Below are 43,864 nucleotides of genomic sequence, written 5' to 3'. Positions count from 1 at the left end.
GCAGCGGCGTGAGACGGGCATTCTTATGAATGTTCATTCGGACCCTCCGACGAATCTGAAGCGTGGTAACTCCAGTCTCCTCGGTCAGGTCCGAATGGACAACCTTCTGAAAGCCCACAGCTAGACCTCATCGCCAGCCCGCATATGGCCGCATGGGCTCGCGCCCTTGCGGCCATACCATTTTTCCGACGGTCCGGAGGTTTTCCACCGCGCAATATTTCGGCTGGCGGAACGGAGGCGGATGTTCTAGCATCGTTCCAGAAGACGATCCCGCTTCGCCTTGCCGCGAGTCCGGGCGAAAACAAGAACAAATACATCTGGCTGTCGGCATGGCGATGACGATCTCCGGCGCAGGGGTGGAGCCGGAAACTTCCAGACACGAAATATTCGCGACGGAGGACGCGCCTGCTGATCCGTTGCTGGTGCTTGTCGTTGGGCGCTCGCGAATCAATGCCGTCGTCGTTTCAAAGATCGTCGAACGCTCCGGGCTTCATCCCGTGTCCGAGTCGCCGGAGCGCGCCGAGGACTTCCTTCGCCGCCGGCAGCCTGTCCTCGTCATCCTCGACGGCGGCGGCGCCAACGCGGATTGCGAGAAGTTGATGTCGCCGCTCGGCAAGATCAGGCAGGCGGCAGGCCGGCCCGCAGTCATCCTGCTGTCCACCGGCAACTTCGCCGAAGTCGCTCCCGCTCATTCCAGCATCGTCGACGCAGTTGTGTCGAAGCCGATCCTGCCCGAACTGCTGCAGCCCGTGGTCGACAGGTTCGTCAGCCGGGCGTCGACCTGATCCCCAAGCAAACCTCGAAACCGTCGGGTTAGGGTCTGTTGATATTCGGGTTTTGAGGGCCTGCAAATGACGCTTTTCTGCGCTTCCGATGCTCATGTACCCCCACGTACACTGCGCTTCGGTTCTCGAAAAACGCCATTTTCGGCTCCTCAAAACCTGAATCTCAACAGACCCTAGCGGGATCGCCGCTGCCAGCACAGTGGGCGCATGGGTCGCCCGTGCAACCTCCGGCCATGATATGCCGTGCGGCGAATGCCTCAGACCAGCTTTGCAAGCAGGTCTGCCAGGTGTTCAGCCTCGCCATCCGTCAGCCTCGCTCCGAGATGTTTTTCGATCGCCGCGCCGTAGATCTCCCACATGGCGGCGCGCTTGCGTCGCCCCTGCTCGGTGATCACGACCCAGTGGCCACGGCCGTCGTCGCTGAACGCCTCGCGGCGCACCAGTCCTTCCCGCTCAAGCCGCGCGATCATGCGCGACAGGTTGGGCTGCGCGAACAGCGTCCGCCTTTCGATCTCCATGGGACGCAGTCGCCCGTCCTCCGCGCGGTCGAGTTCCAGCATGACGTCGTACCAGGCGAGCGGCGGACAGCCCTCCGCCTGAAGGTCGCGCTCGATGGATTCGAAAATCCTGCGCTGGCTGCGCATCAGCCGTACCCAGGCAAGTTCCACGACCTCTGACAGCAGCGCCGGTTTGCGGGTGGTGAAGGAGCGACGGGACATAGATGCAATTACATCTATATTGACAGCATCCGCAAGCCTCCTATAAAGATACATGCACATGCATCTTTATAGGAGAAGCCCAGTGACCGCCCAGTCTCGGATCGCCGGCGGCGTTGCCGGCAAAAACAAGCCGGCGTTGACGCTCGTCAGCCATCACCTTTGCCCCTTCGTACAGCGCGCCGCCATAGCGCTTGCCGAGAAAGGTGTCGCCTTCGACCGTGTTTACATCGATCTTGCCGCGAAGCCCGGTTGGTTCACGGCGCTGTCTCCGCTCGGCAAGGTGCCCCTGCTGATTGTGCGGCAAGACGACAGCAGCGAGGCCGTGCTGTTCGAGAGCGCCGTCATTTGCGAATATCTGGAGGAGACGCAGGCCGGCGTCCGGCTTCACCCCATCGATCCGTTGGCGCGTGCGCGCCGTCGCGGCTGGATCGAGTTCGGATCGTCGATCCTTACCGACCTGTGGGGCCTGGAAACCGCCAGGGAACCCGAGGGGTACGAAACCAGGCGGGCAGCCCTGATCGACAAATTCGCCCGTATCGAAACCGAACTCGGAGACGGTCCTTTCTTTGGCGGCGACGATTTTTCGCTGGTCGACGCAGTCTTCGCGCCGATCTTCCGCTATTTCGACGTGTTTGAGGAGATCGGCATGCCGACGCTCTTCCGCGACATGCCGAAGATCACTCGCTGGCGCGCCGCGCTCGCGGAGAGGCCTAGCGTCACTCAGGCCGTGCAGAGCAACTATCCCGAGCGTCTCCGCCAGTTCCTCGTCGTCCACGACGCTCATCTCCTGAGGCTCGCCGCATGATGCTGCCTTGACCAACGACGTCGTATGGACGTTGTTGATCACGGCCGGGTTGCTCGACGCCGCCTGGGCCGTGTCCATGAAATATGCCGATGGCCGCAAGGCTTGTGGCGGACATCGACGTTCTCAATTGACTTGCGGGACCAGGCCCCTTTCCTTTGTTCAATTTGCGCGGCTATACTTCGAAGATCGCAACATTCTGGTGATTGATGCCGCCTGAAAAAAAGGAAGTCCGCCCCGCAGGTCGCGCGGGCCGTAGCCGTGTGCCCTCCTATGTCAAGAACCTTCGCGGGGTGAACAACTGGAAACAGGTCAGCGAGTGGCTCGAATGGCGCGGCATCGAGGATATCGAATGCATCACGCCCGACCAGGCAGGTGTCGCCCGCGGCAAGATGATGCCGTCGAAGAAGTTCACGTCCAACACGTCGCTGGCGCTGCCCTCGGCGCCGTTCATGATGACGATCTCGGGCGACTATCCCGAGGACGGCAACGGCTTCGCCTATCCGGAAGATGACGGCGACCTGAAATTGCTCCCGGACCTTTCGACGCTCTCCGTGGTGCCGTGGGAGGACGATCCAACGGCGCAGGTCATCTGCGATCTCGTCCACCAGGACGGCCGCAGCGTCGAATTCACGCCGCGCAACGTGCTGAAGCGCGTCGTCGCCGCCTATGGCAAGCGCGGGCTGAAGCCGGTGGTCGCACCGGAGATCGAATTCTACCTGGTGCGCAAGAATCCCGATCCGGACTATCCGTTAACGCCGCCCGTCGGCCGTTCCGGCCGCCCGATCGGCGGCGGCGCCGGTTATTCGATCGCCGGCGTCAACGAGTTCGACGAACTGATCGACGACATCTATCATTTCTCCGAAAGCCAGGGGCTGGAGATCGATACATTGATCCACGAGGAGGGCGCAGGGCAGTTGGAGATCAATCTGCGCCATGGCGATCCGGTCGAGCTCGCCGACCAGGTGTTCATGTTCAAGCGCACCATCCGCGAGGCGGCGCTGAAACACGAGACCTACGCGACCTTCATGGCCAAGCCGATCCAAGGCCAGCCCGGGTCGGCCATGCACATCCACCAGTCGATCATCGACAAGAAGACCGGCAGGAACATCTTCACCGGCGAGGATGGCGCGGAAACCGACGCCTTCCGGCATTTCATCGGCGGCATGCAGAAGCACGTGCCGAGCGCGCTGGTGATGTTTGCGCCCTATGTGAATTCCTACCGCCGATTGACCCAGGCGGCCTCGGCCCCGGTCAACACCAAATGGGGCTACGACAACCGCACCACGGCCTTCCGCGTGCCGCGTTCGGACCCGGCGGCGCGGCGCGTCGAGAACCGCATCCCGTCGTCCGACGCCAATCCCTATCTGGCGCTGGCGGCGTCGCTCGCCTGCGGGCTGATCGGCATGATGCGCAAGATCGAGCCCGACGCGCCGGTCGGCACCACGGTCAACGAGGACGAGATCGACCTGCCGCGCGGCCTGCTGGAGGCGGTCGACCTGTTCGAGGCCGACGAGGATCTTCGCGACATGCTGGGCGCGTCGTTCGCCTCGACCTACGCGGCGATCAAGCGCGCCGAGTTCGAGACGTTCATGGAAGTGATTTCCCCGTGGGAGCGGGAGTATTTGCTGCTGAATGTGTGAGAGTACGCGAGCCCGTGACGCCATTCCCAAACCGGATAGACGATGCGATAAATCGGTGATGACATCCAAGCTCGAAATCGCACCAGAACTGCGTGCGCGCGTCGATGCGATCGCTGCTCGATCCAATCTGACCGCCGCCGAGGTGATCGCCGATGCCTTGGAGCATGGTCACTCGCTCGATTGGCAGGAGCAGTTCCTGGACAAGGTGGCTGAGGGCATCGCCGCGGCAGATCGTGGAGAATTTGCCAAGCGTGCCGACATCGAGAGGGTACGCAACAAATACCGTCCGTCGTGATGCTGGTCGTCTGGACGCTTCCGGCGCTCAGCCACCTCGACGAAATTCAGGATCACATTGCCAAGGAAAGTCCAAGAGCAGCCCACCGCCTCGTCAACAGCCTGATCGATCGCACGGAGCAGATGCTGTCGGCAAACCCCAGGATCGGTCGCACGGGGCGCGTGGCGAAAACACGCGAACTGGTGCTTGCCCGCACATCCTATATCGTCGTCTATCGGATACTCGAAAACGTCGAGATTCTTGCCGTTGTTCACGCCGCGCGCGAATGGCCCGAGAAATTCGATTAGCCAACCTTCAAGCAAGACGCTGCAATGACCTACCAATCCCCCATCTCCCCCGGCTATTCCTGGTACGAAGACACCGCCGGCCCGCGACCGGAATACCCGTCGCTCGACGGCGACCGAACCTGTGAGGTCGTCATCGTGGGCGGCGGTTTCACCGGCCTGTCGGCGGCCGCGCATCTCGCCAAGACGGGTGCGAACGTCGTGCTGCTGGAAGCGTATCGCTTCGGCGACGGCGCGTCGGGACGCAATGGCGGGCAGTTCGGCACAGGCCAGCGCGCCGGCGCGGAGGAACTGGAGGCCGAATACGGTTTCACCCGCGCCAAGGCTCTGTTCGACCTCGCCGAAGAGGCAAAGGCGCATCTGCTGGAATTCGCCTCGGTCAACAAGATCGACATCGATTTCCGCCCCGGTCACATGAACGTCGCCCACAAGAAGCGCGAGTTGCCGGAATTCCTCGAACATGCCGAGGCGATGACGACGCGGTTCAACTATCCGCACATGAAATACATGGACGCTGCCGAGACCGCCGAGCGGCTGGGCTCGACCCAATACTACGGCGGCGTGCGCGACACCGGCACCGGCCACATCCATCCGCTCAAGCTGGTGATCGGCACGGCGCGGGTTGCCGCCGAGGCCGGCGCGCAACTGTTCGAGAACAGCCGGGTGACAGGCGTCAGGACCAATGGCGGCAAGGTGGTCGTGTCGACCGCGCGCGGCACGGTGACGGCGCAAAAATGCCTGCTCGCGATCGACGCCTATTCCGGCGACCTGGAAAAGTCGACGGCCTCGCACATCATGCCGATCGGCTCCTTCATCGGCGCGACCGTGCCGCTCGGCGACGACAGCCCGGTGCTGCCGGGGGGCGAGTCGGTGTCGGATTCGCGCTTCGTCGTGCGCTATTTTCGCCGCGTGAAGACCGGCGAGCTTTTGTTCGGCGGGCGCGAGATCTATGGGGTGAAAGACCCGAAGGACATCCACATCCACATCCGCCGGCAGATCACCGAACTCTATCCCGATCTCAAGGACATCGAGATCACCCATGGCTGGGGCGGCTATGTCGGCATCACGATGCCGCGAAAACCGTTCGTGCGCGAGGTGATGCCGAACGTGATTTCGGCCGGCGGCTATTCCGGCCATGGCGTCATGTTGTCCAACTTCGTCGGCAAGCTTTACGCCGAAACCGTCGCCGGCAACCGCGACCGGCTGAAACTGTTCGAGGAGTTGAAGATCCCGGCTTTTCCCGGCGGGACGCGTTTCCGCTCGCCGCTGCTGTTCCTGGCTCTCAACTGGTTCGCGCTGCGCGACCGGATTTGATCCCGGACCAGGTCGGCCGTTCCACCTGCCTCGGGCCCGCGTATCCCCAGTTTTCCGAGATCAGCGTCGTCAGAGTCTCGCGCTGCTCTTCGATGCGCTTCCGCGGTTCGAGCCGGTCGTGACCTGCGATCCGATAGACGCAGCCCCTTCTGCATCGGCACCCGTCCTCGTTGCCTGGCGTCGCCGCGCAGGCGCCGCTGACAAAATGGGCGCCGATGTGTTTCCACGCTTCGGCAACGGCGCGCGACACGTTCCGGCGAAATTGTCCCGTCCGAAAGCCCTTGACCGCCATGCGGGATTGCGTTTTCGTCGCTGAAGGGTCTATTCAAGACGGCCCTTTTCACCCTCTTCCTGGTGGAAAATGGGTTCTTGGGCGCAGAGATGCCACAATCTTCGTCCAGAGTGGTAGGACCAGCCTGTTCAGGGAGGTGATGCTGGCTGGGTTCTCTGTCATGCCGAAACGGCGTTCGGCATAGGTGAATTTCCAAGGCGTGAAGCCGCATCAAGATCGGCAAGCGCGGAGAGGTTTGCGTTGAAGGGCTGGTTCGGCTCCGGCAAGTCCAAGACCCGGCGCGTGTCGCTGGATTTGCATTATGACGTGCGGCCGTCGGTCTGGCGCCGGCTCGTGGAGAGGTCGCATCTGATCGTCGCCGGTATCGGCTCGATCGCCATGCTGGGACTTGCAGGCACCGCCATCTGGCTGGCTCTGCCTTCCGATGCCGCCGACCAGATCGTTGCGCGCGTCGAGGCAGCCCCGAGCGTGGCGGCCGAATCCGCCACGGCGGCAACCGCACCGAATACCGAGACCGACGCCCCGGCCGAGACTGTTTCCACCGAGATCGCAGCGCGCGTCCAGCCCGCCGCCGAGGCGAGACCGGCCGCCGCCGCGAAGCCCGAGCCTGTCGAAGCCGCAGCGCCGGACGCGGCCGCCGCCACCGCGATGGATGTCGAACCGCTGGACCCGACCGATCCCCGCTGGATCGCCGCGACGAGCGGACATGCGGCGGCCGGCGCCGCCAAGACGGCCCGCGTCGAAGCTTCCGCTGAAGAGGGCGAAACCGCGGACAAGACCGCCCCCCCGACCATCGCCACCGCCTATGCTACCGACGACGAAGGCGGCGCCGACGAAGCGGCGACCGCCGCCATTCCGATAGCCACGCCGGCGCCCGACGTCACCGGCCAGGCGGAACAGCAGGCCGAAAAGAAGACGGCCAGCGTCGGCCGCCCAGGCAAGACGGTACGCTCCGTAACCATGCGAGCCAAGCCGGACGACCGTGGCGGCGTGCTCGGCACCGTGCCCGGCAGGGTGGACGTGCAGGTGGTGTCCTGCGCCTCATGGTGCGAGATCATCTACAAGGGCAAGCGCGGCTTCGTTTTCCGCAAGTTCCTGCGCAACAACGGCCGGTAGACGAGCCAATCCACTCCAGCCCGTCCGGTGGTCTTCGGACCGCTTTTTCCCTTCAAACTACTCCCGCAAGGTGACGCAATGCGTGGCAAAAGTCTTGCCATTTACAATTTCGGTATGTTCCGGCAGCGCGCCGATCATCCAAGCATCCAGGGATTCCACGACCGCAACGACCGGAACTTCGCCGCCGCCGAACAAAGCGGCGGCTTTGTCGCGCGGTCGGGCTATGCCGACGAGCCCGGCCCGCCAAGCTGGGGCAGGCAGGTTTATCCGCGCTTCCATGTCGATCACGGCGACGGATGGGCCCCGTCGACGCTGTCGCTCTGGCGCGATCTCGGTTCCCTCATGGCATTTTCTTATGCGGGTTTCCACGGTGAAACCTTGCGCCATGCCCGCGACTGGTTCGTCGAGCCACAATGGCCGCCTTACGTGCTGTGGTGGGTCGAGCCGGACCGCATGCCGCTATGGGCGGAAGGCGTCGCCCGGCTCGAGCACCTTCACGACCATGGGGCCAGCGCTTTCGCCTTCGACTTCAAGCACCCTTATGACGAGCACGGCCATCCGACCGCGATCGATCGCGCCGCGCTCCGGCAGCGAAAGACGGACGACAGGACCCGGGTGGATTGACGGTCAGACGCAGCGGCCGCCGTCGACCTCCAGCGCCACGCCGGTGATGAACGCTGCCTCGTCGGAGGCGAGCCACAACGCGGCATTGGCAATATCGAGCGGGGTCGAAAAGCGGCCGAGCGGGATCACCGACTTGAACTGGGCGCGGCGTTCCGGCGTGTCCTCGCCCATGAACTGCGCCAGCATGCCGGTCTCGCCCGCCACCGGACAGAGGCAGTTGACGCGGATCTTCTTCGGCGCAAGCTCCACCGCCATCGATTTTGTCGCGGTGATCGCCCACCCCTTCGAGGCGTTGTACCAGGTCAGCCCCGGGCGCGGACGCAGACCGGCGGTCGAGGCGGTGGTGATGATCGCTCCGCCACCCTGGCGCTCCATGATCGGCACCACGGCCAGCGTCGAGAAATAGATCGCCTTCATGTTGATGGCGGTGATCAGGTCGAAGGTATCTTCCTCGACTTTCAGCATGTCGCCGTTGCTGTGGGTGTAGCCGGCATTGTTGACCATGATGTCGACCCGGCCGAAGGCGCTTTTCGCCGCATAGACCATCTCCTCTACCTCGGAGCGCAGCGAGACATCGGTCGTCACGGCGATGGCATTCCCGCCGATCTCGCCAGCCACCCGCTCGGCGCCCTTGGCATTGAGGTCGGCGACGACGATCCTGGCGCCTTCCTCGGCGAAGCGCCTTGCCATGCCCTCGCCGAAGCCGGATGCCGCGCCGGTGATGATGGCGACTTTGTCTTTGAGTCTCATTCTTCCTCCCCGCAAATTTGGTAACATCCCCACTCCGGCCCTTCGGGCCACCTCTCCCCCTTGCAGGGGTAGAGAAAGGCGCTACCGCGATGCCGGCGCTTCTCCAGCCTAGGTTCCTCTACCCCTGCAAGGGGGAGAGGTGGCCCGAAGGGGTGCTAACAAAATTCACCCATGATTGAACACCACCGTCTTGGTGGCGCTCATGTCGTAGAGCGCCTCAAAACCCTTTTCGCGGCCGTGGCCCGACTTGCGAAATCCGCCAAACGGCAGCTCGATGCCGCCGCCGGCGCCGTAGCCGTTGACGAAGACCTGACCGGCGCGCACGCGCTTGGCGACACGATGCTGGCGCGCTCCGTCGCGCGTCCAGATGCCGGCGACAAGGCCGTATTCCGTGCCGTTGGCGATGCGGATCGCATCCGCCTCATCGTCGAAAGGCAGAAGCGTCAGCACCGGCCCGAAGACTTCCTCCTGCGCGATGGTCAGTTTCGGGTCCCTGGCCGCGATCAGCGACGGCGCGTAATAAAAGCCGCCTTCCGGCGCCTCCGCATGGATCGAGCCGCGCGCCAGGATTTCGCAGCCGGCCCCTTCGGCGTCGCCCACCATCGCCGTCACCTTCTGCCGCTGGCGCAGGTTGATCAGCGAGCCGAGGTCGAGGTCGGCGTCGTGCGGGCCGGCGACCAGCGCCGAGAAGCGCGCGGCCAGCGCGTCCGCGACCTTGTCGTAGACCGCCCGCTCGATCAGCACGCGGCTTCCTGCCGAGCAGGTCTGGCCACCATTCTGAATGATGGCGTTGACCAGCACCGGCAGCGCCGCCTCGATGTCGGCGTCGGCGAAGACGATCTGCGGCGACTTTCCGCCGAGTTCCATGGTGACGCCGCGATTGTTCTGGGCCGCAGCCTTCTGGATCGCCGCGCCGGTCGGCGGCGAGCCGGTGAAGGTCACGTAGTCGACCAGAGGATGGCCGGAAAGCGCGGCGCCGGCATCGCGGCCGTAACCGGTGACGACATTGAACACACCTTCCGGAAAGCCGGCCTCCAGCGCCAGTTCGGCGATCCTGATCGTCGTCAGCGAAGCATCTTCCGCCGGCTTGACCACCAGCGTGTTGCCCATTGCCAGCGCGGCGCCTGCAACGCGCGCCAGGATCTGCAGCGGGTAGTTCCACGGGATGATGCCGGCCACGACGCCGTGCGGTTCGCGCAGCGTGAGGGCCGTGTAGCCGTCGAGGAAGGGAATGGTGTCGCCATGAACCTTGTCGGCCGCGCCGCCATAAAATTCGTAGTAGCGCATGGTGGCGGCGACATCCGCCCTGCCCTGCCGCACCGGCTTGCCTGTATCGCGCGATTCCAGCGCGGCCAGTTCGGCGCCGTTCTTTTCGACAAGATGGCCAAGTTTCGTCAGCAGCCGGCCGCGTTCCACCGCCGGCATGCGCGCCCAGGGACCGTCGTCGAAGGCTCGCCTGGCCGCCCGCACCGCGAGGTCGACATCCGCCGCTCCGGACGCCGGGATGGACGCAAAGACCTTGCCGTCGGAGGGGCAAATCACGTCGACCCGCTCGCCCGAGAGCGAATCGACCGCCCGCCCGCCGACGAGTTGCATGAACGCCCGGCCTTCGGCGATCGTCCTCGAAAGATGAGCACCCATGACGAAAACTCCTTTGCCTTCGAGCGTACCGACCCACTATGGTGCAACCGCGAACGAACCGGAAGCGCAACCCTCGGGCAGCAGATGAGCCAGCCCATCGACAGCGCATGTGACACCATGACGCTGGCGAGCTTAAATCGATTAGATTAGATGATGGACAGCCTGTGGCTGTCGCCACGCACGGAACCGCCATGACCAGCCAGCTCATTCCCGTAGACCCGTTCGATTTCGTCATTTTCGGCGGCACGGGCGACTTGTCCGAACGCAAGCTGCTGCCCGCGCTCTATTACCGCCAGAGCCAGTTCTCCGAGCCGACTCGCATCATCGGCGCGTCGCGAGCGAAACTCTCCGACGCCGAGTTCCGCGAGTTTGCCAGGAAGGCCATCCGCGAGCACGTCAAGGAATCTGACGTCAAGGAAGACGAGCTGAAGAAGTTCCTCGAGCGGCTCTTCTACATTTCCGTCGATGCAGTCAGCGGCGAAGGGTTTTCGAAGCTCAAGAAGGCGCTGGGCGACAGCGACACCATCCGCGCCTTCTATCTTGCCGTGGCTCCCTCACTGTTCGGCGAGATCTCGCACAAGCTCAAGGAAAACGGGCTGATCTCGCCGAGCTCACGCATCGTGGTGGAAAAGCCGATCGGCCGCGACCTCGCCTCGGCGCGCGCTCTCAATGACCAGATCGGCGCCGACTTCGGCGAACACCAGATCTTCCGCATCGACCACTATCTCGGCAAGGAAACGGTGCAGAACCTGATGGCGCTGCGCTTCGGCAACATGCTCTACGAGCCGCTGTGGAACTCGGCGCATATCGACCACGTGCAGATCACCGTCGCGGAGACGGTCGGGCTCGAGGATCGCGTCACTTATTACGACAAGGCCGGCGCGCTGCGTGACATGGTGCAGAACCACATTTTGCAACTGCTTTGCCTGGTCGCGATGGAAGCGCCGTCGTCGATGGACGCAAACGCGGTGCGCGACGAGAAGCTGAAGGTGCTGCATGCGCTGAAGCGCATCAACGGCGCGGAAGCGCCGAAGTCGACCGTGCGCGGGCAGTACCGTGCCGGCGCCTCTGCCGGCGGCCCCGTGAAAGGCTATCTGGACGAGCTCGGCAATCCCGACAGCACGACCGAAACCTTCGTCGCCATCAAGGCGGAGATCGCCAACTGGCGCTGGGCCGGCGTGCCCTTCTACCTGCGCACCGGCAAGCGGCTCGCCTCGCGTGTTTCCGAGATCGTCATCGAACTCAAGCCGATCCCGCACTCGATCTTCGGCGACAACGCCGGCCGCATCCAGCCCAACCAGTTGGTGATCCGCCTGCAACCGGACGAGGGGGTGAAGCAGTGGATCATGAGCAAGGACCCCGGCCCGGGCGGCATGCGGCTGCGCCATGTCGCGCTCGACATGAGTTTTGCCGCCACCTTCCAGGAGCGCAACCCGGACGCCTATGAACGGCTGATCATGGACGTGATCCGCGGCAACCAGACGCTGTTCATGCGCCGCGATGAGGTCGAGGCCGCGTGGAAATGGATCGATCCGATCTTCAACGCCTGGGCCGACAGCCGCCAGGAAGTGCAGGGCTATACCGCCGGCACCTGGGGTCCGTCCGCCTCGATCGCCCTGATCGAGCGCGACGGCCGCACCTGGCACGAGAGCTGACCGGCGATGGCGGGCCTCTCGGCGACATTGCGAGAGTTTCCCTCACCCGAGGTTCTCGCGGCAGCCCTTGCAGCCAAAGTCGCCGCCGTCCTCGGAGAGGCGATCGAGACGCGCGGCCGCGCGCTGCTCGCCGTCTCCGGCGGCACCACGCCGGCCCTGTTCTTCCGCACGCTTTCCGAGATCGATCTGGATTGGGCGAAGGTAGTCGTCACCCTGGTCGACGAGCGCTTCGTGCCGGAGGATTCGCCGCGCTCCAATGCCGGGCTGGCCAAGGCGAACCTGCTGACGGGCAAGGCGAGCGCGGCACGTTTTGTCGGCCTTTACCGCGATGCGCCGGACGTTGAAGAAGCGGCGCGAGAGGCGGACGATGTCATCGACGGCCTAGGCCTGCCGCTCGACGCCGTCGTGCTGGGCATGGGCGGCGACGGCCACACCGCCTCGTTCTTTCCGGATGCTGCTACGCTTCCGCAACTGCTCGCGACGGAGAACCAGAAGCTGGTCATGCCCGTTCATGCGGCAAGCGGCGGCGAACCGCGGCTGACGCTGACCATGCCGGCGATCGCCAATGCCAGCTTCATCGCCCTGCACATCGAGGGCGAGGCCAAGCGCAAGGTGCTGGCGAGCGTGATCGCCGGCGAAAAACTGCCCATCCGCGCCGTGCTGGAAGCCGCGCACGAGCCCGTCGAGGTGTTCTGGGCGCCGTAGGACGACACACATATCCGGTCGGCTCGCCTCCCACGATCAGGCCGGAAGCGAAGAAGGAACCGACCGAATGACCGCCAGGAACGACATCCAAGCCATCACCGAGCGGATACGCCACCGCTCGCAGCGGACGCGCGAGATCTATCTCGACCGCATCGGCCGCGCCGCCAGCCGCTCCGCCAACCGCGCAATCCTGTCCTGCGGCAACCTCGCCCACGGCTTTGCCGTCTGCAGCCCGAGCGAGAAGGTGGCGCTGAGCGCCGACAAGGTGCCGAATCTCGGCATCATCACCTCCTACAATGACATGCTGTCGGCGCATCAGCCGTTCGAGACCTATCCGGCGCTGATCAAGGAGGCCGCCAGGAAGGCCGGCGGCATCGCACAGGTGGCCGGCGGCGTGCCGGCCATGTGCGACGGCGTCACCCAGGGCCAGCCGGGCATGGAACTGTCGCTGTTCTCGCGCGACGTGATCGCCATGGCGGCGGCCGTCGGGCTCAGCCACAACATGTTCGACGCCGCCGTCTATCTCGGCGTCTGCGACAAGATCGTGCCCGGCCTGGTCATCGCGGCGCTGAGCTTCGGGCATTTGCCGGCCGTCTTCATCCCGGCCGGGCCGATGCCGTCCGGCATACCCAACGACCAGAAGGCAAAAATCCGCCAGCTTTATGCGGAGGGCAAGGTCGGCCGCGCCGAACTGCTGGAGGCCGAGTCGAAATCCTATCACGGGCCGGGCACCTGCACCTTCTACGGCACCGCCAACTCCAACCAGATGCTGATGGAGATCATGGGCCTGCACACGCCGGGCGGGTCCTTCGTCAATCCGGGCACGCCGCTGCGCGACGCGCTGACGAAAGAAGCCGCGAAACGGGCGCTGGCGATCACCGCGCTGGGCAATGCCTACACGCCAGTCGGCCGCATGATCGACGAACGCTCGATCGTCAACGGCGTCGTCGGCCTGCACGCCACCGGCGGCTCGACCAACCACACCATCCACCTGATCGCCATGGCCGCGGCAGCGGGCATAAAACTCACCTGGCAGGATATTTCCGACCTGTCGGACGCCGTGCCGCTGCTCGCCCGCGTCTATCCCAACGGGCTCGCCGACGTGAACCATTTCAATGCCGCCGGCGGCATGGGTTTTTTGATCCGCGAACTGCTCGACGCGGGGTTTCTGCACGACGACGTGCAGACGATCTGGGGCGAAGGGCTGCGCGGCTATACGGTCGAGGCCAAACTCGGCGCCGATGGCGGAATTGTCCGCGAGGCGGCTCCGGCGGTCAGCGGCGACGAAAGAGTGCTGGCGCCCTGCGAAAAGGCGTTCCAGCCGACGGGCGGCCTGCAGGTGCTGGAGGGCAATCTCGGCCACGCCATCATCAAGACTTCCGCCGTCAAGCCGGAGCGCCGCGTCGTCGAGGCCCCAGCGCTTGTCTTCGACAGCCAGCAGGCGCTGAACGACGCCTTCAAGGCCGGCAATCTCGACCGCGACTTCATCGCCGTCGTCCGCTTCCAGGGCCCGAAAGCCAACGGCATGCCGGAACTGCACAGGCTGACCACCGTGCTCGGCATCCTGCAGGACCGCGGCCGCCACGTCGCGCTGGTCACCGACGGCCGCATGTCCGGCGCGTCCGGAAAAGTGCCGGCGGCGATCCATGTGACGCCCGAGGCGCTGGACGGCGGCATGATCGGAAAGATCCGCGACGGCGACCTGATGCGGCTCGACGCCGACGCCGGCCTGCTGCAGGTGCTGGTGCCTCCGCACGAACTCGACAGCCGCGACATTCCGGACGCCGATCTTTCGCAGGGCGAGCACGGTTTCGGCCGCGAGCTGTTCGCCGGTTTCAGGCAGATGGTCGGGCGCGCGGACCAGGGGGCGAGCGCGTTCGCGGCGTGAGGTTGGCTTGAAAGTAAGGCATTTTTGCCTTACTTTCGGGTATTGAACCAGTGGGTGCTGCCATGGCCATAGCCACTATTACCGCAAAGGGTCAGATCACTCTGAGAAAGGAAGTGCTGAAGACGCTCGGCGTCAAGCCGGGCGACAAGGTCAGCGTCGAAGTCACCCCTGCAGGCAAGGTGGAACTCGGGGCCGTCAAGAAGAAGCAAGGCCTGGAAGCATTTTTCGGCTCGCTTCACAGACCCGACGAACCCACCAAGTCTCTTGAGGAAATCAATGAGACAATCCGAAAGGGATGGGCGGGCGAATTGTGAAAATCACGCCCGACACGAACGTGCTCCTTCGCGCGGCAGTCTATGACGAGCAGGGGCCGACAGCGCGAGCGGCCCTCGCCGAGGCGGATACGATTGCGCTGCCACTATCTACTCTGTGCGAATTCGTTTGGGTGCTGCGGAGCACGTACAAGCGCCCGGCACAGGAAGTCTCGGCATCAATCGTCGCGTTGATCGCGGGCGGCAATGTGGAAACCAACCAAGCTGCGGTCAGAGCAGGGCTCGATATCTTACTAGCCGGCGGCGATTTCGCGGACGGCGTCATCGCGTATGAAGGCAGTTCGCTCGGCGGCGATACATTCGTTACGTTCGACCGGAAAGCCGCCAAGCTTGTTGAGAAATTGAACCTGCCTTCCTTGCTACTCGAATAATCGGCACCATCAGTCCCTTACCGACCTGTCGCGTTCCATCCACCTCAGACTATCCAGCTTCCGCCACCTCCGCGAAAAACCCCTCCGGCCCCTCCACCTCGATCATCCGCTTCCTGTCGATCAGCCAGAAACGGTCGCCGACGGCGCGCACGAAACTGCGGTCATGCGACACCAGCAGGCAACTGGCTTCATGCTTCAGCAACTCACTCTCCAGCGCCTCCTGGCCGTCTATGTCGAGATGGTTGGTCGGCTCGTCGAGGAGATAAAAGTTCGGGTTGGTGAGCCGCAGCACCAGCATGCCCAGCCGCGCCTTCTGCCCGCCCGAAAGCCGGCCGACCGCGCTCGCCTGCATGTCGATGCCCATGCCGGCGCCGGCCAGCAGGGTGCGGGCGCGCTGCTCGCCGAGCTCGAAGCGTTTCGAGATGATGCCGAGCGGCGTGTCGCTGTCCAAAAGGTCGGACAGCGCCTGGTCGCCATAACCCAGAACCAGCGAGGGCGTCGCCTTGACCCCCTCGCCCGCATTGTCGGGCGAAACAATCGCCTGCCTGACGAGATTGACCAGCCGCGTCTTGCCGGTGCCGTTGCGGCCAAGCAGGACGACACGGTCGCCCTGGCGGATCCACTGTTTTCCGGTGCGGAACAGCAGCGTGCCGTCGGGCGTGGTGACCGGCGCGTCGTCCAGCGTGATCAAAACCTTGGCGTGCGTGCCGCGATTGGCGAGTTTCACCACCCCCGCCGAGCGTTCCTGATGCGCCGGCCGCGCCGCGTCCTCGAGTTTTCCGGCGCGCTGCTTTAGCTGCTTGGTCTTCACCACCAACAGGTCGCTGCCCGAATTGATGCCGATGTTGTTCAGCTTGGCGGCCTGCCGGCGTAACTGCTGCGCCGTCTTCATGTCCTTCTGGAAACGGCGTTCTTCCGACGCATCGATCTCGTCGAGAGCGGCGCGCGCGCACGAATAGGACAGCGAAAACACCTGCGAGGCTTCCGGCCGCAGGAACAGCGTGCGGTTGGTCACCGCGTCGAGGAAGGCGCGGTCGTGGCTGCAGATCACCACGGGAACGTCGCGCGGCAGGGCGTTCAGCCAATCCTCGAGCTGGCTTATCCTGGCGAGATCGAGGTGGTTGGTCGGCTCGTCGAGCAGCAGCAAGTCGGGTTCGGTCACCCAGACGCGCGCCAAAAGCGCCAGCCGCTGCCAGCCGCCACTCAATTTCGACAGCGGCCGCTCACGCATCGGTTCCGGCACGTCGAGCGAATCCAGCACGATGTCGACGCGCCAGCTTTCGCTTGCCGCCTGCTCCGCCGGCAGGGCGCCGAGCACCGCATCGTAAAAGCTCGCGGCGAGCAGGCCGGCCGGCACGTCCTGCTCGACATGGCCGACGCGCAGGCCGCGCGCCCTTGTGATGTCGCCGGAGGTCGGCTCGAAGGCGCCCGATATGGCGCGCAGCAGCGTCGACTTGCCCCGGCCGTTGGCGGCGACGATGCCGAGACGGTCGCCGGGTTCGACGGTAAGGTTGAGGTTGGAGAAAAGCGGCGCGCCAAGCGTCACGCCAAGGGACCGCAGATTGATCAATGCCATCGTCGTTCTCTGGTCTGTCCGGACCGCCGCCCGCATCCGATCCAAGGGATGCATTTTTCGGGCGAACAGGTTCGGTGGATTGCCATTACGCTGGCGCATGAACCCGAAGGCTCAGCGCTGCGTCACCACAAAGGGCAGACCGGAAGGAGATGCGAGGAGGCGATCGTCTCTGGTCAGCCCTGCAAACGCGTTTGCAGGGCACAGACCGGGCCGCACTGGCGGATATGCTGGAAAAAAACCATCGCGCAGCCCTCCTTTCTCGACGTGTCGATGCGCGCGCTCATAATACGGCGAAAGGCAAAATGCAACCTGACCGCCTCCGGCACCGGCACTTGATACAAACCGGCGATCGGATGACATCAAAGCGCGGGGGCGGCTGGTTAGGGTAACGGAGGCGGCTGTCGATGCTTCGGCAGCCGGCACGACTATCCGTACCGCGGAGCGGCCTCATGGCGATACCACTTGCACTGAGCGAATCCGAGGCCAAGACCACGATCGTCCACTCGGAAAACAAGACTGATCAGGAGGGCCGCAATGTCGGCCACACGAGACGCCTGCACGTCGACATCAGCAGGTTCGACCTGATGACCCGCATGGAGGCTGGGCCGAGCCGGCACGACCGCAAGGAAGTCTTCTGGCGCTCCGCGTTCATCGACATTCACAACGCCGCGAAAGTGCTGAGCGATGCCATCACGGCGCTTGCGAACAACCGTTTCGTGGCGAACTTCTCGGAGCGGCCGGACGGCGAGTTTCTGATCGAGGAGGCCGAGGTCCCTGGGTTCTGGGCTCGCGACCAGCGCGGGCGGATTCCTGCGGGGCAGGTCCACATCTACGCGCGGAAGATGGCGCAGAGGCCGCATGGGCTGCACCTGATCACCTTCTTCCCGGTGATCAGGATTTGAGTGAGTTCGAGGTTGCCACGCACAAGCTATCGCGGCACACGCCGGAAACGCTGCTCCGTCACCTGCATGCCCCACTGGTCGCCGGAAAACTCCTCGACGAGCGTGAAGCCGAAATCCTCGTAAAGCCTTCGCGCCGCGTCGAGGCCGCGCAAGGTCCAGAGATCGACGTGGCGAAAGTTTTGTCGGTCGCAGAAGGCGACGGCTTCGGCGAGCAGTAGTTTTCCGACACCCAGCCCGCGTAGCGCCTCGTCCATGACGAACCAGCGCAGATGACCGACACCATCGCCAAGATCCTCGCCGTCGATGGCCACACTGCCCATGACCCGGCCGTCCTGTACCGCCACCCACAGCCCGTTCACCGGCCGGTCGAGACGTGCCGAAAACTCCGCCATACCCGCGGCGACTTTTGCCTCGAAAAAACGGCCTAAACCGTAAGGTTTTACATAATAACGCCCGTGCATTTCCGCGACCCGGCCAATGACGCCCGGCACATAGCCGGCGACGATCTCGACCTGCGGGGCGGGTCTTGCGTCCTCGCCGCCGAGGCGGGCGGCACGCAGCGCGTGCGCATAGGCCTCAAGGCCGCCAACCACGAGATCGCGCTTGCCCGCCGAGAGCCGCCCGAATGCGCCGGACACCTGGCTGCGCCCGAAACTGTCGATACGGCCAAGCATTTTTGCCCCGCCCGGCGTCAGCGACAAAAGTTTCGAGCGCGCGTCGTCCGGGTTCTCGCGCTCCTCCACCTCGCCCTGTTCGACCAGCTTGCGCAGCATGCGGCTGACGCTGGATTTCTCCAGATTAAGCACCTCGCCCAATGCCGCCGCGGTCAATGTGCCCCGGGCGCCGATCTCGATCAGTGCATGCACGGCCGAAATGGGCAGGCCGGTGGCGCCCACCGTCGGCTTCATGAAACCCAGTTCGCGCACCAGCCGGCGCGAGGCGTCGCGGACCTTCTCGATCTGCGATTGGTTTTCCGGTCGATCCATGGCGGCTTTCCTATTCGAAATATAGTTGTATCATACAACTTAATTGATGCAAGATGCCTTCCGCACAAACCGGAGATGCAACGAAGTGTTCGAAACCTCGCCGCCTGCCGTTCGACGGAGAATGGCGGGCAAAATCTGCCTGGTGACGGGCGGCGGCACCGGCATCGGGCGGGCGACCGCGCTCAAAATGGCGGACGAAGGTGCGGCGGCGATTGTCATCGCCGGACGGCGTTCCGCCGAGGGCGAAGCGACCGCCGCGGCATGTCGGGCTACGGGGGCTGAAAGCCTGTTCCTGCGCACCGACGTCACCGTCGAGGAAGATGTCTCGAGGCTGGTCGCCACCACGGTCGAGCGGTTCGGGCGGATCGACGTGGCATTCAACAATGCCGGCCATCAGGAGAAACGCCGGCCGATCGAAGAACAGACCGGCGCGATTTTCGACGCGGTCTTCGATGCCAATGTGCGCTCGGTGTTCCTGTGCCTGCGCCACCAGATCCCCGCCATGCTGGTGCGCGGACAGGGCAGCATCGTCGTCAACGCCTCGGTCAGCGGCGTTCGCAATCCCAATCCGGGTTTTTCGATCTATTCGGCCTCGAAGGCCGCCGTGATCTCGCTCATGCGCTCGGCGGCGATGGAATGCGCGCCGCGCGGGGTCCGCATCAACGCGGTGGCGCCCGGCCGGGTGGTCACAGACATGATGATCGCAGCGGCTGCCGGCGTGGGCGGGTTGGAAGCCGTGGCAGCCGGCCTGCCATTGCGGCGAATGGGCCAGCCGGAGGAGCTTGCCGAGGCGGTGGTGTGGCTGGCGTCGGACCAGTCCGCCTATGTCGTGGGCCACGTGCTGGTGGCTGATGGCGGGTTTCTTTCCGCCTGAACCTCCCGGCGAAGCGGAGCGGGGCAGCGGGCATTCTCAGCCCGGCCGCCGGCGTGTCATCCTGATCTCGGTCCGCTCGCCGGCCCTGACCGTCGCCGTCGCCTCGGACTTCCTGTCGGTTTCGGCATATCCGGCCGAGATGACGTAGTCACCCGCCGGCAGCGTCGTCAATGCACTGTCGCCGTATGCCCTGCCCAGGGATTTCCGGTTGCCCTGCGCGTCCTTGGCCGCACCGAAAATCTCGATTTCGTCGGCATCCGGCGCCGAGATCGACAGCGTCCCGGCATCGAGCACCACCGTCACGCGGGACGGTTCGCTGGCCCTCACGGTCGCCGAAACTTCGGCCTCTGCCCTATCGAGCCGCGCGACCACTCTGTAGTCGCCGGGCGGAAGGTCGTAGCTGCTTTCCGAGCCGTAGCCATAGCCGGCCTCCTCGCCTGATCCGCCAGCCTTGAAGACGGTGATCGCCAACCCGGAAGCACCGATCTTTTCGCCGCTGGCCTTATAGAAGGCATCGACCCGCAAATGACCGACCGGCACCACGACATCCTTCTCGACCGTCTGGCCGGCCGCTAGCCGCACGATCTCCGTCGTCTCCGCGCCGCCGATGCGCACCATGATCTTCTGGTCGCCCGCCGGCAGCACCATCCTTGCTTCGCCATAGTAGGTCGCCGGATAGGACGCGCCCGGATAGTCGACGACGACCGACGCGGCATTGCTCACCTCGCCGCCCACGACCGCGCGCGGCCGCACCACCAGCGTACCGGCGTTGAGCACATAGACCGGCTGATAGGTCTTGCCGGCCTCGACCTTGAGCGGCTGCTCCACCGCCGCCTCGCCGAGCGTGGCGCGCACGATGTAGTCGCCCGGTTTCAGCGCGCCACGGTAGGGGTAGAATTCGATGCCGATCCGCTCGCCTTTGCCGCCCTCGGCATCGGCGGCGTAGATCTCATAGGACGGTCCTGCGTCGGTCAATGGCTCGCCGCCCTCGGCCAGGACGACGGACGGCATGAAGTTGAGTTCTGGTTTTTCGTCCGCCGCGGGCGTGGGCTCCACAGACGGCACGGAGGCGGCCGGCGTTGCCGCCGCCGGCGGCGGCTGGACAGCCGGAGCGGCGGCGGGAATCTCGGCGAGCGCTTGTTTCAAGGTTTCCTGCAATGCCGCCGCATCGGCGGCCGGAAAAAACCTGCCACCGGTCGCCTCGGCCAGGCAGGTGACTTGCCGGCCCTGTTCCGCGTTCAGCCCGAAACCGACGATCTGGGCGGTGAAATCCGCGCCGCGCTGCTCCAGTTCGCGGCCGAGCGCGCAAGCGTCGGCGCCGCAACTGTCGGCGCCATCGGTCAAAAGAACGACCGTCGCCTTCCTGTTTTCATAGTCGAGATCTTCCGCCGCCTTGCGCGCAGCGGCGACCAGTGGCGTCTTGCCGAGAAATTTCAACCGGTCCGCCGCGCTCATGATCGCATTCGCCGCGCCGACGGCCGGCGGCACCAGCAGTTCGACATCATCGCAGCTATTCTTGTCGCGATGGCCGTATGCCACCAGGCCGACCTCGCGGCCGGCAGGAAGCGTTTTCAGCGCCTCGCGCAACGCTTCGCGGGCGATCATCTGTTTCGGCCGGCCGCCGATCTGGCTCCACATGGAGCCGGAGGCGTCCAGCACGACGATGGTGCGGTCGGCGGCGGAGGCTGATGCGGCAACCCCGGAACAAACGACGGCAACCAGCGCGCGCAACAAGACCGACATTTAACCTCCGGAGCGACTCGCCGGCACGCTATGCCATGACGTGGTTCAAGGGAACCGTCGGCGGCCGCTCAATACGTCGTCCGCCGTTCCTCGCTGGGCGGCCGGCCGAATTGCAGCCGGTAGCTCTGGGCGAAATAAGAATGCGAGGTGAAGCCGGTGGCGATCGCCACGTCGAGGATCGGCATGTTGGTCTGGCGCAGCAGTTCGCGCGCCCGCTCCAGCCTCAGCCGCATGTAATAACGTCCGGGCGTCACGGTGAGGTGGCGGAGGAAAAGCCGCTCTACCTGCCGCACCGACAGGCCCGCCGACTTGGCCAGTTGCACGGCGGAAAGCGGCTCGTCGAGGTTGTCGGCCATCAGCTCGACGATCTTCTTCAGCTTTTCGGACTTGCCGGTCAGGTCGCGCTCCGGCCCGACGCGCTGCCGGTCACCGGCCGAGCGGATGCGCTCGTGCTGGAACTGGTTGGCGACGCCATTGGCGATGTTGACGCCATGGTCGCGGCGCACGATCTCCAGCATCAGGTCGATCGAGGTGGTGCCGCCGGCGCAGGTATAACGTTTGCGGTCGATCTCGTAGACGTTGCCGGTGCAGTCGATCTCCGGGAATTTTTCCATGAAGCCGGCGCGGTTTTCCCAGTGGATGGTGCAGCGGTGCCCTTCCAATTGGCCGGCCTCGGCGAGCAGATAGGAGCCGACCGAGAGCGCGCCGAGCGCCGCACCACGCCGGCCGAGGCCGCGCAGGGCGCCCAAGACCTTGCTTTTTCCCGGGAATTCGGTGGTGAGCCCGACGCAGACGAACAGAATGTCGACCGGCGGCAGGTCGGCCACGCTGTAATCGATCTTGAGCGGCAGGCCGTTGGAGGCCATGACGGCGTCGCCGTCGGCCGAAACCGTCGTCCAGCCGTAAAAATCGCGGCCGAGCAGGCGATTGGCCGAGCGGAAGGCGTCGATGGCCGCGGCGAGCGAAAACATCGAGAACTTGTCGACGAGCAGGAAGCCGAACTGCCTGCCGGTTTGCGCTTCGTCCATCATGGCAGGCTTTTCTACAGAAACGCCGTTGCGGCGCAATGGCAGCGGGAAAGCGAATAGCGAATAGCGAATAACGAATAGTAAGATACGGAAAAATCCCTATTCGCTACTTCCTATTCGGTTTTAGAACGACGGCCTTGCCAGCCCGGCCCGCAGATAGGCCGAGACCAGCGTATTGGCCATCAGCAGCGCAATCGTCATCGGCCCGACGCCGCCCGGCACCGGGGTGATGGCGCCGGCATTGTCGGCGGCTTCGGTGTAAGCCACGTCGCCCACCAGCCGGGTCTTGCCCTCGCCCTTGTCGGGGGCCGGCACACGGTTGATGCCGACGTCGATGACCGTCGCGCCGGGTTTCACCCAGTCGCTCCTGATCATTTCCGGCCGGCCGACCGCGGCGACAAGAATGTCGGCGGTGCGCGCCAGCGCGGCTAGGTCCTTCGTGCGGCTGTGGGCGATGGTGACGGTGCAGTTGGCGGCGAGCAACAGGTTCGCCATCGGTTTGCCAACGATGTTGGAACGGCCGACGACGACGGCGTTGAGGCCGGAAAGATCCTTGCCTCGCACCCGCTCGATCAGCAGCATCGAGCCGGCCGGCGTGCAGGGAACGAAAGCGGTCTCAAGCTCGCCAGTGCCGAGCTTGCCGACATTGACGAAATGAAAGCCGTCTACATCCTTGTCCGGCGAGATGGTCTGGATGATGCTACCGGAATCGATGTGTTTGGGCAGCGGCAATTGCACCAGGATGCCGTGGATCGCCGGATCGGCGTTCAGCGTCTCGATCAGTTCTGCCAGCTCGGCTTCGCCCGTTTCGGCCGGCAGCGTGTGCTGGACCGAATGGAAACCGCACTCCTTGGCCTTCTTGCCCTTGGAGGCGACATAGACCTGGCTGGCCGGGTCCTCGCCGACGATCACCACGGCCAGGCCGGGCACGATGCCCTTCTCCGCCTTCAGTCCGGCGGCGAGGGTCTTGACCTTCGCCACCACATCCTCGGCGACGGCCTTGCCGTCGATGATCTCAGCCATGACTTGCTCCCGGCATGCGTTTCCGGGCCGGCATAGTCATCAAAAATCGCGGGTGCAATCCCGCCAGAACGGCGCGGTCTGACGCAAACCCGTCACGGCAGGCGAATTTCCTCTCAGAAATAGCGGCGGCGCGAGCGCTGCTCGGCAAGGTCGCGGATGGCGTCGCGGAATTCGCGAAGGCTGGCGCGGATTTCCTCGACCGGCGAATCCGGACCGTCCGCCAGGGCAGGAGCTGGGCTTGCCGGGCGCTGCGGCGCCACCGGCGCCTGCTGCATCCCCACCGGGTGCTGAACGTGCTGCGGCATTGGCGCATACGGGTACATGCCGGCCGGCGGGGGCTGGTGATAGTGTTGCGGCATCGGCTGGGCATAGCCATAGGGCTGCGCGGGCGCAGCATGCGGCGACTGCGGTGCGTAGCCGGCGCTTGGATAGCCGGGACCGGACGGCCCATAGGACGGCGGCTGCGGAGGCATGGGCTGCTGCGGCATCGGCTGGGGATAGCCGTAAGCTTGGGGCGGCGCGTGCGGCGGCTGCGGCGGATAAGCCTGATAGTAGGGCTGGGCATAGCCGGCCGCGGCCGGGGCCGGCTGCTGGTAGATCGGGTGCGCATACGAGGTCGCGGGAGCCTGCGGCTGCGCTGGGTCGAAAGGCCCGGGTTGGGGCGCATAGGGAGCGTACATGTCGGTGTCCTTCGGGCTGGCGGACGAATAGGCAGGCACTGGTTCCGGGGCTGCTGCCTCCCACAGGGGCGCGACGGATTCGGGTGTCGATGCGGTTCCGGCCGCGGGCTCGCGGGCATCGCCCGTGTCGGCGGCCAGTCCGGCATCCTGGTCGAACATGGTGGCGATCGGCCGGCGGCGCAGCTTCCAGGCAAGCCGGGGCGCACGCCCGCCGGCGCGGTCGCGCAGACTGTCGAGCGTGCCGCGCACACCGCCGATACCGATGCCTGCCATCAACCCGAGCAGCATGCCGGCCATGGCGATGGTGCTGCGCGACGGCGGGTTCGATTCCAGCGGCGGATAGGCTTTCGAGATGACGCTGATGTTGGCGTTGTTGATGCCCTGCTGCTCGCCGGTCTCGCGGGCCCGCAGCAGGAAAGCCTCGTAGACGGCGCGTTTGGAATTGGCGTCGCGCTCGAGTTCGCGCAGCGTCACCATCTTGTCGCTGACGTCGCCCTGCCTCACCTTGAGCTGGGCGAGCCGCGACGACAGTTCCTGCTCGAGCTGCACGGCGCGCTTCAGGTCAGTCTGGATCGAAGAGACGACGCGCTTCAGCTCGGCGTCGATCAGCCCGCGCGAGCCGGCGAGTTGCGCCTGCAATGCCAGAAGCTGGGGATGGCGGGGGCCCAGACGCACCGCCAGCCGGTCGACTTCGCCGCGCAGCGCGGAATATTGCGCCCGCAGTTCCTGCATGGTCGGCGAGGAAATCTCCTCGGGCAGCGAGCCGGCCAGGACCGCGTCGGCGCTGACGCCCTTGGTGGAGGCGGCGCGGGCGTTCAGCTCCAGCGTTCTGGCCCGTGCGATCGACAGTTGTTCGTTGAGTTTCAGGATCTCGTCGTCGGAGATCAGACGGCCCTGTGCGTCGATCAGATCGTTCTCGGCGCGAAAGCTCTCGACCTTGCGCTCGGCGGCCTCGACGCTGTCACGCAATTCCGACAGCTTCGAGTTCAGCTCGCTCGCCGCCCTGCCCGCCGTATCCGACTGGAGCTCGCCGTAGCTCTGCAAAAACACGTCGGTCATGGTGTTGGCGATCAGCGCCGACTTTTCCGGATCGTTCGTCGTCGCACTGATGGAGATGACGAAGGTCTTGCCGCCACGCTCGACGGATAGCGCTCGCCCGAGATTCATCGCGGCCAGCGCGTAGCGCCTGCCCGGATCGTCTTCTCCGTCCCTGGCGCGGAAGACGGAAAGGACCGGCGACAACAGGCCTCTCAACCCGGTTGCCGGCCCCTGCCCGTTGAATTCCGGATCCTCGGCCAGGTTCAACTGTTGGACGACCTTGCTGATGACCGTGCCGGAGGTAAGAAAGCGTACCTGGTTCTCGATAATGGCCAGCGTCGCTTCGTTGGAGATGCCGGATTGGGTGAGTTCGGTGCCGATGGCGAGATCGCGCGGATCGGCGACAAGCTCGGTCGAGGACTCGTATTTTTTCGGCGTGTTGAGCGCCACCAGCACGCCGAGCATCGCGCCCAGAATGGTGGTTGCCAGGATCAACCATTTCGAGCGGACGATGCCGGCGAGCACGGTTCCTGGATCGATCAGCGGGTTCCACACGCCCGAAGGCGCCTCGGGCGCGATCGCCTGCACCGGCGGCGCAACCGCCTGAACGGGCGGCGCGACGTAGATCGGTGGGCGCGGCGCAGCCTGCGGTGCGCCGGCGGGCCCTTCCGCCTGCTCCTGGTGCTCGACTGGCGCGGCGGCCGGTGACTCGACCGAACGCTCAGGCTCGGCAGCCTCGGGCTCGTCGGCGAAAAGCGAAGCGTTGCGGCGCACCGGCTCCGTCTCGTCCGGGCGAGGCGGTTCGGCAGCCGAAGGATCGTCGTTCCGGTCCGCGGCCTCAGCCGCCTCCCGGGGGGGCGCCGGATCGTGCGGATGTTGTAACGCCGTCGCCTCCGGCACGTCTTCGAGGGCGTTGAGCAGCGACGCCTCGCGGGCGCTCCTGCGCGAGCGCGCAAGCCGGTGCCGCGTCGCGGCATCCGCGACCTGCTTGCCGGAACGCACCTCTTCGATGGCCCTGGCGAGGCGCGACTGCTCTGCTGCCTGCTCGACGCGCAACGAATCGCCAAGCGACAGCAGGGATCGCTCGCGCTCCACGGCATCATTGTCGTCGGGGTGCAGCATCAAAGGCGCGCTTTTTCCGCTCGTGCCGGGGGTTTGGGGTTATCGATCCGTTAAGTCACCCTAAAGCGACATGGGAAACAAATCGTTAATACCCGGCAACCGGCAATGGCAACACACATGATTTCACACAACTTTTAGTCACCGGCGGATGACCGCCCGGAACTGCGGATTAATCATTCCAGCTTAATGTCATCATCATGACCGAACCGGCCAACACATCGCGGAAGCCGGTGCTTTCGCGGCTGGGCGCGCTCCTTCACGAGCGTCGGGGGCTCGTGCGCGACTATATGGCGGCGATCAGCGGCGCGGGCGGAAGGCTGGTTTTCTCGCTGGCCTACTTCATCTTCCTCGCCAACACGCTCTCGCTTGCCGATTTCGGCGTCTTCGCCACGGCGTCGGCGGCCGGCGTGATGCTGTCGCGCATCCTCGCCTTCGGGTTCATCTCGGCGCTCTACCGTGCCGCCACCATCCGCCCGCGCCTGATCGGCACTTTCACGGCCGGCTTCATCCTGATGTCGGTGCTGTCGCTGCCCTTGCTGGCGCTGGCGGCATGGATCACCGAGAAGCTGTTCTTCACCGGCCTCATGCCGCTTTCCGTCTTCGCCGCGGTCATCGTCGCGGAGGCGCTACTGTGGCGTCCGGTGGAGCTTGTCATCATCGTCAACAACGGGCTCGGCTGGTTCGGCCGAGCCTCGCTGCTCACCATCCTCGGCACCGCGCTGCGTGCGCTCGCCGCCGCGATCTTCGCGCTTCAGGGCGACGTGTCGCTGGCCAACTGGTCCGTCTTCTATCTTGCTGCCAACGCCGTCACGGCCGTGATCGCCTTCGGCTTCTTCTATCCGCGCCAGCGGCTGCGTTTCCGCCCGAGGCTCTATTGGCGGCGGCTGTCGGATTCGGTGTACGTCGCCTGCGCGGAAGTGCTCTTCTATCTGCAGATGGAGTTCGACAAGCTCATCGTGCTGGCCGTCGGCGGCGCGCATCTGGCCGGCATCTACGCCGTTGTCATGCGGCTGGTCGACCTGACCGCCATCCCGATCCGCACCTTTTCCATGATGCTGGTGCAGCGGATCATGCGGACGCCGTCCATGCTGTCCGGCCTGAAACTGCGCGCCGGCATCGAGGCCGGCATCTTTCTGGTCTCGACCGCGGCGCTGTGCGGCCTGGCGCTGGTGCTCTACCTGTTCCCCAACGCGCTCGGCCGCAACATCGCCGACGTGGCTGGGCTGGTGATCCTGGCACTCGCCATCCCCGGCCTGCGCAACCTCGTCGAATACCAGGCCGAACTGCTCTTCGCCCGCGGCCAGACGTTCTTGCGGGCCATCAACCTCGCCCTGCTGGCGGCGGCCAAAGCGGTGCTGCTAACCTTGCTGCTCGCACACACCACGGATGCGCCGGACTTGTTGTTGTCGCTCAACGGCGTATTCGCGCTGCTCTACCTGGCTTCGGCCGCGCTCACCTATTCGGCGCTGCGAATGCCGACGAAACGCGTGTGACCATCAGGTCGAAAGCAATCGGCGGATGCGCGCGACGTCAGTGCCGATGAAGGACTGCATGCAGATCGCCACCTGCTCGGTGGACATGTCGGCGACGAAGGCATGGAACTCGTCGTCGCTCATCGGCTTGCCGTACCACAGCACGTTGCAAAACTCGCGCGCGTCGTGGAAATGGCCCTCGCCATGGATGACATCGTCCACATAGCGCCCGTAGATCAGGCATTCGGAGAATTTTCGCGCCGAGCCAATGGCCGATACCCAGTGGCGGTGGTTCACGGCCTCGATGTGCCGGCACATGTCGACCACAGTGCGCCGGTTCCAGGCGATCAGCGTGGTGATGTAGTCGTGACCGACGTCGCTGGACGGCGGGAGCCCCAGCAGCTTTCCGGCATTTGTCGCCCAGATGCGTTGCTGGACATGTCCGTCGAGCCCCTCCTCGCGCAGCGCGTGGTCGCGCCGGAACAGCCGCGTGCGCCCGTCCTTCCGGAATACCGAGAAATCGAAGGGCCGCAGGAAGGCCACGTCCGAATCGCAATAGACCAGCACGTCTTCCTGCACATGCGCGGCGATGCCGATGCGGCGCAATTGCTGCACGTGCCAACCACGCAGCGGCATGGTTTTCAGGCTGAGCCAGATCCGCCGCCTGAAGCCACTCAGCGGATCGTCGAAAGCCTTCAGCCACCCCGGCAGCAGATCGCGCTCGTCGACGACGGTGCGTCTTGCCGATTCGAGCTGGCGGAAGACAGGGACATCCCTCCCTTCTACGAGGATGTAGTGATGATCCATGCCGGTGACATGGCGGTCCGCCGTCTCGCAAAGCAGCCGGCAGCGCTCGAAATCGAGCCCGTAGCTCGGCGTGATCATGGCCGACCGCGATTTCGTTGCGGCCGCCGGTCCAGCCGTCTCCGCTTCGTCGGGGCTGAAGCGGCGGTTCACCCTCTGGCTCCCGACAGCTTCTGCCGCAGCACCCGCAGGATGAACAGCGGATTGCCGATGACGTAGCGCCGCCACAGCCGACGCGGCTCATGCGACAGCCGATAGAACCACTCCAGCCGCAACCGGCGCATCCACATCGGCGCGCGCGGCACCGTGCCGCCGAGGAAGTCGAACAGCGCGCCGACGGCGATCGGCAGCGTGCAATGGCGGGCGTCGATCTTGTGCGCCACCCATTTCTCCTGGCGCGGCACGCCCATGGCCACCAGCAGGATGTCGAGGTGAAGCTCCTCGATCTTTCGCAGGATCGCCGGCTCGTCCTCCGGCTTGAAGAAGCCGTCGTGCACGGCGATGAACTCATGCCCGGGCGCCAGCCGTTTCAACGCCTCGGTCGCCGCATTGACGCTTTCCATTCGTGCGCCGATCAGGCCGACCCGGACCTCCCCCGGGAGAGCTTCGAAAAATGCCGGTATGAAGTCGGTGCCGTTGAGATTGGCGGCGAACATTCTTCCGTAGAGCAGCTTGGCCGCGATATCGACGCCGACGCCGTCGGGCAGGATGAGGAAATCCACCAATGCGGCCCTGAAGGACGGATCGTCGGTGGCGAGATTGGCGTTGTGGGCATTGATGAAACCGACACGCGTGAAGCGCCGTTCGGCGACCAGCCGGCAGAGCAAGTCGATGGCCTCCGTCCAGCGGAGCGAGGCCGCCTTGATGCCGAGAATGTCGTGGGTCACCGCCGGTTCCGACTGGGGCGAGCCGGTATGCAGGTTCATGCCGCCGCCTCGCTCTCATGGTAGCCGACCGTGGCGAGGCCACGTCTGATCGCAGCGTCCAGCGCCCTTAGTTGGCGGGCATGAAACTGCGCGCCGTCGACGTCTTCCGGCGCGCCGGCGGCCGCCCGCTTCAGCGCCTCGGCGAATTTTTGCGGATCGTCGGCGACGGTGCAGTTCGTCGGTCGGTAGCCGATGCCGCGCAGCGAACTCGTGGTGGCGACCGACGGCAGGCCCAGTTCGAACGTCTCGATCGTCTTCAACTGTACCCCGGTGCCGGCGCGGCTGATCAGCGGGACGACCTTGGCGCGCACGACAAAATCCTCCGCACTCGGCACGCGCCCGACGAAGCGGATATTCGGCCGGTTCGACATGAGGCCGGACGGCACGGTGCCGGCGATGCGCACCGTGAAGTCGGCGGGAAGGTGCGGCGCCACCTGCTCAAGGAACCAGTCGAGGCCGATGCGGTTCGGCTGCCATGTCCACGAGCCGATCAGCGCGGCGGCGTATTCGATCTCGCGCGGGCGCGCGACGACTGGCGGCGTCGGCCGAGTCACCAGCGGCAGCACCGCCGAACGCCCTTCGACACCGAGGACCTTGCTGTCTTCCTCGGCCAAAGTGAAGACAAAACGGGCCTTTCGGCAAAGCCGCTCCTCCAGCGCCTGCAGGAACCGGGCTTCGCGCTTGTAGATCAGGCGCTGCAACGCGCCGCGCGCAGCTTGCGAATTCTCTTCCGCCGACCGGTATTCAACATTGTGCGCCACATAGAGCGTCGGCCGACCGTCGAAGACGCCTTCGAAGGCGCCGGCAAGTGTGGCCGCGTTGAGCACATAGGCGTCGAACGGTCCCGCCTTGTCGATCTCCCCCCGCAAAGTCTCCCGTGTCACCACCCTCAGCTTGACCGAAGCGAAGGTCAGCCCGGTCAGCACCGCTTTGCCAAGCCATCTCAGCTTGCGCAGGAACGGCGCACCGTCGGTCTTCACGTCGACCTCGCCCATGACGATGGCGTTGTCCGGGTCGGCCGGCTTCTTTCCGGGCCAGACGAATCCGAGCACGGTCACGCGCACGCCGGCGCGATCCAGCGCGTCGATGATCGCGGCATTGGCGATTTCGTATCCCGAACCCAGGGTCCCGTCGGGAATAATCGATGTGGCAAACAGCAGATGCATCACACCTCCAGACGGCCCGCCTAGCAAGGCGCGATGAACCGAATGTTAAGTACGTGCCTGCCGGCAGGACAAGGCGGCGCTGATTGCGTAATCTTATTCAGGTGTTTAACCAATCCTTATGACGCCCGCACCTAGAAAATGCACGGGAAATTTGTAGGGAACGGCAATGACTTCACTCCCCGCGGGTGCCTCGATCAGCATCGTAACCAGCTCGCCTGGCCTTGACTACGCTTCCATCGAAGCCGTCGTCACCGTGCCGACCTTCCGCCGGCCGCAGCAGGTGCTGGAAACGCTGCAATCCCTGCGCAGCCAGAAGACCAAACGCCGCTTCGCCGTCGTGCTGGTGGAGAACGAGGCCGAGAAACGCGAGGGCGCCGCCGCCGCCAAATCCTGGTTCGACGATGGCCTGCTCCAGGGCATGCTGATCATCGCCCACGACCGGGGCAATTGCTGCGCCTACAATGCCGGGTTCCTCACCACGGTCACCTACTTTCCCAACTTCAAATACGCGCTGGTTGTCGACGACGACGAACTTGCCGACCCCGACTGGCTGGAGAACATGTGCGCCACCGCCGAGCGCCTCGGCGTGGACGTGGTCGGCGGGCCGCAGATACCGGTCTTCGCCAGGCCCGAGCACAGCAAATGGGCAGCCCATCCGGTGTTTTCGGCTCACTACCGCGAGACCGGAGTGGTGCCGATCCTCTATTCGTCGGGAAACATGCTGCTCAGCCGCAAGGTCATGGACACGATGGGGCCGCCCTATCTCGACCTGCGCTTCAACTTCATGGGCGGCGGCGATTCCGATTTCCTCAGCCGCACGGCGCAGCGCGGCTTCAGGCTCGCCTGGTGCAACGAGGCCATCATCCGCGAGACGGTGCCGGAGCGGCGGGTCGAAGCCGACTGGATCCGGGCGCGCAGCCTGCGCAACGGCGTGATCTCCACGCTGGTCGAGAAGAAGAAGCGCGCCGGCACACCCTTCGCCAACACCAAGGTATTCGTGAAGAGCCTGCTGCTGTTAGGCGCCTCGCCGTTTCGCGGCTTCCTCAAGCTGTGCAAGACCGGCTCGATTTCCATCGCGCTCTATCCGGTATATATCGGCGCGGGCCGCGTGATGGCCGAGTTCGGATACGCCAATGAGCAGTACCGTCAGCCCGAGAAGAACTGACCTTTCAGCCTTCTCGTCGCTGCTCGCCTCGCCGCGCCTGCCGACGATCGTCGCCACCGTCCTGCTGGCCGCGCTGATGATCTCGTTCACGCCGTTCGAACCGGGCGGCGGCGGCGAGCCGGACACCGGCGGCAACATCGTCAATCAGCTCGGCTACGGATCGCTCGGCGCCGTCTCGCTGCTGTCGCTCGCCTTCCTGGCGACGCCCCGCGTCGTCTCGGCGCTGTTCAGCTTCTCCTTCCTGCTGATGATCGGCTTCGCGCTGCTGTCGGTCGCCGACGCCACCTATCCGCCGGCGGCTATGCGCGCTTTCTCCTTCACGCTGATCGGCATCCTGGTCGTGGCCACCGTGCTCGCCATTCCGCGCGACGCCGACGCCTTCTCCACCGTTCTGACAGTGGCCGGCCTCACGGTCGTGGCCATCTGCTACATCGGCCTAGTGCTGTTCCCGAACGAGGCCATGCACACCGCGGCGTCGATGGAGCCGCAGCATGCCGGCCTGTGGCGCGGCGTGTTCTCGCACAAGAACGTCGCCGGCCCGGTGATGGCCTGCCTGTCGTTCTGCGGCCTCTATCTGTTCAGGCGCGGCCGCAAATGGCCGGGCGCAATCCTGTTCGTTTCCGCCTTCATCTTCATGGCCAACACCGGCTCCAAGACCACCGCTGGCCTTGTCCCGGTGGCGATGATCGTGGTCGCCCTGCCCGGCCTGTTCGGCATGCGCCCGGTCGCCGCCGCGCTGTTCTGGATGGTCGTCGCCGGCACAGCCGTCGCCACGCTCGGCATCGTCTTCATCGATCCGTTAAAACAGTTCGTGACCTGGAACTTTCCGGAAATGACCTATACCGGCCGCACCACGCTGTGGGATTTCGCCGGCGAGATGATCATGAAGCGGCCCTGGGTCGGCTACGGCTACGACAGTTTCTGGGGGACGCCGTTCCTGGAATCGATGAGCCAGCCCTTCGACCGCGACTGGGACATCCGCACCATCGTGCACGGCCACAACGGCTATCTCGACATCGCCCTGCAGATGGGCCTGCCGGGGCTCGCCGTGGCAGTCTGGGCGTTCCTGGTCACGCCCGTCGTCGATTACATGCGCATCCCGCGCTACCGGGAAAACGTGCTGCTCGGCGACCTGTTCATGATGATCCTGCTGTTCACCACGCTGAACGCCTTTTTGGAAAGCTTCTTTTTCCGTCGCGCCGATCCGGTCTGGCTGCTCGTCGTCTTCGCCGTGATCGGTCTCAGACTGGCCGCCCGTTTCCCCGCCGTGGCGACTCGGCCGCAAGCGACTGATGGCACGGTTCAATCCCGGGCCACTGGTCAGCCGGCGCTTGGCGCGGGCGCAAATCGCCGCTAGACCGGAAGCGCCGCAAGGTCGCGGCGAATCCGGCCTGGCGCCCGGCATCTCGGGGAGTTTCCATGACCATTCAGACGGTTCTGGTCGGCTGCGGCAATATGGGTCGTGCCATGCTGGTCGGCTGGCTGAAATCCGGCCGGCTCGTCGCGCCGGAGGTTTTCGTGGTCGAGCCGAACGACGAATTGCGCGCCAGCGCCGCCGCGCTCGGCGTCGCCACGGGCGCGAGCGCCGGGGACGTGCCGGCCGAGACCGCGCCACGTCTCGTCATCCTCGCGGTAAAACCGCAGGTCATCCGCGACGTCACCGCCGGCTACCGCCGGTTCGCCGATGGCAAGACCGTGTTCCTCTCGATCGCGGCCGGCACGCCGATGAAAACCTTCGAGGAGGTTCTCGGACAGGTACCGCTGGTGCGCTGCATGCCGAACACGCCGGCGGCGATCGGCAAGGGCATGATGGTGGTGTTCGCCAACCGCCGCGTGGCGGACGCGGATCTCGCCTTCGTCAAGGACCTGCTCGCCACCAGCGGGGCGGTTGCCACCATCGACAACGAAGGGTTGATGGACGCGGTGACCGCCGTTTCCGGCTCCGGCCCGGCCTATATCTTCCACTTCATCGAATGCCTGACCGAGGCCGCGCAAACCGCCGGCCTGCCTGTCGAGACGGCAAGACTGCTCGCCATGCAGACGGTGTTCGGCGCCGCCAGTCTTGCGGCCGAAAGCGGCGAAGACCCCGCAATCCTACGCAAGCAAGTCACCAGCCCGAACGGCACCACCGCCGCCGCGCTCGACGTGCTGATGGGCGACGACCGGCTGAAGCTGTTGGTCACCGAAGCTGTGGAGGCGGCGCGGGCAAGGTCGGTGGAGTTGGGGAAATAGGAGTTCGCGCCGATCAACTCATCAGGCCGGTTCGCGAAAAAGCCGCCGCAACCGTCGACGGTGACGGACCGGAAGCTACCTCTGGTTCCATCTCCGGACCACCGGCTCGGTGAGATCATGCTCATGGCCGAGCACGCTTGTACTCGCGGTGTCGAGAACGAAGCATGCCCCTTGCGCGGGCGGCAGGCCGAGCCAGCGCGCGGCAAGCACTCTGAGGAAGTGCGCACTCGAAAACACCAGGACATTGCCTTTGACCGCGCGGAGTTGGCTGACGATCCGATCCGCCCTCACGCCGGCGTCGGAGGCCTGCTCGCCGTCCGGGCATCCGTCCCGGAAAAGACGCCAGCCGGGACGTTGCACCAAAATCTCCCGGGTGGTCAGCCCCTCGTAAGCGCCGTAGTCCCATTCCGCCAGATCATCCTTGCGCAGCGCGCCTTCGCCAAAGCCGGCCAGCACGCAGGTGTTGAAGGCTCGCTGTGACGGGCTCGACCAGACGGCGGCGAACGACAGACCCCGCAGGCGGCCGGCGAGTTGCCGGGCAGACTGCTCACCGGCGGGCGTCAGTGGAATGTCGATCCGGCCCGTATGTTTTCCGGACGCACTCCATTCGGTCTCTCCATGCCGCACCAGATAGATCTCGGGGAAAGCGCCGGCCACGTCTGTCCCCAGCCCTACCCGGCCGCCGCGTCATGCGGCATCGCATCCTGCAGCTTGCGCAGGGCGTAGAGCCGCGTCGTCTCGTCGGGCGCGGCATTGTCGGTCGTCAAAAGCGCGCCCTTCCTGACGGCCTTCAATACCTTGCCGCCTTCCAGCAGGCCGACCGGCACCGCCATCCTCGCCCGCGCCTCGCCCGCCGTCATGGTCCAGGAACGGTAGCAGGTCTCGCCGATCGCATCGAAGGTTTCGCCGGGTTTGAGGTCGCGCTTGGCCACCGCGCATACTTCCGCCACCGGATGCGGCAGCGGCACCATGTCCGGTTTTCCGGTGAGCATGATACGCGCCGCCGTCAGCGGCACTTCCAGCGAGGTCAGGTGATAGGGGCGGAAGAAGCTGTAATACGGCCCCTTGCCGACATGCAAATCGTCCATGCGCTCGATGATGCGCGGATGCGTCGCCTCGACGATGACGAAGACGCCCGGCGCCACGCCCTTGCCGATGGTGTAGTCGACCACGCCCCTTTTCGACAGGATGCCGCCATCCTCGCGCGGGATCAGCACCTTCACCATGTTGTCGCGGTCGGCGTTGGGCCCGTGCATGCCCGGCACGTCCGGGACCAGCCCGGTGGCGTTGGCGATCGCCGCCATCTCCACCATGGTTTTCGAGCCATCGACGAACTCGACCAGCATGCGCGGGTTCATGTTGCGGCGCTCGGCTTCCTCGCGGTAGTCGTCGGGCACCGCATCGTGGTTCAGCGGGTTGTTCTTGCCCTTGCCGGCCGAGACGATGGTGTATCCCAGCGCGCTGGCGAACTCGATCAGTTCCATACAGGAGGACGGCTCGTCGCCGGCGCCGACCGAATAGACGACGCCCAGCCGGTCGGCGGCGCTCTTCAGGTAGCGTCCGATGGTGACGTCGGCCTCGACATTCATCATCACCACATGCTTGCCGTGCTCCATCGCCATCAGGTCGAAGTCGGCGGCGACGCCGGGTTTTCCCGTCGCGTCGATCACCACGTCGATCAACGGGTTCTTCACCAGCATCTCGTTCGAGGTGATGGCGATCTTTTTGGCCTCGATCGCCGCCGACACTTTCGACTGGGTATCCGCCTCGGCGGCTTTTGCCTCGTCGCCATAGGCGATGCGGATCGCCTCGCGCGCCGTATGCGGCCGGCGGGTCGAGATCGCGCAGACCTCGACGCCCTTCATCAGCATGCCCTGGGTGACCAGATCGGTGCCCATCTCGCCGGAACCGATGACGCCGATGCGCACCGGTCGGCCGTTGGCGGCCCGCTCCGCAAGCTCGCGCCCCAGGCCGGTGAGCGCAACATTGGTCATGAAAAGCGTCCGATCAAGATTATCATTTCCTGCCGCCCTGATCCACGATGTGCGCCCGGCATCGCCGCTGATAGCAGAAAAACGCTGGCGAATGTCAATCGATCGGTTCCGCGGGCACATGCTTGGCGTCCTGCCAAGCACGATACGAGCGCAGCCGATGCCGAGGTTCATCGCGCAATCCTTGCTATCGACAACAGACGACCTCTTGCCAAAGTCCCGATGAGGGACTAATTGCATAGGTAGCTAATTATTATTCTTATTAGTATGAGTTCTCTATGGATATGATGGCTTCACGCACGGCGTTCGTCGATGAACTGACGAAGGTGAACCGCAAGCTGCGCACGATGTTTGACGCGCGGGTGAAATCGCAGGGCCTGACACTGGCGCGCGCCCGGCTGCTGATGCACCTGGCGAAGGAAGAAGGCGCGACACAGAGCGAACTGGCCGAGGCATTGCAAGTCGAGCAGCCCTCGATGGTCAGCCTGATCGACGCACTTGAGAAGAAAGGCTTCGTCGTGCGCCGCGCGGTCGATGGCGACCGGCGCGCCAAAGGGATTTTCCTGACCGATGTCGCCCGCCGCGAGACAGACACCATTCTCGGCTACGCGAACGAACTCCGCCAGCAGGTGCTCGGCGGCGTGGACGGCAGGGACCTGGAGACCGCGACGCGGGTGCTGAGACGGGTCGCCCTCAACATCGGCGCCGTCGCCTGAAGCACAGCGTCATGTCGCAGGCCCGCGTAATCGAGCGGTATGATCCCGCAGAGGAAGAGTCCGAACCCGTTGAGGCAGCGACTCCGCCGCCCGCACCGCCTCCGCGGCCGGCGCCGCCCGCGTTCACGCCTATGAACCCGGCACGCGCGGGCGCCTACATGTGCGCCGCGCTGCTCCTCGCCCTGACCCAGGGCCTCGGCATGAACCTCGTCACCGCCAACATACCGCAGATCCAGGGATCGATCGGCGCGACCAGCAACGAAGCGACATGGATGGTCGCCGCCTACATGGCCCCAAATGTCTCGCTATCGCTCGCTCTCATCAAGATCCGGACGCAATTCGGCCTTCGCAACTTCGCCGAGATCAGCATCCTCGGCTTCGTCGTCGCCTGCGTGCTTAACCTGTTCATCCGCGACATCCCCTCGGCGATCGCCGTTCGCTTCATGAGCGGCATCGCCGCGGCGCCTATGTCGAGCCTCGGCTTTCTCTACATGCTCGAGGCGTTCCCGCCGCATCTCAAGATGCGGGTCGGACTGCCGCTGGCGCTCACGAACATCTCCATCGGCGCACCAGTGGCGCGGCTCATCTCGCCAACCCTGTTCGACATCGGCGGATGGCACAACATCACCGTCGTCGAGCTCGGAATGGCGATGATCGCGTTCTGCCTGGTCTATCTCCTGCCGCTGACGCCGCCGCCGCGGGCGAAAGTCATCGAACGCCTCGACATCGTCAGCTATCTTCTGATCGCCATCGGCTTCGGCGCCACGGCGGTCGTTCTGGTTCTCGGTCGCCTCTACTGGTGGTTCGAGGCGCCGTGGATCGGTGCGCTGCTGGCGTTGGCGATCGTGTCGATCACCTGCGCCGCGATCATCGAACTGAACCGCGCCAATCCGCTGATTGACGTCCGCTGGCTGGCAAGCCCGGCCGTGCTGCATTTCACCGGCGCGTTGCTCGTCTTCCGCATCGTGCTGTCCGAGCAGACGGCCGGCGCCGCCGGCTTCTTCCAGGTTCTCGGGCTGCTCAACGACCAGACCATCACACTCTACTGGGTCATTCTCACCGCCACGATCGCCGGCGGCCTCGCTTGCGCCTGCGTCATGAAGCCGGGACGCGAACCCGCAATCCATGTCGTTGCGCTGATCCTGCTTGCCATCGGCGCGCTGATGGACAGCCGGGCGACAAACCTCACGCGGCCGGAACAAATGTATTTCAGCCAGGCGCTGATCGCCTTCGCCGGCGCGCTGTTTCTTCCGCCCGCCCTTTCCAGCGGTCTTTCCTCGGCATTGAAGAAGGGACCGAACTACATCCTCAGCTTCATCATCGTCTTCCTGACCACGCAGAGCATCGGCGGACTGCTCGGCTCGGCGGTGTTCGGCACCTTCATTACCATCCGCGAGAAATTCCATTCGAGCCACCTAGTCGAGCATCTCGTCCTGACCGATCCGCTGGTCGCGCAGCGCATCACCCAGCTTGGCGGAGGCTATGCGCGGACGATCACCGACAAGGCGCTGCTCAACGCCGAAGGAATGGTGCTGCTCTCGCAGCAGGCGACCCGGGAAGCCAACGTGCTTGCCTATAACGACGCCTTCCTGCTGATTGCGGTCCTGGCGATCATCGCATTGGCCGCCCTTCTCATCCACGTCGCCTATGACGCGGCCCGCGGCCGCTTCGCGCCGATACCCGCGACCCCCACCGCCTGAACGTCACACCGAGACCAGCATGTCCAAGTTTTTCCGCTTCACCGCCACGCTTTTTGCCGTCATGCTCGGCCTCGCCGGCCTGACCGTCATCCTCTACGCATGGCGATTGCCGCCCTTTACCTCCACGGTCGAAGTAACCGACAACGCCTATGTACGCGGGCAGGTGACGATCATCGCGCCGCAATTGGCGGGTTACATTGCCGAAGTCGCCGTGCAGGACTATCAGGAGGTGAAGGCCGGCCAACTGCTGGTCCGGCTCGACGACCGGATATTCCAGCAGAAACTGGAGCAGGCCAAAGCGACGCTGGCGGCCGAAAGGGCCGCGCTCACCAGTTCACAGCAGGACCGGCTGTCCGGCGAAGCGCGTATCCGCTCCGCCGAAGCCCAGCTCGCGGGCGCGAAGGTAACGCTCGACGTCGCAGAGGCCGGTTGGGGGCGCATAGAACCCTTGCGCAAGAGTGGCGTGGTGACCGCGAGTGATGCCGACAAAAGCCGCTCCACCATGGAGCAGGCGCAGGCAAGCTACAGGCAAGCGCAAGCGGCGCTTGAGGTCTCCAGGCAGGATCTGGAGGCGACCATCGTCGGCCGCCAGTCACTCGAAGCGGCGGTGCAGGGCGCGGAAGCTGCCGTGCATCTCGCGGAAATCGACCTGCAGAACACACGCGTCACCGCGCCCGAAGACGGAAGGCTGGGAGAAGTCGGCGCGCGGCTCGGCCAATATGTCGCCGCTGGCACGCAACTGGTGGCGATCGTGCCACAGCGCGTCTGGGTCGTCGCCAATTTCAAGGAAACGCAGCTTGCCGGCATGAGGATCGGACAGCCCGCCGCATTACAGATCGACGCGCTCAGCCACGCACGGCTCACCGGCCGCATCGAGCGCTTCTCGCCGGCGACAGGCTCCGAGTTCAGCGTGCTGAAATCCGACAACGCGACCGGCAACTTCACCAAGGTCGCCCAGCGCCTGCCACTGCGAATCGCCATCGATCCGGATCAGCCGCTGGCAAGCGAGCTCGCACCCGGCATGTCGGTTATCGTCACCATCGACAAGGCGCTGGAGTCGGCGAGGGACACGGCCACACGGTAACACCGCCCAAGGGCGCCAACCTCGAGACTATTTCTGCGGCAATGCGCGCATTGGCGTCGAATGGTGCTGCCAGAGAGGATTGAATTGTAACTCGTCTAAATAAAATCAATAACTTATGAGACCCTTTGTAACATTGTGACGGACCATAAGATGGGCACTTCGTGTATCCTGGAAGAGTCCGAAAGCCAATATATAATTGGTCCGAGTGCGGCGACAAGGAATGCGCCACGAGACACTTGGCAGCGAATTTACCTAGCAAGGATCGAAAACGCATCTCTGCACCGGAGCAGTTGACCATGGATTTTTCGAACCAAACATCCGCAGTCGATAATCTCGTCGAGCGCCCTCGGATAGCCGTCTTCTTCGACATCGAAAATGTTCCCGCGTGGTGTGCAGTTGGTGTGCTAACCAACCTGTCAGGCTTGGGCGATGTTGTCTCTGCTCAGGCGTTCGGCGATTTTCGTCGGACCGACAGTGAAGCATGGGCGGCAGCTTGCGACTCATTGCGGCTGGGAACGAGACAGGTCGACCGGATTATAAGCGGCAAGAACAGCTCCGACATTCACATAGTCATCAATGTTGTCGATACGCTTCACGCCGGCGACGTAAACGCCGTGGCACTCGTATCGGGAGATAGCGACTTCGTTCCACTTGCAGAGCGTGTGCGCGATGCGGGGTTGAGCTGCTACGGTTTCGGCGGCGACGAGGCTCCCGAGCGATTGCGGCGCGCCTTTACGCAGTTCTACCCGATAGAACTCCTCGCGTCGTGCAGGGAAAGCTCCACCAAAGCCTCATCCCGGCCCACCCTTTTGCGGCCGTCATTGGCTTCACGCCTGCTGAAGCGCATTGTGATAAGCCTCGAGGACCAGACGGGTTGGGCAAGAATCAAAGATGTCGAAATCGAACTCGCGGTGCGTCACGGTGGCCTCGACACTCGGGCCTGCGGATACAAGAGCTTGTCGGCACTGCTAAGTGATCTGCGCATATTCGAAGTCGATCTCGGAGCGAAGAGTGGTGCCAGAGTTCGCCGCAAGCCCAGCCGTCGCGCGATTAGACGAAAGGCTCGTAGGGAGGAAGAGGGCATGAGCAGCAACCAGCGAGAGGGGATCAAACAACGCGAACCAATGGTGTAGTCGCGTCGATGCCTACCGGCGTTCATCCTCCTGCCGCTATCACATAGGTGTTCCCCACCCCTTGCTTTTGTAGAAGAACGTTGACAGTCGCCAAGCGCTCGACCTGATGCGTGTGGTCGGCAGTGAAATCGAACCGAACCTGTATTCCACGTGGGAGCGCCCACGCGCCGAAGCCCTGATCGAGGATGATTTTGGCGCGGCTCTTGTCTGCGAAGTTGATCGTCATGAAGCGTCCGTGAGGCACGTCAAGTTGACGGACAGTCGTTACTAAGCCTCGTTTGGCTCCTAGGACAGCCACGACCGCCTCCTGATCCACTCCGGCTTGCCAATTGTGGGTGATTTGCCAAGGAGAGCCACGGTCCGAAGGCTTGGGCATGCGAGTCTCGATTCGAACAGCGGCACCGCGCACACCAGACGCCTTTACCAACGCTGCAATCACATCAACTGCGAGCCTCGCCGGGAGTGGTGCGCAGACATAGGGGTCCTGATAGACGATGTCGGTGATGCCGCAGGACGGCCAGGCGCCGCCTTTCTTTAGAAGAGCAGCCATTGCACCGGCTGCCCGCAAGCCGAAGCTCGCGAGATCGCCATCCCATTCCGCGCCAATGTTGAGCATTTGTGCGCCGGGCGGTGGGAGAAGTGTCTGCATATCGATCGGCTTAACCGCCAGATCGACAACCGTGTCGGCACGGGCAATAGGATATCTATCCGGCTTGCCCCACAACGAACCTGGCAGCCCGGCCACGATGTCACGAGATGCCCACGCAACGGAGCTTTCTCGATCTGAGGTTACTATCGCAACGGCTGCCGCGCCGTTCGAGAAGAGGACTGTTTGCATTTCAGCAGATTGGGCGCCGTATCTAATGGCAAAATCCCTGAGCGCAAGCCGGTCAGCGACGGCGGTCGGTCCGGACAAGGAACCGGGAGCAACGGCTAGGCGTAGCAAATGGCCGCGTTCGCGCCACCGGTGAAGTTGCTCACCAATCGGCCAATCGCTTAGAGTGGCGAAATCGGTGTTAGCAGGCAGAAACAGCGTCAGGGTCGCTCGGGACGCGCGTCTGAGTTCCCTGTCGATCTCGTCGACAATTGAAACACAGATCTCCGCGCCCGATGCGAAGCGATCCTCGGGCGCGATCTCCGCGGGCAGCGATAAATGATCGCGCAAGAATCCTAGCGCTCCAGAACGGTCAAGCTTGTCGACGCCTTCAGGTGCATCGGACACCAGAACGCAGGCCGGACACGCCCTGATGCAGCCAGGCGTCCTGCAATCAAGGATCCGATCGGCGCGATCGAGGACCGGCCGCAGCAGGCTTTCGAGCGATGTCGAGAATCCGGCGCCGCCCGCTGCCCGATCGAAAAGAAGCAGCGAGACGGCGTCTGCCCCAAGATGATTTTTCGACCGTGCTGTCGCAAATCCCATTTCGTCAGCCTCGATGCCGAGCTCCTGAGCGAGCGCCTCGCGCAAGGCGATCGCCAGGGCGTCGGCAGCTGGACGCCTTATCCTTCGATGTGGTTGAAGTTCGAAGACATCCGTCGTGATCTCGTGCCCCAGCGCGAGATGTCGCTTTATGCTGAATGGCCGGTCATTGCCGGCGCAGATGTCAACGTCCCTGCGAAAGCGCAGAGGTTTGTGGTCCTTCAACTCCTTCGGGCCAATAGCGTTCGAACCGGATGCGGTCTCGGCACCAGCCCGACCACACTGCAGACAGACGGCGTAACCCAGACGCTGAGGTCCAAGGTTCGAGTAGTAAACCATGCCCTCGCGGCTGGTGCGGAACCGTCCAGCTTCGGGAACCGGGAGATTTCGCCAAAGGGCGTCGCGAGTTGAAACCAGAGGCTCTTCGGGCGCCACGTAGGTCAGAAAGTCGGTTTCGGCATGCGTCTTTTCTCGCGGGTCGACCGAGAAGCCCGCCGGTCTGAGAAATTCCTGAAGAGTTGGAGCATCGACGCCACAGACCGGACAGTGGCCAGGCATCGCACCTGAGGCCGTATCGCTCGCCCCGCATTCCTTGCAATGCCATTGATGGCGAAGGCTCTGGATCTCCGGCAAGTTCTCCTCGCTCGCCGGACGCTTCCAGTTGAGCGTGACACCGGCGGAACGGTGCACGAGCCCATCCAGCACCACTTCCGACCCGGGCGCGTAGTCGCGGATGGCTAGGTCGAGGGATCGTTGCGGCCCTGTCGTGCGAAATTGCCGTCGCCCGTCCGCTGGTGCCTGATCCGAAAGCTTGAACTCCTTCCCGGGCATGAACGACACCACGTCGGTGGGAAACCCATGACCGGGCAGGAAGCCTCGGTCGGCAAGGCTGCTCAGGAGGAACTCCTCGCAAAGGCGCTTGAGTTCGATCCCCATCCGGCTCTTGCCGGCGTCCTTCAAGCCCTCGTCCTTGGCCAGGGCTCTCTGGCCTTCCCACTCTGCCAGGAACACACCTGACAGATTGCTGATGGCGTCGCGCGCATCGTCAACCAGACGACCATCGCCCTCCAGGATTGAGCGCCGGACGAGAGTTTGAAGCGCAGACCGATGCCCATGGCGCGTCGCCGGAAGCTCCAGCCAGTCAAGGAATATCTCAACCGGCCGTTCGGCCTTCAGCGGACGCGTTTGCTCCAGGCCCGCCGGGCAGCCGAGGAAGGCTCCGATCTGCATCCTTAACGCATCACCGGCCTGCTCCCGCATGAACGCGCCAAGGAGGTAGGCATTGACATGACGCTGCACGATCGGCCTGCTCTGCAGCGAAACACTCGGCGCCGCCACGCTGCGCTCTAGGAATGCTGCGGGATCACGAAACGCGTCTCGGTCGAGCGGCCTGTCCTTGCAGAAGGTGAAGGCCAGCGCAGTCGCCTGGTTGCGCCGCCCTGCCCGGCCGACTCGCTGACGGTAATTGGCGATCGATGGCGGCACATTTGTCATCATCACCGATGATACCGAGCCAATATCAACGCCCATCTCCATGGTGGTCGAGCAATTGAGCAAGTTTATCTTGCCCGCCCTGAAGTCCTGCTCGTAGCGCCGCAGCCGGGCCGAATCCTGTTGAGCTGAATGCTCTGCCGAGCGCAAATAGTCGACGAAGAGGGCGATGCGGTCGGCGAAGGCCGACCAAGCGCCGATATCGCGCAAACTGCGGACCGATTCTCCTGCCAGCCAGCTCTGTGTGGCCGAGCGTGCAGCGGCCCGGTCCGCCGTGCCAACAATCGGAATAGGCAAAACGGGCAGATCGATCGGCTGGGCCCGCTGTGCCGCACCTGCACGTTCCAATCCGTAAGGCGATATTCCGAAAGGTGCGTGG

At 64.5% G+C, this 43,864-nt stretch carries 40 protein-coding genes (1 of these 40 running past the window's edge); 24 read left to right on the top strand and 16 right to left on the bottom strand.

Annotation, left to right across the window (positions count from 1 at the left end; translation table 11 throughout):
* The first annotated feature begins 329 nt into the window (after positions 1-329).
* A complete protein-coding gene (locus RB623_RS21790) occupies positions 330-785 on the top strand; it encodes a response regulator (RefSeq protein ID WP_308059084.1) in 456 nt (151 codons plus the stop codon).
* A 257-nt stretch (positions 786-1,042) separates the two neighbouring features.
* On the opposite strand, the gene RB623_RS21785 is transcribed toward RB623_RS21790, so the two are convergent.
* A complete protein-coding gene (locus tag RB623_RS21785) occupies positions 1,043-1,504 on the bottom strand; it encodes a helix-turn-helix domain-containing protein (protein WP_308059083.1) in 462 nt (153 codons plus the stop codon).
* An 82-nt stretch (positions 1,505-1,586) separates the two neighbouring features.
* On the opposite strand from RB623_RS21785, the gene RB623_RS21780 reads away from it, so the two are divergent.
* From RB623_RS21780 to RB623_RS21755, 6 genes are read left to right on the top strand one after another with little or no spacing between them, the layout of a single operon-like run.
* Complete coding sequence (locus RB623_RS21780; RefSeq protein ID WP_308059082.1) at positions 1,587-2,309, top strand: glutathione S-transferase family protein; 723 nt, start codon at positions 1,587-1,589, stop codon at positions 2,307-2,309.
* 7 nt (positions 2,310-2,316) lie between these two features.
* The gene (locus tag RB623_RS21775; protein WP_308059081.1) at positions 2,317-2,526 is read left to right on the top strand and encodes a hypothetical protein; all 210 of its coding nucleotides are present in this window, start codon (positions 2,317-2,319) and stop codon (positions 2,524-2,526) included.
* Positions 2,516-3,949: a glutamine synthetase family protein gene (locus RB623_RS21770; RefSeq protein ID WP_308059080.1), complete on the top strand. Its 1,434-nt coding sequence runs from the start codon at positions 2,516-2,518 to the stop codon at positions 3,947-3,949. Before RB623_RS21775 ends, RB623_RS21770 begins: the two co-directional genes overlap by 11 nt.
* Positions 3,950-4,007: 58 nt before the next feature.
* Positions 4,008-4,244, top strand: a complete 237-nt coding sequence (locus tag RB623_RS21765; RefSeq protein WP_308059079.1) for a transcriptional regulator — start codon at positions 4,008-4,010, stop codon at positions 4,242-4,244.
* Entirely contained in the window at positions 4,244-4,531 is a 288-nt protein-coding gene (locus RB623_RS21760) for a type II toxin-antitoxin system RelE/ParE family toxin (RefSeq protein ID WP_308059091.1), read from the top strand. Before RB623_RS21765 ends, RB623_RS21760 begins: the two co-directional genes overlap by 1 nt.
* A gap of 24 nt (positions 4,532-4,555) precedes the next feature.
* Positions 4,556-5,842, top strand: a complete 1,287-nt coding sequence (locus RB623_RS21755; RefSeq protein ID WP_308059078.1) for an FAD-binding oxidoreductase — start codon at positions 4,556-4,558, stop codon at positions 5,840-5,842.
* On the opposite strand, the gene RB623_RS21750 is transcribed toward RB623_RS21755, so the two are convergent.
* Positions 5,811-6,134 (bottom strand): hypothetical protein, encoded by a 324-nt coding sequence (locus RB623_RS21750; RefSeq protein WP_308059077.1) that lies wholly within the window; start codon positions 6,132-6,134, stop codon positions 5,811-5,813. The genes RB623_RS21755 and RB623_RS21750 overlap by 32 nt on opposite strands.
* 240 nt (positions 6,135-6,374) lie before the next feature.
* Here RB623_RS21750 and RB623_RS21745 point away from each other — a divergent pair, with 240 nt between their 5' ends.
* Positions 6,375-7,250, top strand: a complete 876-nt coding sequence (locus tag RB623_RS21745) for an SH3 domain-containing protein (RefSeq protein ID WP_308059076.1) — start codon at positions 6,375-6,377, stop codon at positions 7,248-7,250.
* Positions 7,251-7,328: 78 nt separating this feature from the next.
* Positions 7,329-7,874: a DUF3291 domain-containing protein gene (locus tag RB623_RS21740; protein WP_308059075.1), complete on the top strand. Its 546-nt coding sequence runs from the start codon at positions 7,329-7,331 to the stop codon at positions 7,872-7,874.
* A gap of 3 nt (positions 7,875-7,877) precedes the next feature.
* Here the strand turns inward: RB623_RS21740 and RB623_RS21735 are convergent, their stop codons facing one another.
* Positions 7,878-8,624 (bottom strand): SDR family oxidoreductase, encoded by a 747-nt coding sequence (locus tag RB623_RS21735; RefSeq protein ID WP_308059074.1) that lies wholly within the window; start codon positions 8,622-8,624, stop codon positions 7,878-7,880.
* A 165-nt stretch (positions 8,625-8,789) separates the two neighbouring features.
* Positions 8,790-10,265, bottom strand: coding sequence for an aldehyde dehydrogenase family protein (locus RB623_RS21730; RefSeq protein WP_308059072.1), 1,476 nt, complete (start codon positions 10,263-10,265; stop codon positions 8,790-8,792).
* A 191-nt stretch (positions 10,266-10,456) separates the two neighbouring features.
* Here RB623_RS21730 and zwf point away from each other — a divergent pair, with 191 nt between their 5' ends.
* The 5 genes from zwf to RB623_RS21705 all read left to right on the top strand — a co-directional run bounded on the left by zwf (position 10,457) and on the right by RB623_RS21705 (position 15,216).
* Positions 10,457-11,920: a glucose-6-phosphate dehydrogenase gene (gene zwf, locus RB623_RS21725; protein ID WP_308059071.1), complete on the top strand. Its 1,464-nt coding sequence runs from the start codon at positions 10,457-10,459 to the stop codon at positions 11,918-11,920.
* Positions 11,921-11,926: 6 nt separating this feature from the next.
* Complete coding sequence (gene pgl / locus RB623_RS21720) at positions 11,927-12,625, top strand: 6-phosphogluconolactonase (RefSeq protein WP_308059070.1); 699 nt, start codon at positions 11,927-11,929, stop codon at positions 12,623-12,625.
* 67 nt (positions 12,626-12,692) lie between these two features.
* Complete coding sequence (gene edd, locus RB623_RS21715) at positions 12,693-14,513, top strand: phosphogluconate dehydratase (RefSeq protein ID WP_308059069.1); 1,821 nt, start codon at positions 12,693-12,695, stop codon at positions 14,511-14,513.
* A gap of 62 nt (positions 14,514-14,575) precedes the next feature.
* Entirely contained in the window at positions 14,576-14,827 is a 252-nt protein-coding gene (locus tag RB623_RS21710; RefSeq protein WP_308059068.1) for an AbrB/MazE/SpoVT family DNA-binding domain-containing protein, read from the top strand.
* Positions 14,824-15,216 carry a type II toxin-antitoxin system VapC family toxin gene (locus RB623_RS21705; protein WP_308059067.1) on the top strand — a complete coding sequence of 131 codons (393 nt, stop codon included), beginning with the start codon at positions 14,824-14,826 and terminating at the stop codon, positions 15,214-15,216. Before RB623_RS21710 ends, RB623_RS21705 begins: the two co-directional genes overlap by 4 nt.
* Positions 15,217-15,265: 49 nt before the next feature.
* Here RB623_RS21705 and RB623_RS21700 read toward each other — a convergent pair whose 3' ends face one another.
* A complete protein-coding gene (locus tag RB623_RS21700) occupies positions 15,266-16,792 on the bottom strand; it encodes an ABC-F family ATP-binding cassette domain-containing protein (protein WP_308059066.1) in 1,527 nt (508 codons plus the stop codon).
* 449 nt (positions 16,793-17,241) lie between these two features.
* Here RB623_RS21700 and RB623_RS21695 point away from each other — a divergent pair, with 449 nt between their 5' ends.
* Positions 17,242-17,694 carry a hypothetical protein gene (locus RB623_RS21695; RefSeq protein WP_308059065.1) on the top strand — a complete coding sequence of 151 codons (453 nt, stop codon included), beginning with the start codon at positions 17,242-17,244 and terminating at the stop codon, positions 17,692-17,694.
* A 26-nt stretch (positions 17,695-17,720) separates the two neighbouring features.
* On the opposite strand, the gene RB623_RS21690 is transcribed toward RB623_RS21695, so the two are convergent.
* Positions 17,721-18,680: a helix-turn-helix domain-containing GNAT family N-acetyltransferase gene (locus RB623_RS21690; protein ID WP_308059064.1), complete on the bottom strand. Its 960-nt coding sequence runs from the start codon at positions 18,678-18,680 to the stop codon at positions 17,721-17,723.
* A gap of 121 nt (positions 18,681-18,801) precedes the next feature.
* On the opposite strand from RB623_RS21690, the gene RB623_RS21685 reads away from it, so the two are divergent.
* Positions 18,802-19,554 carry a glucose 1-dehydrogenase gene (locus tag RB623_RS21685; RefSeq protein WP_308059063.1) on the top strand — a complete coding sequence of 251 codons (753 nt, stop codon included), beginning with the start codon at positions 18,802-18,804 and terminating at the stop codon, positions 19,552-19,554.
* 36 nt (positions 19,555-19,590) lie between these two features.
* On the opposite strand, the gene RB623_RS21680 is transcribed toward RB623_RS21685, so the two are convergent.
* The 4 genes from RB623_RS21680 to RB623_RS21665 form a co-directional block, all read right to left on the bottom strand.
* A complete protein-coding gene (locus RB623_RS21680; RefSeq protein ID WP_308059062.1) occupies positions 19,591-21,297 on the bottom strand; it encodes a VWA domain-containing protein in 1,707 nt (568 codons plus the stop codon).
* Positions 21,298-21,365: 68 nt separating this feature from the next.
* Positions 21,366-22,328, bottom strand: coding sequence for a GlxA family transcriptional regulator (locus tag RB623_RS21675; protein ID WP_308059061.1), 963 nt, complete (start codon positions 22,326-22,328; stop codon positions 21,366-21,368).
* Positions 22,329-22,448: 120 nt separating this feature from the next.
* Positions 22,449-23,348, bottom strand: coding sequence for a bifunctional methylenetetrahydrofolate dehydrogenase/methenyltetrahydrofolate cyclohydrolase FolD (folD, locus tag RB623_RS21670; protein ID WP_308059060.1), 900 nt, complete (start codon positions 23,346-23,348; stop codon positions 22,449-22,451).
* Positions 23,349-23,461: 113 nt separating this feature from the next.
* On the bottom strand, positions 23,462-26,188 hold the full coding sequence (locus RB623_RS21665) for a Wzz/FepE/Etk N-terminal domain-containing protein (RefSeq protein WP_308059059.1): 2,727 nt from the start codon (positions 26,186-26,188) through the stop codon (positions 23,462-23,464).
* A gap of 197 nt (positions 26,189-26,385) precedes the next feature.
* Here RB623_RS21665 and RB623_RS21660 point away from each other — a divergent pair, with 197 nt between their 5' ends.
* The gene (locus tag RB623_RS21660) at positions 26,386-27,681 is read left to right on the top strand and encodes a lipopolysaccharide biosynthesis protein (RefSeq protein WP_308059058.1); all 1,296 of its coding nucleotides are present in this window, start codon (positions 26,386-26,388) and stop codon (positions 27,679-27,681) included.
* 3 nt (positions 27,682-27,684) lie between these two features.
* Here RB623_RS21660 and RB623_RS21655 read toward each other — a convergent pair whose 3' ends face one another.
* From RB623_RS21655 to RB623_RS21645, 3 genes are read right to left on the bottom strand one after another with little or no spacing between them, the layout of a single operon-like run.
* A complete protein-coding gene (locus tag RB623_RS21655) occupies positions 27,685-28,617 on the bottom strand; it encodes a DUF6492 family protein (RefSeq protein ID WP_308059057.1) in 933 nt (310 codons plus the stop codon).
* Complete coding sequence (locus RB623_RS21650; RefSeq protein WP_308059056.1) at positions 28,614-29,390, bottom strand: WecB/TagA/CpsF family glycosyltransferase; 777 nt, start codon at positions 29,388-29,390, stop codon at positions 28,614-28,616. Before RB623_RS21650 ends, RB623_RS21655 begins: the two co-directional genes overlap by 4 nt.
* Entirely contained in the window at positions 29,387-30,556 is a 1,170-nt protein-coding gene (locus tag RB623_RS21645; protein ID WP_308059055.1) for a glycosyltransferase family 4 protein, read from the bottom strand. The genes RB623_RS21650 and RB623_RS21645 overlap by 4 nt, the downstream gene beginning before the upstream one ends.
* A gap of 166 nt (positions 30,557-30,722) precedes the next feature.
* Between RB623_RS21645 and RB623_RS21640 the strand changes: the two genes are divergently transcribed.
* The 3 genes from RB623_RS21640 to proC all read left to right on the top strand — a co-directional run bounded on the left by RB623_RS21640 (position 30,723) and on the right by proC (position 33,953).
* On the top strand, positions 30,723-31,721 hold the full coding sequence (locus RB623_RS21640) for a glycosyltransferase (protein WP_308059054.1): 999 nt from the start codon (positions 30,723-30,725) through the stop codon (positions 31,719-31,721).
* Positions 31,690-33,078, top strand: coding sequence for an O-antigen ligase (locus RB623_RS21635; RefSeq protein ID WP_308059053.1), 1,389 nt, complete (start codon positions 31,690-31,692; stop codon positions 33,076-33,078). Before RB623_RS21640 ends, RB623_RS21635 begins: the two co-directional genes overlap by 32 nt.
* A 62-nt stretch (positions 33,079-33,140) precedes the next feature.
* The gene (gene proC, locus RB623_RS21630; protein ID WP_308059052.1) at positions 33,141-33,953 is read left to right on the top strand and encodes a pyrroline-5-carboxylate reductase; all 813 of its coding nucleotides are present in this window, start codon (positions 33,141-33,143) and stop codon (positions 33,951-33,953) included.
* 75 nt (positions 33,954-34,028) lie between these two features.
* On the opposite strand, the gene RB623_RS21625 is transcribed toward proC, so the two are convergent.
* Positions 34,029-34,610, bottom strand: coding sequence for a histidine phosphatase family protein (locus RB623_RS21625; RefSeq protein WP_308059051.1), 582 nt, complete (start codon positions 34,608-34,610; stop codon positions 34,029-34,031).
* 14 nt (positions 34,611-34,624) lie between these two features.
* Positions 34,625-35,947, bottom strand: coding sequence for an NAD(P)H-dependent oxidoreductase (locus tag RB623_RS21620; protein WP_308059050.1), 1,323 nt, complete (start codon positions 35,945-35,947; stop codon positions 34,625-34,627).
* Between the two features lie 275 nt (positions 35,948-36,222).
* Between RB623_RS21620 and RB623_RS21615 the strand changes: the two genes are divergently transcribed.
* The 4 genes from RB623_RS21615 to RB623_RS21600 all read left to right on the top strand — a co-directional run bounded on the left by RB623_RS21615 (position 36,223) and on the right by RB623_RS21600 (position 40,577).
* A complete protein-coding gene (locus tag RB623_RS21615) occupies positions 36,223-36,660 on the top strand; it encodes a MarR family transcriptional regulator (RefSeq protein ID WP_308059049.1) in 438 nt (145 codons plus the stop codon).
* A 131-nt stretch (positions 36,661-36,791) separates the two neighbouring features.
* Positions 36,792-38,360, top strand: a complete 1,569-nt coding sequence (locus RB623_RS21610) for an MFS transporter (RefSeq protein ID WP_308059047.1) — start codon at positions 36,792-36,794, stop codon at positions 38,358-38,360.
* Between the two features lie 19 nt (positions 38,361-38,379).
* A complete protein-coding gene (locus RB623_RS21605) occupies positions 38,380-39,444 on the top strand; it encodes an HlyD family secretion protein (RefSeq protein ID WP_308059045.1) in 1,065 nt (354 codons plus the stop codon).
* 296 nt (positions 39,445-39,740) lie between these two features.
* Positions 39,741-40,577, top strand: coding sequence for an NYN domain-containing protein (locus RB623_RS21600; protein WP_308059044.1), 837 nt, complete (start codon positions 39,741-39,743; stop codon positions 40,575-40,577).
* A gap of 22 nt (positions 40,578-40,599) precedes the next feature.
* On the opposite strand, the gene RB623_RS21595 is transcribed toward RB623_RS21600, so the two are convergent.
* On the bottom strand, positions 40,600-43,864 hold the 3' portion of the coding sequence (locus tag RB623_RS21595) for a DEAD/DEAH box helicase (RefSeq protein WP_308059043.1). Its footprint extends 2,843 nt past the window's final position; only the last 3,265 of its 6,108 coding nucleotides appear in the window; its start codon lies off the right edge, out of view — the gene reads right to left on this strand; it ends in the stop codon at positions 40,600-40,602.

The organism is Mesorhizobium sp. LHD-90, from assembly GCF_030929505.1.
Lineage (GTDB): Bacteria > Pseudomonadota > Alphaproteobacteria > Rhizobiales > Rhizobiaceae > Kumtagia.
This window is presented reverse-complemented; position numbering and strand designations above follow the sequence as displayed.

Bases quoted from the DNA above. Each gene is read 5' to 3' on its own strand.
- RB623_RS21735 (WP_308059074.1), bottom strand. From the start codon at position 8,624: ATGAGACTCAAAGACAAAGTCGCCATCATCACCGGCGCGGCATCCGGC.
- RB623_RS21760 (WP_308059091.1), top strand. From the start codon at position 4,244: ATGCTGGTCGTCTGGACGCTTCCGGCGCTCAGCCACCTCGACGAAATT.
- folD (WP_308059060.1), bottom strand. From the start codon at position 23,348: ATGGCTGAGATCATCGACGGCAAGGCCGTCGCCGAGGATGTGGTGGCG.
- zwf (WP_308059071.1), top strand. From the start codon at position 10,457: ATGACCAGCCAGCTCATTCCCGTAGACCCGTTCGATTTCGTCATTTTC.
- RB623_RS21600 (WP_308059044.1), top strand. From the start codon at position 39,741: ATGGATTTTTCGAACCAAACATCCGCAGTCGATAATCTCGTCGAGCGC.
- RB623_RS21695 (WP_308059065.1), top strand. From the start codon at position 17,242: ATGGCGATACCACTTGCACTGAGCGAATCCGAGGCCAAGACCACGATC.
- RB623_RS21790 (WP_308059084.1), top strand. From the start codon at position 330: ATGGCGATGACGATCTCCGGCGCAGGGGTGGAGCCGGAAACTTCCAGA.
- RB623_RS21700 (WP_308059066.1), bottom strand. From the start codon at position 16,792: ATGGCATTGATCAATCTGCGGTCCCTTGGCGTGACGCTTGGCGCGCCG.
- RB623_RS21640 (WP_308059054.1), top strand. From the start codon at position 30,723: ATGACTTCACTCCCCGCGGGTGCCTCGATCAGCATCGTAACCAGCTCG.
- RB623_RS21675 (WP_308059061.1), bottom strand. From the start codon at position 22,328: ATGATGGACGAAGCGCAAACCGGCAGGCAGTTCGGCTTCCTGCTCGTC.
- RB623_RS21685 (WP_308059063.1), top strand. From the start codon at position 18,802: ATGGCGGGCAAAATCTGCCTGGTGACGGGCGGCGGCACCGGCATCGGG.
- RB623_RS21615 (WP_308059049.1), top strand. From the start codon at position 36,223: ATGGATATGATGGCTTCACGCACGGCGTTCGTCGATGAACTGACGAAG.
- RB623_RS21710 (WP_308059068.1), top strand. From the start codon at position 14,576: ATGGCCATAGCCACTATTACCGCAAAGGGTCAGATCACTCTGAGAAAG.
- RB623_RS21785 (WP_308059083.1), bottom strand. From the start codon at position 1,504: ATGTCCCGTCGCTCCTTCACCACCCGCAAACCGGCGCTGCTGTCAGAG.
- RB623_RS21645 (WP_308059055.1), bottom strand. From the start codon at position 30,556: ATGCATCTGCTGTTTGCCACATCGATTATTCCCGACGGGACCCTGGGT.
- RB623_RS21770 (WP_308059080.1), top strand. From the start codon at position 2,516: ATGCCGCCTGAAAAAAAGGAAGTCCGCCCCGCAGGTCGCGCGGGCCGT.
- RB623_RS21620 (WP_308059050.1), bottom strand. From the start codon at position 35,947: ATGACCAATGTTGCGCTCACCGGCCTGGGGCGCGAGCTTGCGGAGCGG.
- RB623_RS21740 (WP_308059075.1), top strand. From the start codon at position 7,329: ATGCGTGGCAAAAGTCTTGCCATTTACAATTTCGGTATGTTCCGGCAG.
- RB623_RS21690 (WP_308059064.1), bottom strand. From the start codon at position 18,680: ATGGATCGACCGGAAAACCAATCGCAGATCGAGAAGGTCCGCGACGCC.
- RB623_RS21730 (WP_308059072.1), bottom strand. From the start codon at position 10,265: ATGGGTGCTCATCTTTCGAGGACGATCGCCGAAGGCCGGGCGTTCATG.
- pgl (WP_308059070.1), top strand. From the start codon at position 11,927: ATGGCGGGCCTCTCGGCGACATTGCGAGAGTTTCCCTCACCCGAGGTT.
- RB623_RS21650 (WP_308059056.1), bottom strand. From the start codon at position 29,390: ATGAACCTGCATACCGGCTCGCCCCAGTCGGAACCGGCGGTGACCCAC.
- RB623_RS21665 (WP_308059059.1), bottom strand. From the start codon at position 26,188: ATGCTGCACCCCGACGACAATGATGCCGTGGAGCGCGAGCGATCCCTG.
- RB623_RS21635 (WP_308059053.1), top strand. From the start codon at position 31,690: ATGAGCAGTACCGTCAGCCCGAGAAGAACTGACCTTTCAGCCTTCTCG.
- RB623_RS21680 (WP_308059062.1), bottom strand. From the start codon at position 21,297: ATGTCGGTCTTGTTGCGCGCGCTGGTTGCCGTCGTTTGTTCCGGGGTT.
- RB623_RS21610 (WP_308059047.1), top strand. From the start codon at position 36,792: ATGAACCCGGCACGCGCGGGCGCCTACATGTGCGCCGCGCTGCTCCTC.
- RB623_RS21750 (WP_308059077.1), bottom strand. From the start codon at position 6,134: ATGGCGGTCAAGGGCTTTCGGACGGGACAATTTCGCCGGAACGTGTCG.
- RB623_RS21605 (WP_308059045.1), top strand. From the start codon at position 38,380: ATGTCCAAGTTTTTCCGCTTCACCGCCACGCTTTTTGCCGTCATGCTC.
- RB623_RS21765 (WP_308059079.1), top strand. From the start codon at position 4,008: ATGACATCCAAGCTCGAAATCGCACCAGAACTGCGTGCGCGCGTCGAT.
- proC (WP_308059052.1), top strand. From the start codon at position 33,141: ATGACCATTCAGACGGTTCTGGTCGGCTGCGGCAATATGGGTCGTGCC.
- RB623_RS21660 (WP_308059058.1), top strand. From the start codon at position 26,386: ATGACCGAACCGGCCAACACATCGCGGAAGCCGGTGCTTTCGCGGCTG.
- edd (WP_308059069.1), top strand. From the start codon at position 12,693: ATGACCGCCAGGAACGACATCCAAGCCATCACCGAGCGGATACGCCAC.
- RB623_RS21755 (WP_308059078.1), top strand. From the start codon at position 4,556: ATGACCTACCAATCCCCCATCTCCCCCGGCTATTCCTGGTACGAAGAC.